We start from the raw sequence: 57,671 nt of genomic DNA, 5'->3' as shown, positions 1-57,671 counted from the left end.
CGGGGTTGATGATGACCTGCGTGGCCAGCATGCCGGGATTGACGGACATGCCCGGCGCCGACGGCGGCGTGTTGCCCAGCCAGGGGGATGCCGGCGGAATGGCGCCGTTGGCATAGAGACCACCGGCCAGTGCCGTGGCAAAGCCGCCGCGATTGTTGCGTACGCTGGAGCCGTTGTAGAGGATGCTGCCGGTGGCAGCCCCTGGCGTTGTGGCTCCGCTGCGAATGAGTTGGATCTGGTTGGGGATTTCGGTGGGTGAGAACGGCCCGGGGTCGGCACCAATGCGGTACGACGCGAGCCCCGGCCACAAATGCCGGCGCTGCGTGTTCTGCTGTCCCCACCAGGCCAACAGCGCGGGGAAGCTCTGCCCGGTGCTGGCGATGCTCCAGTAGAGCTGCGGCGCGAAATAGTCCACCCAACCGCGCTGCAGCCAGAGCCGCGAGTCGGCGAAGATGCTGGTGTACGCGTCGAGCCCCGTGATGCCCGGCGGATTGCCCGGACGCCAGATGCCGAACGGACTGATGCCCACCCGCACCGTGCTGCGCTGTTCGTGCGACTCACGATACATGCGATCGACAAAGCGATTCACGTTGTCGCGGCGCCAGTCGTTCAGCGACAGCGTGCCACCGCCTGTCTGATAGCGGCGATAGGTGGCGCTGTCGGGGAAGTTGCTGCAGGTCTCGGGGTAGGGATAGAAGAAGTCATCGATGTGCACGGCATCGATGTTGTACTTCGCGATGACTTCCCGAATGACGGCAATGGCCTGGTCGTGCACGGCGTTCTCGCCGGGGTCGAACCAGAGCTGCCCACACTTGCGCACCAGATCGGGGCGTCGCACGGAGAAGTGCTGGGGCGACATGGTGAGCGTGTCGCGCAGATTACCGGCGCGGAACGGATTGAACCAGGCGTGCACTTCGAGGCCGCGTTGCCGGGCCTGCTGCACGATGTAGCCGAGTGGGTCGTACCCCGGCCCCTGCCCCTGCACACCCGTGAGCGAACGCGCGTAGGGTTCGAGCGTGGAGGGATAGATGACGTCGCCCGCCGGACGCACCTGCACCACGACGGCGTTGAGGCCGGCGGCCACAGCGGCGTCGAGCAGCACGTTCATTTCCGTTTGCTGCTGCGCGGCGGTGAGATCGGCACGTGTGGGCCAGTCGATGTTGGCCACCGTGGCAATCCACATGCCGCGGAACTCGCGCTCAATGGCCGGCACGGTGAAGGTGACCGGTGGTGGCGGAGGCGGGGGCGGCGTGGGAGGTTCACCGGGACCGGTGGGGCTGTCGCCGCCACTGCAGGCTGCAAGGGTCGCAAGGACGACAGTCGTCTGGACCAGCGACGCCAGCGCGCGGTTCAGGCGGCGCGGCTTGAGGACGGGAAACAGATCGCGAACGGATTGGGCAGGCATTGCGGTAGGCAGATGTCCGGACTCGTTTGCCCGACAGGTGGCCGGGCTCTCACGCCGCAATCTACCGCCATGTCGGCGGTGTGGCAGCGCGGGCCGTGACGTCCGTGATTCCCCTCTTGCCGCCAGTCTGCCGCCTGCCCATAGTCGCGGCATGCACACTTCCGTACGCATCGGCATTGACCTCGGCGGCACCAAGATCGAAGGGGTCGCGCTCGACCCCTCGGGCCAGGTACTCGCACGCGAGCGCGTGCCCACGCCGCGGCACTATGGCGCAACGCTCGACGCGCTCGCCGATCTGGTGCACACGCTCGAAGACCGAGCGGGGAATCACGGGCGCGACGCGTCCGTGGGCCTCGGCATACCGGGCACCATCGTGCCTGAGACCGGTCGCGTGAAGAACGCGAACTCCACGTGGCTCATCGGGGAAGCGCTGCAGTCCGATCTCGAATCGCGCCTGTCACGTCCGGTGCGCGTGGAGAACGACGCCAACTGTTTTGCGTTGTCGGAGGCCAGCGATGGCGCGGGTGCCGACGGACGCGTGGTGTTTGGTGTCATTCTTGGCACGGGAGTGGGCGGTGGTGTGGTCATCGATCGCCACTGTCTGGTGGGCCGCAATCGCATTGCCGGCGAGTGGGGACACAATCCCCTGCCTTGGCCGCGCGCTGAGGAGTTCGAGGGGCCTGCGTGCTATTGTGGTCAGCGCGGCTGCATCGAGACCTGGATATCCGGGCCCGGCATTGCCGCCGATCACGCACGGCGCACGGGTCAGCAGCGCCATGCGGCCGACATCATGCAGGCCGCCCTCGATGGCGACGCCGCCGCCGCGGCGACACGCGAGTTGGTGGTGGATCGTGCGGCGCGCAGCCTCGCCACCATCGTGAACGTGCTCGACCCCGATGTGATCGTGCTGGGTGGCGGTGTATCCAACAGCCCGCGTCTGGCTGAGGATATTGGCGCGCGGCTCGGCGCCTGGGTGTTTTCCGATGTCGTGACCACGGCGGTGCGACGTCATGTGCATGGTGATGCCAGCGGCGTGCGCGGCGCGGCCTGGCTCTGGCCAATCCCTCTCACCCCGGAGTCGCGATGACCCGCTCGTCTTGGACGTTTCCGTCGCTCAAGCAGCACACGCCACCACCCAGCCTGTCAGGCGAGCCCACACTCGGCGAGCGCGTTGCCGACCGTGTCGCGTCGTTCGGTGGCAGTTGGCGATTCATCGGCCTGTTCGCGCTGATCATTGTGCTCTGGCTCATCGCCAACTCCATGGCCCGCGCGCCGTACGATCCCTATCCGTTCATTCTGCTGAATCTGGTGTTGTCCTGCCTCGCGGCGTTGCAGGCACCCATCATCATGATGAGTCAAAACCGGCAGGCCGCGCGCGACCGACTGGAGGCGCAGCACGACTACCAGGTCAACCTGATCGCCGAGGAGCAGGTGCTGGAGATTCACCGCAAGCTGGACGAAATGCGTGCCATGCAGATTGCCGAGCTCGTGACCTTGCAGCGTCGGCAGATGGAGCTGCTGGAGGTCATACAGGCCGCGGGGAAGCCGGGCGGTGACGCGAAGCGGTGACGCAAATCGGTGAGGCGACGGAGTAGGCCCACTTGGAATCGAACCAAGATCTCCGGCTCCAAAGGCCGGGGTAATAGCCGTTATACGATGGGCCAGCAGGGTCCGCGCCCTGTCAAACTACGAGGTCGGGGCGGCGCGGCCAAGGGGCCTCGGCCGGGCGGCAAGGTGGCATACGCCTTCGCCCCGGGCGCCCGTGGCCAATGGACCACGAACACCCGGGGCGAGTGCACCCGGTGTCAGTTGATGGCGATCAGAACTCGTAGCGAATGCCGAGCTGCATCTGGTAGCGGTTGCCGCTCTTGACGGTGCGCCCGAAGTTCGGGTTCACGCGGTAACGGTACTCACGCGCCACCTGATCGAAGCCAATCACGTTGAGCAGGGCCTGGTTGGCACCCGGCACGACACGCACGCCACCCCAATTGTGGTTGAGTAGCGACGCGGCGTTGAACACGTCGAGCGTGAGTTGGGCCTTCTGGCCGCGCACGCTGGGCAAACGCTGCGACAGGCGCACGTCCACCTGGGTCACGAACGGGTTGCGCACGGCGTTGCGATCGGCAATGCGGCCCACCTGGCTGCGCAGATAGCTGCCGGCCGTATTGGCGGGGCTGTTGTAGACGAGGCGCAGTGAGTCCGCAAAGCCCTGCCGCAGCCCGCTGGTATTGGGGTCGAAGACGAAGGCGAGGTCGTTCTGGTTGGCAAAGGAGCTGCCGGCACCGACATCGTCGCCATTGATGTCTTGCGCCACCGTGGCCGACCACGGGGAGCCCGACTGGCCAATCACACGCGCGCTGAACTGGAAGCCGGCCACTTCGGGCGTGGCCCCATACAGCACCAGCTTGTGACGGAAGTCCGTGTTGCTCGCACCCCAGCTGGCAATGCGTGGATCGCTGGGCACCGGTGTAAACACCGAGGTAATGGCGATGCAGCAGTTGAATGAGCTGTTGTCGCGCGTCTCGTTGAAGGTGAACGAGCCCGTCAGCGAACCGCCACGCGGCAGACGCAGGGCGGCGTCGAACACGAGTGCCTTCTGATGTTGCGCGGCGTCGCTGCGCAGCTCGAGCACGCGCTGGAACCGCGAGAAGGGACGCGCCAGCACGGGGTTGCGGCCGCCGGCGGCCGTGATGCTGGCAGCCGGCACGAACACGGCGCGGTTGTCCTCGTTGGCCAGACGGAAATCGGGCTGGTCGCGCAGGTTGAGATCGACGTAACGATACAACTCGTAGGTGTGCGCATACTGCGCCGAGGCACCAAGCGTCAGCCCACCATCACGCAGGCGCAGCTGGTAGGCCAGGTCGCTCTTCCAGGTGCGCGGCACCTTGAAGTCGGCGCCGAACATGTTGATGTACTGCGGACGTTGCGTAGCGCCGGCCGGCACACCCGGCACGTTGGCAAAGCTTTCGCGATACGACACGAAGTCGGGCGTCGGCACGGCCGCCCCGGTGAGCAGCACGTCGGCGAGCTGCGAGCCATCATTGAGCAGATGGTTGATCTGCACCATGTAGTGCGGCTGGGCCGTGAAGTAGCCCGACCCGGCACGAAGCAGATGACGACCGCTGGTGCCCGGCGTCCAGGTGGCCTGAGCACGCGGCTGCAAGGCAAAGTCCGTGGGCTTGACGTCGGTGCGGCGACCAAAGGCCTGCTCCACCGCCGCGTTGGGATTGGCGGCGCTGAGGAAGGCCGACACGTCGGCACGCAGGCCAGCCGACAGCGTGAGATTGCTGCGCGGCCGGAACTCGGCCTGCGCAAACGCGCCACCGTCGTACACCCACTGGTTCATGCGCGGCTCGAGGTCCTTGAGCGGCACGAGACGGGCAAAGCTCGACGGCCGACGCGCCTCGAGGGCGGCGAGATTGGAGAACTGAAAGAGCCCATCGGTTTCGATGGACACGAACATGGAGAGATCATTGAGCGAGTGATCGGTGCCCAGGGTGAAGGCACTGCGATCGCGGTCGAGTCGCAGCACGTTCACGAGCTGGTACGACACCTCGGTCTGCAGCTCCGGGCTGGTACGCTGACCGCCGAACTGCAGCACCTGATTGGTGCCCGTGCCACCGGTGGGCAGCGCAGAGCTGACGTTCACCCATGCGCGCGGCAGGCGCACGTTGGCCTGATTTTCGAGAATGCGATTGGTGTAGGCGAGGCGGAAGTCGTTCGTGGTGCGCGACGCCAGATTGGACTTGACCGACGCCATGACCTGCACTTCGCGCGACTTCTGATTGCCACGGCTTTCCAGCACGGACAGCTCGCGGTCGGGAATGGAGTTGTCGTAGAAGAAGTCGGAGTAGGTGGTGCGCAGCGTGGCGCGATGCGACTCGTTCATCTGCCAATCGAGACGGCCGAACACGGTGTTGAGCGTGTTGCCGCGATCGAAGGTACCCACCTGACGTCCCGCAGGCAGACCATACTGGCGCGTAAGAATGTCGAGGAAGCGCGCCACCGAATCAGGCGCCACCTGCGTGCGGGCCCAGTCAGCCGCGTTCTCCACCTGCAGGGTGCTGAAGGGCTCGGCCACCTGCTGACGATCGTAGGCCACGAAGTAGTGCAGCTTGTCCTTCCGCAGCGCGCCGCCCAGCGCGCCACCGAACTGCCAGTTGTCGAAGGTGGTGATGGGCTGGCCGAGGAAGTTGGTATTGGTGGTGAAGGCCTCGTTGCGATTGTACGCAAACAGGCTGCCCGCCGTGGTGTTGGTGCCGGCGCGCGTGGCCACATTCACTGCACCTGCGCCCTGACGGCCCTGCGTCACATCGTACACGTTCGTTACGACTTCAAACTCGCGCACGGCTTCGACGGACAGCGAGTACGGGCCGCGACCAAAGCCCGCGCCCCAGAGCGTGTTCTTGGCCTGCACACCGTCCACACGAATGTCGGTGCCCGTCACACGGCCACCGGCAATGGAGGAACTCGACGTAATGATGCCGCCGGTGCCCGCGCGACTGGTGGTCGGTGCGATGATGGACAGGTCGGCGAAGGAGCGATCCTGAATGGGCAACTGACGGATTTCCTTTTCCGTCACGATGGTGCTGGCGCCCACACGCTCGGCGCGCTTGCTCTCGAGATCGGCGCGCACTTCGACGGCACCCAGTTCCTGTGTGGCCGTTTCCAGCGTGATGTCGAGATCCACGCGGTCGCCGAGGTTGAGCATCAGGCCGGTGCGGCGCACCGGGCGGAAGCCCAGCTGCCTGACCGTGATGCTGTAGGGGCCACCAATGGGCAGCTGGGCAAAGACGTAGCGACCGCGGGCGTCGGTCTGCCGGGTCTGCTGGGTGCCGGTGGCTTCGTTGCGGGCCACGACCTGCGCGCCGGCCACAGGCGCGCCGGCCACGCTGCGCACGGATCCGGCCACGAAGCCCTCGGTGGCCTGGGCCGACAGCGGCGCCAGCGGGGCGAGAACAGGAAGCAGTCCGACGGCCAGACTCCGGCCAATGCGGCGCAGGAGTGAGGAGAGGGGGCGCATAGTCGAGCGCATGCAGAGGTAGGGAACGGGTCCGTGCCTCCCGGGGATCGGGAAGGACGCGGAAGGCTGCCCGTGCTCTGTCACCAACCGGTGACGACTCGCCCCCGACACGACGGCGAAGGTGTCACGTTTGTGCTCCGGACCTCGCGCTTTGGGCTTTCTTCGCCCGCCCTCCGGTGCAGCAAGGCGGGCGAAAGGCCGAGTCCGGCGGGTTCCTCTGCCCTCCCGGTCGGGCTATCTTGAGAGGCTGTCGTGTTTTGGCTCGGCTTTCCACTTTCACTCGCGCACGTCACCGACATGAGCGTCTCGGACAACCCGATTCCGACGTCTGCCCGCGGCTTCAAGATCCTTTCCGGCACGGCCAACCGGCCACTGGCGGAAGAGGTGGCTCGCTCGCTGGGGGCCGAGCTCTGCAAGGTGACCTGCACGCGATTCGCCGACGGCGAGGTGTTCGTGCGCATCGACGAGAACATCCGCGGCGCGGATGTGTTCGTGGTGCAGCCCACCAACCCGCCCGGCGAGAACATGCTGGAGCTGCTGCTGCTGATCGACGCGGCGCGTCGCGCGTCGGCAGCCCGTGTCACGGCCGTGCTGCCCTACACGGGCTACGCACGTCAGGACCGCAAGGATCAGCCGCGCGTGGCCATCGGAGCCAAGCTGATGGCCAATCTCATCGAGACCGCGGGCGCTGATCGCGTCCTGGGTCTCGATTTTCATGCGCACCAGTTGCAGGGCTTCTTCGACGTCCCGGTCGACCATCTGTATGCGGCGCCGGTGTTCACGAACTACTTCCGTCGGAAGGAGCTCAAGGACCTCGTGGTAGTCGCGCCCGACGTGGGCTCAGCCAAGATGGCCCGCGGTTTTGCCAAGCGACTCGACGCCACGTTTGCCATCATCGACAAGCGTCGTCCCAAGGCCAACGTGGCCGAGGTGATGAACGTGGTCGGTGAAGTGGAAGGTCGTGATTGTCTCATTCCCGACGACATGATCGACACGGCGGGCACGGTGTCGGAGGCAGCGCGCGCGCTCAAGAATCTGGGTGCGAACGACATCTACGTGTGCGCCACGCATGCCCTGTTCAGCGGGCCAGCGGTTGAGCGGCTGTCGAACGCGCCCATCAAGGAAGTGGTGGTGACGGACACGATCAACCTGCCGCCCGAGCGGCGTTTCGACACGCTGCAGGTGTTGTCGGTGGGTGATCTGCTGGCCAAGGCCATCCGCTACACGCACGCGGATCAGTCGGTGAGTGTGTTGTTCGACTGACGAGTTCTGCAAAGAACCCAGGACTCAATACCTGAACTCAAAACCCAAAACTGATCAGTTTCGAGTTTTGAGTTAGAGTTCCGAGTCGTAGGTTCCTTGGAAGTTGCAGGTGTTGTTGTATTTGTAGTTGCAGGATCGGCCGGGACGACCAATCCGGTTACTCCCGAACCACAATCAAGACCGAGGTATCCATGGCTAACGCCACGCTGACCGCCAATTCCCGCGCCGAGACCGGCAAGGGTGCCGCCCGCAAGATCCGCCAGGCGGGCAATATTCCCGCCGTCATTTACGGCCACAATCGTGAGCCGCAGTCGCTGGTGCTCAACTCGCGTGAGACCGAGAAGCTCGTGAAGAGCATCTCGATCAAGAGCACGGTCATCGAGCTGGCCATCGACGGCAAGACGGCCCGCACGCTGATCCGTGAAATCCAGCGCCACCCGTTCAAGCGCACCATCCTGCACATGGACTTCCAGGAGCTGGTGGCTGGTGAGACGGTGACGGTGAAGTGCCCGATCGTGTACGTGGGCACGCCGGAAGGTGTGCGTCTCGAGGGTGGTATCCTCGACCAGATCATGCACGAGCTCACCATCCAGGTCGATCCGGGCAACATCCCCAACCACATCGACGTGGACGTGTCGGGCGTGAAGCTTGGCAAGTCGCTGCATGTGTCCGACCTCACGCTGCCGGCTGGCATCAAGGTCATGGACGATGCCGGTTCGACGGTGTGCGTGGTGGCGCCGCCGAAGGTGCAGGCCGAAGCGCCGGCTGATGGCGCGGCCGAGCCCGAGGTCATTCGCAAGGCCAAGGCCGACGACGAGAAGTAAGTCGGTCCGTCTCGTTTCATACGACACACTGGCGGGGCGCGGAGTCCGCACGGCATGGTGACCCCACGCTGGCGCATTCCGCGCCCCGCACGTCTTCCCCTACGCATGAAAGTCATTGTGGGCCTGGGCAATCCCGGGCGCGAGTACGAGGCCACGCGCCACAACGTGGGGTGGTGGCTGCTTGATGAACTGGCCGCGCGCTGGCACTTCGAAGCCTGGCGCAAGGACGGCGATGCCGTGAGCACCAGCGGGTTGGTGGGCACGAAGAAGGTCAAGCTGGTCAAGCCGCAGACCTACATGAACAAGAGCGGCGAAGTGCTGCGTCCCTACCTCAAGCGTGAAGGCTGGAGCGCGGCGCAGGACCTGCTGGTCATTGTGGACGAAGTGGCGGTACCGGTGGGCGAGTATCGTCTTCGCGCAGCTGGCAGTCCGGGCGGGCACAATGGGCTCAAGAGTGTCGAGGCCCATCTCAAGAGTGCGACCTATCCGCGCCTGCGCATTGGCATCAAGCCGGTGGACGAACGTCGGCAGATCGGCGACCTCGCCGATTTTGTGCTGCACACCATGCCGCGTGATGAACGCGCGCTCGTGGAGGAGCAATACGAGCGCATGTGCAAGGCGGTAGAGCTGTGGATTGCCGATGGCACCGAGAAGGCCGTGTCAACGATGGGGCGCTGAGCGCTCAGGGGTTGAGCGCTCAACGCCTCGCGTTGATGTGCGCCTTGGTCCACACCAGCACCACGGCGCAGGTGTTGCCGCCGGTCTGGAATCGCGCCGGCGCCACGTTCTCGCTGGGGTAGAACTCCATGGCCGCAATGGCGTCCTTGGGCATGCGGGAGAGCATGTTGTCGTAGTCGTTGGGCTCACGCACACCGTTCACCCACACCACGGCCAGACAGTCGCCACGGCCCTTGAGAATGAAATCACCGGGCGCGCGTCCGACCTGCGTGCGCACACCGGGCACCACGTCGAGTGCCTGACGAAGCTCGCGATACTTCGCGAAGTCGGTGGAGTCGAGCGTGCGACCCTTGTTGGCGCGCAGGCGTTCCTCGAGCTCCACCGCATCGCGATTGCGCGGACGGGTGTCGCGTGTGACCACACGTTCGAGGGCCACGGACTTCTCGAGCGTGATGACCAGATCGGTCTTGCCGGCAGCCGGCACATCCACCTTGATGCCGTCGCCCAGATAGCCCACGCGCCGTGCGGTCACCATGCGTGAGCCGGTGGGCACATTGCTGAGTGTGAAACGGCCGTTGGGACCGGTCTGAATTTCACCGGCAAAGCCGCCGATACTGATGGTCGCGCCCACCACGTAGTCGCCGTTCTGATCGAATACGCGGCCTCCTACCGTGGCGAAGGCCCCCTGCCCCTCCGTTGGCCCTACCATGAGATCCATGCGACGCAGCGACGAGGCCTCGGCCGGCACGAGCACGTTGTCGCTGCGCCACTGACTGCTCGAGGCTACGACGGCCGCCGGACCAAAGTCCTGCACGCCGCAGAACACGTAGTTGCCCAGCGAGTCGCTGCGCGTGGTGATAGTCTCGAGGCGACGCACTGTGTCAGCGAGACTGCGCACACTCTCCCATTGCAGGACGAGACCAAGCCCCGCCACGCGAGTGTTGCCGTCGGCGGCGGTGAGCGTGCCGAAGACGATGCCACCATTGCCGTTGCCCGGGCGCCGCGCCGGCGCGCAGAGGCGCTGCCACACCGTGCCGATGCCGGGCGTGGTGACCATGGGCCGCGCCCAGGGGCCGTCGCCCGCCGGACGCTCGGCCACGAGATCGCCAAGGCCGAGTCGGTCGGCCTGGTCGTGGAAGGCCACGAGGCGCGTGATGCGCTGCGTGCCCACGATGAGGAAGCGCCCCATCGAGTCACTGACGGCCGTCTGTCCCGTGGGCTCGGCGGTGATGAGCGCGCCCTTGAGCGGCTGCCAGGACAGACTGTCGTAGGCCAGGCCACGAATGGTGTCGGCAAGGGCTGGTGCCGACTGCGCACGCGCGGACATAGAGGGGACGAGCACGGCACTCAGCAGGACAGTGAGCACCCAAAGCGGGACGAAATATCGATGCATGCTGAACGCTACTGCATGGTTGCCGTGGGCCGGAAGACCCGACCGTCTCAGCGCAGGAAGAACCCGAGAGTCCAGACGAGGACTACGGCGCAGTTGTCGTCAAAATTGCGGAATCGAACCGGGGCGTAGGCGCCTGTCGGAAAAACTTCGATGGACGCGATGCTCTCAGGAGTGAGGACGGAGAGAAACTGCGTGTCGGCCTGGATGCCGTCGATGTAGATCTGCGCTCTGCAGCCCGCCATGCTGAGCGACGTGGTCGTGATGCTGGCCTGCATTTGCCGGCCCATCACGAGGAAGTCCACGCCATTGTTTGCGGTTTGCACTCTCAGCGAGGGAAAGAGTCGCAGGGCATCCTGAATGCGCGGAATGTTGCGCAGTTCGGTGTTGTCCATGTACCGCGCAATTCCCGACAGGCGACGGCGATTGAAGTCCACGACGTCGCGATTGAGCGCGCGTCGCGCCACCACTTTGACGCCCTCGAGCGTGACACCGCGCTGCATGCTGACGCGCAACTCGTTCGCGGCGCTGCGTGCATTGCGGTCCACCACTTCAGCGGGCACCACCGCGGGCAGGTAGCCAACTTTACGGGCCGAGAGCATGCGGGTGCCCAACGGCACACCAGTGAACGCGAAGCGACCATCGGCACCTGTCGTCACCACGTTGGGTGTGCCGTCGATGGACACGGACGCGTCGCGCACGGGCACGCCCGACTCATCGTGCAGCGTGCCAACCACGGTGGTGCGCACCGTGCTGTCGCCGAGCACGAGATCAATGCGGCGCACGGGACGGCCGTCGCTGAGCAGCAACACTTCAGAGGAAGCGAGCCCCGATCCTCGAGCGACGATGCCGAAGTGCGCGGCATCCGGTACGCCGCAGAAGAAAAACTCACCTTGCTCGTTGCTGCGTGTGACGGCCGTGGTGTTCTGCGTCGCGCCGGTCTTGCCAGAGCGCTGGTCTTCGATGAAGACATCGGGTTCCCAGCCGAGGGTGAGGGCCGCACCGGACACGCGTGTGCTGTCGTCAGCCAGGCGCAGCGTGCCGAACACGATGGCGGGTTTGTTACCGGTTGCCGGTATGGGTCGCTGACAGAGACGCAGCCACAGCGTTTCGAGCGACGGTGTGGCGAGGGCCGGTGTCCACCTGCCGAGCCCCTGAGGCCGCACGGCGTCGAGCGCCGACAGCCCCACACGCTCCCACTCGTCGTGGAACACGGTGAGGCGCTCGATGCGTGTGGACGCCACCAGAACAAAACGGCCATCGGCATCGGTTGTGGCCTGCGGCGCCTGCTCCTGCCCCGGCGCCAAGCCGATGACCGTGGCCGCGGCGATTGGCGCCTTGAGCAGGCTGTCGTATACCACCCCGCGCACCGTATCGGCCACTTGGGCGGATACGGTGGCGGGCAATACACAGCACAACGCAACGAAAATTCGAGCTACACAGCGGGGCCACGTCATCGGAGCACCCTGGGACCGCCCACAGGCGGAAAGCTGTTTGTCCTAACGGAGACGCGGATTGGTCTTCCGTGGCGCCTTCTGACACGTGGGCCAGGCAAAGGTTCCGGCCCCCTGCGCCCCACCGGCCGCCGCCGCACGACCCTGCGGCGCCATGTCGGCCGCCGTGGCCCGCTCACGCGTGATCTTGCTCGGATCTTCACTGGCGAGATAGGCCAACATGGCCACCAGGGTCGCGTTGTGCTTGAGATCGTCGAACACGACCTTGTCGTAAGTGTCGCGATTGGTGTGCCAGGTATACGTGCCGTAGTCCCAGCTCACACCGCCCATACCGAAGGCGGGTGCGCCATGACAGGCAAAGCTGGCATCGTCGCTGCCACCACCACTCGGCGAACCGGGAATGCGCGGGTTGAGGGCACTCGACACTTCGGTGGGCAGCTTGCCCAGCCACTCGCGCAGATGCACGCCCGCGTTTGGCAGTCCGGCCGCGTTGATGCTCTGAATGCGGCCCGTGCCGTTGTCCTGATTGAACAGGGCTTGCAGGCCGCTCACCACTTCGGGATGATCTTCAGTGAAGGCGCGTGACCCAACGAGGCCGTGCTCCTCCGCCGTCCAATGGCCCACGAGAATGGTGCGCTTGGGCTTGGGATACGCGGTGGCCAGGAGACGGAAGGCCTCAAGCATGGTCAGCGACCCCGTGCCGTTGTCGGTGGCGCCACTGCCGCCGTCGAAGGAATCGAAATGCGCCGACAACACGACATACTCATCGGGCTTCTCGCTGCCCTTGAGCATGCCTATGGTGTTGAAGATGGGCTGCTCACCCAGCAGCTCCGCATCGGTGTTGATGCGCAGCTTGGCGCCCTGATTGTTCTCGGTGAGACGGAACACGAGGCCGTAGTCTTCACACGACAGCGCGATGGCCGGCGCCTTGGTGTTGTAGGTCTCGAACACGTCAATGGTGCCCCAGGCGTTCTTTGGACGCGAGGTGATCACGCCAGCCACGCCACCTTCTTCGAGACGCATGCCGAGGCTGCCGGTGCCGAGTGCGTTGCTGTATCCCGTGCCGCGCACGCTGGTGCCGCCCCACTCGCGATTGACCTCGGCGCGCGCACTGTCCATGCGTGCCTTGCTGGCCGGCGTGGCGTGCTGCGTCCAGTTGTCGGTGGGGCGGCAGGTGGGCTGCGGTGCTGACACCAGCACGAACTTGCCCTTGGCCTGCGGCAACCACTTCACGAACTCCGTGCTGTCAGCAAAACGCGGCAGCACAATGGTGTTGGCGGTGATGTCCTTGCTCTTGGTGCCCGGGCTCCACGCGAGCATGGTGCCTTCGAGCGACCGCATGCGCGGTGCAATGAGATCGATGTGTGAATGCCCGCGACGCCATCCGCGCCAGGTGCCGATCTGTTCGTTGCGGCCCTCGGCGCCCCACTGCTTGTAGAGCGAAAGCAACCAGTCGTTGGCCATCTTCTGGCGTGCCGTGCCCGTGAGACGCGGACCGATGGAGTCGAGCAGCACCTGCCCGAGTCGCTGCACCTGCGAGCTGTCCATGCCGAGCGTCCAGAGACGGGCCAGCGTGGCGTCTGGCGCCGGGAAGGTGGCGGCCGTCTGGGCCTCCGCGGTGACGGCGGCGAAGGACAACGGAGCCAGCGTGGCCGCGGCGAGCACCAGCGTGCGACGCATCAGGCGTGACGAACGGTGCAATGACGGGGCGGACGCCCCGCGTGCGGAGTACCGCATCGTGGAAATCCTGCTGAAAGAGGTGGGGAGGTTCCCCGGCATGCTACCGGGCAGCAGCTTTGGGGATGCGCCAACATACCAAGATGCCCTTCGCCACGCAGGCCGCAGGTGGATGCGCGGCCCTGCTGACTCTTGCCGCGTGCACGGGCAGCGCCGATGTCTCGAGCGACAACGACCTCGCCCTGGGCACGCCGGTGCCCGTGGAATCGCCGGCTCTCGATACGGCGGTGCTGACGCGCAGTACACCGCACCTGACGCTCGATACCAGCGGCGGTGTGTGGCTGTCGTGGACGGAGCGCATCACGGATTCGACCGTGCGTGTGCGTGTGGCCCGTCACGATGGCACGCGCTGGGATTCGGTGCGCACGGCGGCGGCGCGCCCGTTGTTCGTCAACTGGGCGGATTTCCCGAGTGTGCTGGCGCTGCCCAATGGTGACCTCGTGACCCACTGGCTCGAGCGCGAGGGCAGCGGCAAGTATGCCTACGGTGTGCGGGTGTCGCGTTCGCGTGATGCCGGTCGCAGCTGGAGCGCCCCGGTTTCGCCGCACACGGATGGACTGGAAGCCGAACATGGGTTCGTGTCGATGTGGGCGGAGGGTGCATCGGACGTGGGTCTCGTGTGGCTGGACGGCCGCAAGAGTGCCATGCCCGACTCCGCGCGTGAGATGACCATTCGCAGTGCCGTGCTTGGCGCCGACGGCGCGCTGCGCGACGAGGCGTTGCTGGACGCCCGCGCGTGCGACTGCTGTCAGACGGGTACGGCGCTGACCGGTGACGGTCGTGTGGTGGTGTATCGCGACCGGACCGCGGAGGAGATTCGCGACATCGCAATTTCGCGCCGCACGAGCAGTGGTTGGAGTGCCCCGCAGATCGTACACCCGGATCAGTGGCACTATGCCGGTTGCCCGGTGAATGGGCCGCAGGCCGCTTCGCGCGGCGACACCGTGGTGGTGGCGTGGTTTGCCGCGCCCAACGACAGTGCGCGGGTGCGCGTGGTGCGCTCCGTGGATGGTGGCCGGACCTTTGGTGAACCTGTGCGCGTGGATGAGGGTAATCCCATGGGCCGGGTGGACGTGGAGCTCGATCCGGACGGGCAGCCCATTGTGTCGTGGCTCGAGCAGCGTACCGCCGATTCGTCGGATGTGCTGGTGCGCCGGGTGCGTTTCTCGGAGAGTGGGGCCATGGCCAGTGCGTCGATGGCGGTGGCGTCCACGTCGAGTGCACGTCAGAGCGGGTTCCCGCGGCTCGTGGCCACCCGGAACGGCCTGCTGGCCGCGTGGACGACAGTCAAGCCGTCGCTGCGTATACAGTTGGCGCGCATCCCTTACACTTCGCAGAACTCACGATGAATCCGATGACATCCCGCGCGTGGCATGCGCCGCGGGTTTTGGTGGACCGGGTGGCGCTCATGGCGGCGGCGTTGGTGGCCAGCAGCAGTGTGTTGGGGCCGCGCACACTGGCCGCGCAGGATGCACCGCGCCCGCGCACGGTACCGGCGGGTGTGAACTCGTCGCCGCTGCCACTCAAGCATGAGCCGCGGCCCACGAGTGGCGCCATCACCACGCAGGATCTGATGACGCGGCTGTATATCGTGGCCGACGATTCACTGGGCGGACGCGATGTAGGGACCGAGGGCCACTTCAAGGCCACGGAGTATCTGGCGGCGGAAGCGAAGCGCATGGGGCTCAAGCCGGCGGGAGAGAACGGGACGTTCTTTCAGGAGCTCAAGATCGGCGTGCGACGCGTCGATCCAATGGCCACGTTCATCGCTGGTGGTGCGTCGCTCGCCTTGAATCGGGAGTGGGCGGTCGCTTCGCGCGTTGATCTGTCCTTCGACAACGTGCCGGTGATCTTTGGCGGGGATCTTGGCAACGTCGTCATCGATTCCGCGCAGGCCGTCGGCAAGTTGGTGGCGCTGCGTGTGCCTCGCAGCAATCAGGCCGTCTCCCAAGTGGCGTTCGGGCCAGTCCCGACACCATCCGGCGCACGGGGGGTGGTGCTGCTGCTGCCCAACGGTGCGGCGGGCGTGCTGTCGTTCGTCAACCGACCTGATCTCAAGTCGCTGGACCCCACGCCTGGCACGAGCTACCTGGTGGTGAGTGATTCGGCGGCCGCCAAGTTGTTCCCGACGAGTATCGCCGCTCTTGCGCCGGGTGCGGAGGGCGCACGCGTGACCATTTCGGCGCCACTGCAGATTACGGCGCCCAAGTTCCCCGTGCGCAACGTGGTGGCCTTGCTCGAAGGCAGTGATCCGGTGCTCAAGCATCAGTACGTGGCCGTGGGTGCGCACAGCGACCACGTGGGTACCGTGCCGCGTGGCGTGGATCACGACTCGATCCTGGTCTTCAATCGCATCGTGCGGCCCGGTGGCGCGGAAGACGAACGCAACTTTGGCACACCCGAACAGTTCGCGCAGATCAACGCCGAGCTGGTTGAGCTCCGCAAGACGAAGCCCGCGCGTCGTGATTCGATTTTCAACGGCGCCGACGACGATGGCTCAGGCACGGTCGCCGTGCAGGAAGTGGCGGAGTATCTGGCGAGTCTCAAGACCCGACCCAAGCGCAGCACGCTGTTCGTGTGGCACGCCGGTGAGGAAAAGGGCTTGTGGGGCTCGGCCTACTACACGGAGCACCCCACGGTGCCGCGCGATTCGATCGTGGCGCAGCTCAACGTGGACATGGTGGGCCGCGGCAGTGCAACGGACGTCACGGGAACGACGGCCAGCGGAGCGCCACTGCGCGGTGGGCCCGACTACCTGCAGCTGGTGGGTTCGCGGCGGCTGTCCACGGAGCTGGGCGATCTGGTGGAGCGCGTGAACACGGACAAGAAGCACAATTTCGTGTTCGACTACGCCATGGATGCGAACGGGCACCCGATGAACATCTACTGCCGGAGCGATCACTACGAGTACGCCAAGTGGGGGATCCCGGTCACGTTCTTTACCACCGGCGGCCACTCGGCCTACCATCAGCTGACGGACGAGCCCCAGTACATTGACTACCCGCACATGCAGCGGGTGACGCGACTGATTGCCGATATCGCGCTGGAGCTGGGGAACGGAGCGCGGCCGAAGGTGGATGGAGTGCGGATGGAGCCGAGGGGGAGCTGCAAGCAGTAACGGTTCTCCGCACGCCGCACCGGTCGCGACCAAGAACCCGGAACTCGAACCCAAAACTCGGAACTGATCAGTTTCGAGTTCTGGGTTCAGGTTCCGGGTTTTTGGTTCGCGGCCTCCAGCACCCGTTTTCGCAAGGCGATCAGTTGGCGCCGCAATACCACCGTATCCCGCATCAGGGCCCCCGCCTCGTCGTCAGGTAGCAACCGCACCCGAATCCCGAAGTCGAGGTGACTTTCAGTTTCGGACGTCGAAGCGATGGCCATCTGAAGAAACCGCGCAAACTGTCGCGGACTGCCGCTCACGGCGCCCTCCGCGACATTGGCCGCAATGGACAACGCCGACCGCCGCACCTGGCTCCGCAGGCTGGCGGCGTCGGTCCCGTGAAGGGTCTGCGTCATGCCGTGGACGGCGACGGCGAGATCCTGCGCCGCCCGCCACACCCTGAGCTTCCGAAAATCCTGCATCCCGCACGGTACGTCCGGCCGCCCTCCCACGTCGCATCATATTTCCGCGGGCTGCTACATTTACCGGGATACGCTGCGCCCCGTACACAGGGCCGGTTCCTGCAGGGGCCGGCCCGTTTCCCATAGAATCACATGCTTCGCCTCGGTATCGTCGGGCTGCCCAACGTGGGCAAGTCGACCCTGTTCAATGCGCTTACCGCCGCCAAGGCGGAAGCGGCCAACTATCCGTTCTGCACCGTCGAGCCCAACGTGGGCATGGTGGAGGTGCCGGACCCGCGTCTCGACAAGCTGGCCGAGATCGTGCAGCCCAAGCGCACGGTGCCGGCGGTGGTGCAGTTCGTGGACATCGCCGGGCTGGTGAAGGGCGCGTCGCAGGGTGAAGGGCTGGGCAACAAGTTCCTGCAGAACATCCGCGAAACCGACGCCATCGTGCACGTCATCCGCTGCTTTGCCGACGACGATGTGACGCACGTCATGGGGCAGCCTGACCCGGCGCGTGACAAGGAAATCATCGAACTCGAACTCGCGCTGTCCGACCTGGGTCAGGTGGAGAAGCGGCTCGACAAGGCCAAGCGCGCCGCCAAGTCCAACGACAAGGATGCGCTGGCGGAGCTGCCGGCGCTCGAGGCGGCCAACGCCGCGCTGAGCGAAGGCAAGCCGCTGTGGCGCGCGGGGCTGACGAGCGAGCAGCTGGCGCAGCTCGAGGGTCTGCAGTTGCTCACGGCCAAGCCGGTGCTGTACGCGGCCAATGTGACGGACGCCGAGTTGTCGGGTGAAGAGGGCCAGTACCTCACGTCGCTGCGCGCGGCCGTGGCGGCCAGCGGCGAACAGGCGCAGATCGTGCCCTTCTCGGCGAAAATCGAAAGCGAGCTGGCCGAGCTCCCGACGGATGAGCGCGCGGAGTTTCTTGCATCGCTGGGTATCGAGTCGGCCGGCCTCGACCGTCTCATTCGCGCCGGCTACTCGCTGCTGGGTCTCGAGACGTACTTCACCGCCGGTGAACAGGAAGTGCGGGCCTGGACTATTCATCGGGGTGACACGGCACCCAAGGCCGCCGGTGTAATTCACACCGACTTCGAGAAGGGCTTCATTCGTGCAGAGACGGTGGCCTACACCGACTTCGTGACGCACGGTGGCTGGAAGGGCGCGAAGGAAAAGGGTGTCGTGCGCTCGGAAGGCAAGGAGTACGTCGTGCAGGACGGCGATGTGCTGCTCTTCCGTTTCAACGTCTGACACATTTCCGCGGCTGACGGGGTATTGCCTGCGAGCCCGTTTCCGTCCCCAATGCCCAACGCCATGTCTCGCACGTCGTCGCTCGTTGCACCACTCGCCCTTGTTGTTGGCGCCGCCCTCTCGCTGGGCGGCGCGCGAGTGACGTTGGCGCAGTCGTCAGCGCAGACCGCGGCGGTTGCGCAGGCGGCTCGACGCCTGCCGACGGATGCGGCCGCCGTGCCGTTCGATGTCGGCGAGCGTCTCGAGTACGACGTGAAGTTCGGGTCGCTCAAGGTGGGCAACGGCAGCATGGAGGTGAAGGAGATCACCGAAGTGCGTGGCCGCACGGCCTGGCACACGGTGTTCACCATCACGGGCGGCATTCCGCTTTACCGCGTGAACGACGTGTATGAGTCGTGGTTCGATGTGGTGTCGCTCAATTCGCTGCGCTATCATCAGGATGTCGACGAAGGCAACTACGAGCGCAAGCGGCGCTACGAGATCTTCCCCGAGCGCGGCATGATGCGCGAGGGCGATCGCCCGGAAGAGCCCACGGTAGCGCAGCCGCTGGACGAAGGCTCGTTCCTGTACTTCGTGCGTACGCTGCCCCTCGAAGTGGGCCGCACCTACGAGTTCTCGCGCTACTTCAAGGCGCAGGGCAATCCGGTGCGCATCAAGGTGCTGCGCAAAGAGCGCGTGTCGGTGCCGGCCGGCGACTTCGACGCCGTCGTGCTGCAGCCCACGTTCCAGACCAAGGGCATCTTCTCGCAGAACGGGAAGGCCGAGGTGTGGATCACCGACGATGAGCGGCGCATGATGGTGCAGATGAAGTCGAAGCTGAGCTTCGGCAGTCTCAACCTCTACCTGCGCAAGACGGCCGGTACCAAGCCCTAGAACAGCGGCAGGTTCGCGTCTGGGGCTGAGGTTAGTTCAGGCGGCAGGTCCTGCGGCGAGTCCACCGGCCGCCAGCAGTCGGGGCCCTCATTGCGTGGCGCGTTCACGTAGGTGCTGACCTTCCAGGCCTCCATGGGTCCCTTCCATGGCCCGATGAGCGCCTGCGCTGCCTCGGGGTGCGTCGGGTCGAGCCACTGGTCGTAGTGTTCCGGCGCCACGATCACCGGCATGCGGTCGTGAATGGGCGCCATGGTGGCATTGGGCTCGGTGGTCACGATGCAGCAACTCACCAGCGGCTCGGCGTCCGGGTCGCCCTTGGGCGTCCAGCGCTCCCAGAGCGCGGCCACGGCAAAGGGGGCGTGATCGGGCAGCCCGATGGCCCAGGGCTGCTTGACCTTGCTGCCGGTCAAGGTCTGCCACTCGTAGTAGGCGTCGAGCGGCAAGAGCCCGCGGCGGCTCTTGAAGGCGGCGCGAAATGAGGGCTTGGTTGCCGCCGTATCGCCCCGGGCATTGGCCAGCCGGTTGCCGATGGAGGGGTCATCGGCCCAGAAGGGGACCAGCCCCCAGCGGGCAAGCTGCGCGCGGCGGCCCTCGCGGTCCTGCAGGACGAGCGGCACGGACTGGGAGGGGGCGATGTTGAAGCGCGCCGGGTAGGCCGGGAGGGCGGCCCCGAGGGGCAGCGTGGCGATCCGGGCGGGGTTACCGAAGGAGTAGCGGCCGCACATGGGGGAGGGGGGAAACCCAAGACTCTGAACCTGAACCCAGAACTCGAAACTGATCAGTTTCGGGTTCTGAGTTCAAGTTTCGGGTTCTTGGTCCCTCCGCCCACCCTTCCAGCCGCCCCCCTTTCCTGTTACGCTTCAAGGCTCATCCGGAATCGGTCGATTCCGGCGTACCCTCCGCCCGCGGCTCGGCACTGCGGGTGGCACTTCAGACCATAGGGAGGATTGCCGAGTGGCAAAGCTCAAGATCCGCCGCAACCCCACGCGGCGGTACGAAGCCGTGTACATCTTCGACAGTGCGCTCGAAGATACGACGATTGCTGAAAAGCTCGAGAAGCTGCAGGCCCTGCTCAACCTCGCGGAACCCGCGGAGATCGAGCACTGGGGTCGTCGTCAGCTGGCCTACAAGATCGGCCGTCACGAGAGTGGCTACTACATCATCAGCCACTTCACGACGACGCCGTCCACGCTGCCCGAGTTCGAGCGTGCGCTCAAGCTCGACGAAGGCGTGGTGCGCTACCTGGTGACGCTGTACGAGCACGAGCTCGGCGCGCCCAAGTTGAGCGATGAGGAGCTCGCCTCGCGCCGCCGCGCGAGCGACGATGACGACGACGACGAGGAATAACCCATGCGCCGCCAGAAGAAGCCCTGCCCGATCACTGAAGCGGGCATCCGCTACGTGGACTACAAGGATGACCGCCTCCTGGGCCGGTTCATCACCGATTACGGCAAGATCCTGCCGAGCCGCCTGAGCGGAGTGGACGCGCGCCATCAGCGCCAGCTGTCCAAGGCCGTGAAGAAGGCCCGCTATCTCGCCCTGCTGCCGTACGTGAAGGGGCAGACGAGCTGAGCATGTCCGGAGCGGTCGCGCCTGAAGCAGTCGCGACCGCTCCGCGTGAGCGGGGGTGGCGCTGGTTCGTCCTGGGGCTTGTCCTCATGGTGGCCGTCACCGCGTCGCCGGCCTGGCCGGCGCCCCTGGCCCTGCTTGCGGGTGCGGTACGGCTGCTCCTGCCGGTGGAGCAGTTCGCCCTGCTGGTGCTCACGGGCATCGCTGCCTGCTCCATCGTGGGTTGGTGGAACGGCGGACGTTTGCTGAGTGCCGTGCTGTGGACCGCGGCGGCGTCCTACGTCGTGTGGAAGGTGCCGATGCCCCTCTCGGGCTACGGTGCATTTCTGCGAGGTTGGGCGGTGGTGCTGGGCGCGGCCTTCGGGCTGGTCTGTCTGGCCACCGCTTCCCGTCCGTTTCTCGCGCGTGCGCTCGCGGCAGTGGCGTTGGCGGGCACGGTCACGGTCGCCGGCTTGTCGCTCAGAGCTCCGCAGGGCCAGACGGCTTTCGCGGGCGCCGAGCAGATGCTGACGGCTGAATACCAGCAGCGTCTGGCCAGTTCGCTGGAGCAGTGGCGGGCCCGGTCGTCGTCCGACACCTGGCGGGAGTTTACGAAGCGCGTGCCGCTGGCCATTGAGCGGGCGGGTCGCTTCGAGAACCTGCTGGTGATGTTGGGTGAACCGGTGAGCGCCTCGTCGGCGGTTGGCGGAACGCGGGCCGGTCCGCTGGTTCGTCTGGCGCCTGCTCTGCTGGCGCTGGAGTCGCTGATGGCGTTGGCACTGGCCTGGTCGGCCTATCATCGACTGAGCCGGGCCCGTGTGGGGCCGCCCTTGGGCGCTCTGCGCGAGCTGCGTTTCAACGATCAGTTGGTATGGGGCGTGGTGGTGGGTGTCACCATTCTCCTGCTGCCCACCTTGGCCGGCTACCGGTTGGTGGGACTCAATCTCGTGGCATTCTTCGGGACGCTGTATGCGCTTCGCGGCGCTGGTGTCCTGTCGTGCTGGATCCCCGAGCGCCTGGCGGTGTGGTTGCCGCTGGGCCTGGTGGTGCTGGTCCCAGTCCTTGGGCCCGTGTGGGTGCTGCTGGCGTTGCTGGCGGTGACCTTCACGCTCGGATTGGGAGATACCTGGCGGGACTTTCGTGCGGGCACGTCCCCGCGTGGCTCGCCCCGCTGAGATTCTTCGCAGTTTCGTGTTCGTCGGGCTCCGGCCCGTGCAGCAGTTCACTGTTTCGCCATCAACCGGTTCGACCCGGAGTTCCCATGGAAGTCATTCTCCGCAACGCCGTCGACAAGCTCGGACATCCTGGTGACATTGTCTCCGTGTCGCCGGGCTTCGCCCGCAATTTCCTCCTGCCCCGCGGTCTGGCCTACGAGGCCACGCCGGGCAACCGCAAGCGCATCGCGGCCGAGAAGAGCCGTCTCGAGGCCCTCGAGGCCGAGAAGGTGGCTGCGGCCAAGCAGATCGCGGACAAGCTGGCTGAGGTCTCGGTGACCTTCGCCGCCCGCGTCGGCGAGGAAGGCAAGCTGTTCGGCTCGGTGACCACGGCCGACATTGCGCATCAGCTTGAGGCCCAGGGCTTCAAGATCGAGAAGCGCCAGATCGAGCTCAACGAGCCGATCAAGACGCTGGGTGTGTATCGCGTGGGCGTGCGTCTGCACGCCGACGTGCACCCGGAGATCAAGGTGTGGGTGATCAAGCAGTAAGCTGCGTCACCCGTCAGGTCCCGAGGGGAGTCCGACACCGGGCTCCCCTCGTTTTTTCTCAGGTATTTTCCTCGGAACGGTCCCCGGGGGCGCAGCGGTTCACCGACGTGGAAGGTGCGGCGTTGGGAATTCCGACCGCGTCCCCCTGTCCGACCGTCGTCCTTGCACGCAACCTTCCAGCAGTTGGCGGGGTACCGGGTTTCGGTCCCCGTTCGCTCCACCCCTGAAGAACGACATGGCCGAACGCCCAAGCAGTCCCGGAGAACCCATCGCCCGCCGGGCCGCCGCCCTCGCCAGTGAGCTCAAGGCCCACGACATCGTGGTGCTCGACCTGCGAGGTGTGACGGATATGACCGACTTTTTTGTTATCGCCTCGGGCACATCCGACACCCACGTGCGCGCCGTAGCTGAGCATATCGAGATGGGGCTCAAGCAAGGTGGCGTGTCAACCACCATGACCGAAGGGCTCACGCAGGGTCGGTGGGCATTGCTCGATTATGCCGACTGCGTGATCCACGTTTTCCATCCGACCTTGCGGCAGTACTACCAGCTTGAGCGACTCTGGGGTGACGCCACCCGCGTGGAGCTCGACCCGGTGACCACGCCTTCGAGGCAGGGAGTGTAAGGCACATGAAGCAGGTGACGCGGTGGTCCCGTAGCAGCACGGTCCTGAGCCTGACGCTGGCCGCGGCAATGGCCACCGCAGCGCCTGCGCGCCTGGAGGCCCAGGGGTACTTCGGGCAGAACCAGGTGCAGTATGACCGCCTCGACTGGCGCGTCATCGAGACTGAGCACTTTCTGGTGCATTACTACCCGCAGATTGCCGACGTCGCGCCCGATGCGGCGCGCATGTCGGAGCGGGCCTACGCGCGCCTGTCTCGACTCACTGCGCATCAGTTCCGCGAGAAGAAGCCGATTCTCATTTTCGGTTCCTCGGGCGACTTCGCGCAGAGCAATGTCTTTGGTGACCTCGGCGAAGGCACCGGTGGTGTGACCGACCCGCTGCGCCAGCGCATGGCGCAATTTTTCAGCGGCGACTGGGCCAGCTTCGAACACGTGCTCATTCACGAAATGGTGCACGTGTTCACCTTCGACATTTTCTCGCGCGGCCGCGCGGGCGCCGGGTTGCAGAACCTGGCCATGGTGAATCCGCCGCTGTGGTTCATGGAAGGTCTGGCGGAATACCTGTCCATCGGACCGAATCATCCGTGGACCGATGCCTGGGTGCGCGATGCGATCGTGAACAACTCGCTGCCCACCATCGCGCAGATGACGGAGCGGCCGGACAAGTACTTCCCGTATCGCTACGGCTTGTCGCTGTGGCAGTTCGTGGGTGCGCGCTGGGGCGACGAGGTCATCGGCGAGATCATGAACGCCGTGCCGAGCCTCGGCATCGATCGGGCCTTCCGCCGTGAAATTGGTCTCTCGCTCGACGAACTGAGCGCGGAGTGGAAGGCGGCCATGCAGGCCAAGTTCCTGCCCATGGTGGCCAATCTCGAACGGCCGCGCAGTTTTGCGGAGCCGCTGCTGACGCTGGCGCGCACGGGTGGATCGGGCGGTCTGTTTGTGGCCCCTGCCCTGTCCAACGACGGCACACGCATCGCATATGTGGGCACCGGCAGCTTCCTGCGTGGCGAGGTGTTCCCCGAGCTCTATCTCGCCAACGCGGAGACGGGCAAGCGCATCAAGCGCCTGGTGAAGACCACCACCAATCCCGACTACGAGCAGCTGCGGTTCATCTACTCGCAGCCCAGCTTCTCGCCGGATGGCAAGCTGCTCGCCTTCACGGGGCAGCGCGGTGGGCGCGACGTGCTGTACGTGCTCGACGTGGCGCGCGCAAAAGTCATCAAGGACTTTGACTTCGAGCTCGATCAGGTGCTGAGCCCGAGCTTCAGTCCCGACGGGCGACGCATTGTGTTCAGCGGCATGCGCCATGGCACCAGCGATCTGTATGTGGCGTCCATGGACGCGCCGGGCTATACGCAGCTCATGAAGGACACCTACGGCGATCTGTCACCGGCCTGGTCACCCGATGGTCGCAGCATTGCCTTCGTGACCGAGCGCGGCGACGACTTCGACGAGGACATCCTCAAGATTGGTGCGTGGAAGATCGCGCTGTACGATCTCGAGACGCAGAAGATCAGCATCCTGCCCGGTCAGGGCGGGCGCAGCAGCAATCCGCAGTGGGCGCCCGACAGCAAGTCGCTGGCGTTCATCTCCGATCGCACGGGCATCGCCAACATTTTCCTGTACGATGTGGCCGAGCGTCAGCACTATCAGCTCACCAACGTGCTGGGCGCGGTGACGGCCGTGGCCGAGCAGTCGCCGGCCATCACGTGGGCGCGCGACGCGGACGTGCTGGCCTTCGTGTACTACGAAAAGACCGACCACTCGATCTGGAAGATCAAGAATCCGCGCGCGCTCAAGAAGGCGCCGTTCCGCGAGACCGTGGTGGTGGCTGAAGGCGCGCGTCCTGCAGTGCCCGGCGACACCGTGCGCCGTCCGACGGACCCCACGGCGCACCTGCCGAGGGCCATCGTGGGCGACACGGCCAAGGCGCGGCAGTCGTTCTATCGCCCCATCACGGGCGCCAACGCCCGCGCGTCGAGTGAATTGCCGCAGTCGCAGACGGCACGACTGGCCGAAACGATCAGCGTGCAGGCGATGCTGGACAGCTTCGACTTCAACCTGCCCGACACCACGCGCTTCCGGGACAGCAAGTACCGCGCGAAGCTGGTGCCGGAATACGTGGCGCAGCCCAGCATTGGCTATCAGCAGGGTGGCTTCGGTCAGGGCACATTCGGCGGCACCACGGTGGTGCTCGGCGACTTGCTGGGCAATCGGCGTCTGGCGCTGTCCGGCGGCATCAATGGTCAGCTGAGCGATGCCCAAGTGTTCGTGGGATATCAGAGTCTGGGTCGCCGGTACCAGTACACCACCGGAGTCAGTCAGCAGCCGCTGTATCTGGTGTCCGGCTTCAGGGAAACGCGAGGAGACACTCCGGGACAATTCATCCAGTCGCAAGAGTTCACGCGCCTCGTCTTGCGTCAGGTCTTTGCGGCCAGCCTGTACCCGCTCAATCGCTTCACGCGTTTTGAGCTGGGCGCGCGCTTCCAGAACATCGATCAGCAGGTGTTCACGCTCGACCGGCTGGTGGACTACAACACCTTCCTGGCCACGGGCTTCCAGCGCGGGCCCACACGCAACATTGCCTCGGTCAACACCTACTCGCCGTACCTGGCTTGGGTGACCGACAACACGCTCTTCGGCTTCACCGGGCCCATTACGGGCCGGCGTGCGCGACTCGAGGTGGAGCCCACCATAGGCGACTGGCAGTACACGGAGTATCTGGCGGACATCCGGTCGTATGTGCCCATCCTGTTCAACTACGTGACGTTTGCCACGCGCTTCACCACCAGCATGTCGGTGGGCCGCGATGAGCTGCGTTTCCCCAAGTGGATCGGTCGTCCGGATTTTGTGCGCGGCTACAACCGCGAGGACATCGGTACGGTAGGCTGTTCCGGTCTGCCCAACGACAACGGCAGCTCGTGCAGCACGGCTGAGCTCATTGGCTCGCGCGTGGCCTTTGCCAACGCAGAGCTGCGCTTCCCCATTATCCGTCGCTACGGCACGAGGACCAACCTCCTGGGTGGCTTGCCACCCATTGACGGGCTGTTCTTTTACGATGCCGGCGTAGCATGGTCCAAGGGGCAGACGTTGCTGGCGTCCCGGCCCGACAATTACAACGTGGACACGCAGCGGGCACTGTTGACCAGCTATGGTTTCGGCATGCGCATGAACCTGTTCGGCATTGCCATTATCCGCTGGGACTGGGCCGTTCCGGCCAGCCGTCCCGGCGCCAAGGGCTTCGGCACCTGGTTCTTCGGCGCGTCGTACTGACGCGCCGAAGTCGAGCGAAAGGCAAGCCCCTCCCTGACCTGCCTCTGGGCAGGTACTTTTCGGCCGTGCGCACGGTCCTTGCGTCGGCGCTCCTGCTCCTCGTGTGCGGCGTTGCCGGCGGCTGTGCCGATCGCTCGTCCCGCCCCGAGGGAGCCGGCGCCCCTCCCAGCATTCCCAGTGGTCCCGACCCCCTCCTTCTGCGAGTCCCGCAGAAGGGCGGGGTGTTGACGGCTACGCGCTACCCTGCCCTCGACAGCGTGGTGTGGCGCTCCATTGGGCGCGTGCCGCCCCTGTCCCGGTTCATCGGGTTTGGCCCGGAAGATGGCTACCTGTCTGCGGTGGACACCGGTGGCGCGCCGGTCCGCGTGGATCTCCGCATTGGGTCGGTAACGAGCTCGCGTGATCAGGCGCTCACCACCCTGGCCTCGTTTGACGGAGGGGCGGTGTACGGCCTGACCGCGGGCGGCGAAATCACGCGCTTCACCCCCAGCGGCAGCGATTGGAAATTTCGGCCCAGCCTGCCGGCGCAGGCCCTGTATCCGCAGGCCGACGGTTCGCTGATCGTGGCCGGGGCTCGCGGTGATCAGGCCATTGTGTGGCGGGTCCGTCCGCCACAGATGGTCGTGTCGGACTCGGTGTTGTTCAATATCGGCGGCGAGGAAGCGGCGCTGCGCGATGAAATCCTCACGACGGCCGGCTCGGTTGGTGATCGCGTGTTCTTCGGCGCCAACGAGCGGGTGATTGCTGTGCGGGCCCGCGATCTGGGGCCGGCGCTCAACGTGGACGTGGGCGACCCGGTGCGCGCCATTGCCGCGACGCCAAGCGGTGATCGCCTGTTTGTCGCGCTGGCCGATGAAGAGGTGCTGCGCATTGTCGATCGCTTCGAAGAAGGCGTGACGGGCCGCATTCGTTTGCCCGCGCCGGCGCGTGCGCTGCGCATGGACCCGTTGGGTCGCGTGCTGCTGGCGCGTGGTGCGCAGGTGAGCCCGGGCGTGGACTCCGTCTTTGTGGTGAGTCTGGCGGAAGACGCGGTGGTCGGTGTCATTGAAAGCGCGTGGCGCGGCGACTTGCCGCTGGTGCTGCCCGATGGCGGCATTGCCGTCACGCGCGGCGCGGACGTGGTATTTGCGCACCCGTCCACTCTCGCGCCCATGCAGACCGTGACGGACGGCGCGTCGTCATGGTGGCACACGCTGCGCTGGAACGGATTCCGTCCGCGCGCGGCCGGGCTCGATCAGCCGGTGCAATTCCGTACCAGCGCGCCGCGGGATCCGTCGGACTTGCCGCCGGCAACCGGCGATTCGACCGGTAACGCAACTGCCGGTGCAGGAGCCGCAGGCGACAGCACGACGGGAGGCAGCGCCACGAGTGGTGAGGCGCCCGCGCGCGCCTCGCAGTTCACCGTATCATTCGCGGCCATTCTCGACGAAAAACAGGCGCGGGCTCTGGCCGGACGCATTCGCGTGGACGGACAGTCGCCGCGTGTGACCACGTCCGAACGTGACGGCAAACTGTTGTATCGCGTGATCATGGGGCCCTACCCCACACGCGCGGAGGCTGAGCGTATAGGCAAGGCCTCCGGTCAGAGCTACTGGGTGTTCGAGGGCGCACCATGACGTCGGGAGCCGTAGTGGATCCGTGGGACCTGGAAGGCCGTCGTCTGGCGCCGCTGCTTGATGAGCGCTGCGCGGTGGTGGTGGCCTCGACCGACCCCATGGTGGCAGCGCGCACCGCGCTTGGGCTGGCGCGTGCGCAAGGCCAGCGTCGACGTGTGGCGGTTGCCGATCTGGTTGGTGAGTCGCCGGCCATCGAAGCCGTGCTCACCGGCGATGATCCGCACGGTATTGCCGACAGCTTCTTGTATGGCGTGTCGCTGAACAAGATTGCGCGGCCCATGCTGGACACGGACAACGTGTTCCTCATGCCGAGCGGCACGGAGCCCGTTGATCACGAGGCGGTGTACGCCAACGATCGTTGGCGCCGTCTGGCCGCGGGCTTTCAGCAGGTGGGTGCGCTGTTGATTGTGGTGGCGCGTCCGTCGGTGCCCGGGTTTGCGGAGCTCTGCGGGTACGTGGGCACTCTCATGCCGCTGGGTGACACGACCTTCCCCACCCCACCTGGCATTCCGCTCATTGCGCCGCCCGCGCCGCCTCCACCGGCTGAGCCCAGCGAGCCTCCCAAGCGTGAAAGTGCGCGCCGGGCGCGTGAAGCGGCGCAGCAGGACGCGTCGCGCCGTCGCACGCAGATCATTGCTGGCGTTCTCGTACTGGGTGCGGCAGCCATTGGCGTGGGCGCCATGTGGCCGCAGGTGCTCGAACGCCTGCCGGCTCCGCTGGTGGCGTTGCTGCAGGTTCGGGCACCGGATACCACCAGTGTCGTGGTGCCCCCAACGCCCATGGACAGCACGCCCGTGGATTCGCTGCGCCAGGCTGGCGACAGTGGCGCGATGCCCGCTGACAGCGCGGCGTCTCAGCCGCTGGCGCTGGACAATCCGGCCGACTCGTTGCGTGCCGCGCGCTATGCCGTGTACTTCGCCACCGCCAACACGCGGGCGGCCGCATTGCCGGAGCCGCGCGTCGCGGCGCTGCAAGGGGTCGCGCTTTCGCCGGTGCTTGAAGCGGGCGAGATGTGGTTCCGTCTCACAGTGGGCGCCGACAGCAGCCGGCAGGGTGTGGACTCGCTGCTCGCGCGTCTGCGCAGCGACAAGGTGATTGGGTCCGGCAGCATTGTGTCCGTGCCCTACGCCCTGCGTCTCGAGACACGCGTTGGCGCGAGTCTCGTGGGCAGCCGACTCGCGGCCTTCGCGTCGCGCGGCATTCTGGCTTATGCGCTCCGTCAACCTGACGGCAGCGCCTCGATTTACACCGGAGCTTTCGAGTCGCCCGTGCAGGCCACGGCGCTCGCGGATTCGCTGCGCGCCGTCGGCGTGGCCCCGGTGTTGGCATTTCGTACGGGGAGAACGTTCTAGTGCGTCTTACGAAGCTCGAAGTCCACGGCTTCAAGGCCTTCGCCGATCATCTCGAATTCCACTTCGAGAAGGGCGTCACGGCCATTGTCGGTCCCAATGGTTCCGGCAAGTCGAACGTTTCCGACGCGGTGCGTTGGGTGCTGGGCGAGCAGCGCGCGCGCGCCATGCGCGGCGCAAAAATGGAGGACGTGATCTTCCACGGCTCATCGGCGCGCAAGCCGGTGAACATGGCCGAGGTGTCGCTGCATTTCGACAACACCGAAGGCGAACTGCCCATTCCGTTCAAGGAAGTGGTGATTACGCGGCGTCTGCTGCGTTCGGGTGAGAGCGAGTATCTGCTCAACCGTGCACCCTGCCGCTTGCGCGACATCCAGGACCTCGTGCGTGGCACAGGCCTCGGCGCCGACTCGGGTGTGGTCATCGAATCCAAGATGATCGATGCCCTGCTCTCCGATCGTCCGGACGAGCGGCGTGAACTGTTTGAAGAAGCCGCGGGCGTTGGGCTGTATCGCGACAGGCGCCGCAGTGCCGAGCGTCGGTTGGATGAAACCACGACGGATCTCGCGCGTCTCGATGACCTCATCAACGAGGTGCAGAGCCAGGTGCGCTCGCTGGCCCGCCAGCGCCGCCGCGCCGAGCGTCATGCGGAACTCACGTCGCGTCGTTTTGCGGTGGAGATCTCGCTGGCGGTGCGCGAGATGGCGGCGTGGAAGGACGAACTGGAGGCGCTCGACGGGCGTCTGACGGAGCTGCAGGGCGATGTGCCGGGCTCCGAGGAAGCCATCGCGGCGGCGGAGTTGCAGCGTGAGGAGGCGCACGCCGCGCGTGCGACGGCCGAGGCCAGTCGCGTGGAGCTGGCGCGTCTGGCCTCGGAGCAGCGCGACCGCACGCAGCGTCTCGAGCGTGAGCTGGCCGTGGCCGAAGAGCGCCAGCGCAGCACGACCATGCGCCGTCAGCGGGCCGAGGAAGAGCGCAAGGAGAACGAGGCCTTTGGCCGTCGTCTGCGCGAGGACCGCGAGCGCGCGGCCACTGATCGCAGCACGCTCGAGCAGGAAGTCACCGACGCCGCAGAGAATCTGCAGCAGCGCCTGTCTGCTGAGCAGACCACACGTGAAGCGGTGCAGCAGGCGCGCGCCGCGCTGGATCAGTTGGAGCGTCAGGTACGCGAGCATCGCGACCAGGCGCGTCGCATTGAGCTCGATCGCGACAGCGCGTCGCGCGAACATGCCGACACCGAGCAGCGCCGTGAGGTGCTGGAGTTGGAGCGGCAGAACCTCGTGGATGCGCTGGAGAACATTGAGCGCGAGTTGCTGGCGGCGCGTGAACAGGTGCAGGTGTCGCAGGCCGATGCGCAGGAAGCCCTGCTGAATCTGGAGGGCGCACGTCTGGCCACGGGCACCGCGCGCACGGCCGATGCCGAATCGCGGGCGATGCTGGCCAACGCACTCGAGCGGCGTACCAATCTCGAAGGCAAGCGCAACGCGCTGGCCGCGCTCGAGCGCGAGCGGGTGGGTCTGGCGCCGTCGTCCGCGCGTCTGCTGAAGGAGAAGGAGCGCTTTGGTGAGGGCGCCGTACTTGGCCCGCTCACCGACTTCGTCTCGGCCAACGAGGATGTGGCCAAGCTCGTCGAGCGCTACCTCGGCGCCACCATGCATGCCATCGTGGTGCGTGATGCGGCCGCAGCGGCCGCCGTGCGCTCGTGGCATGCGTCGGCGCAGCCGGGCCCCTTGCTGCTGCTGCCGCTCGACGTGGTGATGGAGGCCAACAGCGACGAAGGCGCGCTGGCCGGCGCGGTGGAGTCGTCGGGCGAGGCCTCGCGCTGGGTGCGCGCGCTGCTGGGCCGCGTGAAGGCGCTGGACGGCGGCGATGCCTTTGTGGACGAACGCGGCGCGATGTATCTGCCGGGCACAGCCGGTGGCCCGGGTCCGCTGCAGCGCCGCGCCGAGCTCACGCGCCTCGAGAGTGATCTCGCGGCGGCGGATGCCGCGCGTGATGAAGCGGCCCTCGCTGCCGAGGCGGCGCGCCTCGCGCTGGGTGAAGCGGAGCGTGCACAGCAGGCCGCCACGGAAGCGCACAACCGGGCGCAGCAGGAAGTGCGGCGCGCGCAGGAAGTGCAGCAGGAAGTCGAGCGTCGCCGTGAACGCGCCGATCGTGAGCTGGCGCAGTCGAACGCACTGGCCGAGCGGCTGGTATCGCGACTGGCCGAACTGGAGCAGCGCACGCAGCAGCTCGCCTCGCAGGCCGAAGCGCTGCACGCGCGGGCCGGCGAAGCCGATAGCGACATTACCGACGCGCGTGAGGCCCTGTCGGTGGCCGAGCGCGATCAGGAGCAGGCGCGTGAGGCGCGGGCCACCTGGCAGGTGGCACAGGCACAGGCGCAGGCGCGTCTGTCGGTGGCCATCGATCGCGAGAAGCGTCTGGCCGAAGAAGACAGCACCGCAGCCGCGCGCCTCGAATCACTGGCACGTGAACTGTCCACACTCAGTGAGGCCGACCAGGATCTGCTCACGCAGCTCGAGGGCTGGCGCACGGAGTTGGAAACCGAGCGCAAGAACTTGGCCGATGCCGATGCCCGACTGGCGGAAGCCGAGCGAGCGGTGGCTGCCGCCACTGCGCAGTCGGATGCCTGCGAATCGGTGCTCGATGAAGCCCGTCGCCGCGCGACCGCGCTCGGCGAACAGCTGCATGGGGCGCAGTTGCGTCACACGGAGTTGTCAGGCCGGCGCGAGACCATTCGTCAGCGGCTCGAGACCGAGTGGCGGCGTTCGCTCGACGACCTGCTGGCCGGCTTCGAGGAGCTGGATCTCGAAACGGACGCGCTGCGTGAAGAGGCCAAGACGCTGCGCGAGGCCTTGGATGATCTTGGCCCGGTCAATCCGCTGGCCATTGAAGAGCATGAGGAGGAACAGCGCCGTCTCGAGTTCCTGACCAGCCAGCGCAATGACCTGGTGGCGGCCAAGCAGTCGCTGCATCAGGCCATTCGCGAAATCGACAGCACGGCGCGGGAGCTCTTCCTGGCCACGTTCGCGCAGGTACGCGAGAACTTCCGGCAGATCTTCCTGCGCATGTTCGGTGGTGGCGAGTGCGACCTGCGTCTCGAGAATCCGGACGCGCCGCTGGATTGCGACATCGAAGTCCATGCCTCTCCGCGCGGCAAGAAGACGCAGCGCATTCATTTGCTTTCAAGCGGTGAGCGCGCGCTCGTTGCCCTGTCACTGCTGTTCGGCATCTTCCTCACCAAGCCCAGCCCCTTCTGCCTCATGGACGAAGTGGACGCGCCGCTGGACGACCAGAACATCGGCCGTTTCGTGAAGATGCTGAACGATTTCAAGAGCAAGACCCAGTTCATCGTCATCACGCACAACCCGCGCACCACGTCGGAAGCGGCGGATGCCGTGTACGGTGTGACGATGCAGGAGCCCGGCGTGTCGAGCATCGTGAGCGTGCGCCTGCGCAACGGGCCGTCGGTGGACGAGACACCGGCCGACAACACGGTGGTGGACGAGATGTCGCCGGATCGTGCCGAACTGGACGAGATGGACGGCGAGGAACCGAGCGAACCCAGCGAGGACGGCGCGGAGCCGGAGCCGTCGCCGGCGTGATGACGGCGCTGTGCGGTGCCGCGCTGCGCCGCCTCGTGGTGGTGCTCTGGGTGGGGCTGTCGGTGGTGGCCGTGCTGGCCACTCCGGCACGCGGTGCTGCGCAGACCATTCTGCTTGATGGCCCCACGGCTCTGAGTTCGCCAACGCCGGCCTTTCAGTTCCTGGCCATTGGTCTCGGCCCCGCGCGTCCTCTGCAGGTGCGCCTGCAGGTGTCCACCACACCGGACTTTGTGGGTCTGGTGCTGGACAGTGTTTTCACACGCGTGGACACGGCGTTCACGATTCAGGTGACGCGGTTGCTACCGAGCGATCGTGAGGTGTATTGGCGCGCGCTGGTGCGTGCGCTGGCCGGACAGGTGTTCGAGTCGGTGGTGACGGGACCGCGGCGTACGCCGACGTGGTTGGATCTCATTGCCCCCGACTCACCAACCGGCAACAGTTTCAACATTCGTCGTCCGCTGTTCGTGTGGCGCAGTGCGCCCGTTACGAACGCCGTGGGCCCCTGGCGATACGATCTGGAGCTCACCGCGAACGGCCGCCCAGCCGTGGCGGTGGGCGGTCTGGCGGACACGGTGTACCGGCCAACGGATGATCTGCAGGCCAACACCTCGTATCGCTGGAACGTGCGCGCCTATCTGGCGAACGGCGAGTCGGTGCGGGAGTTCAGTGCAGGATCGTTTGTCATTACCGATCCGCCACTGCCCACCACCACCATTCTCTACCAGAACTTTCCGAACCCGTTTCCGTCGGCGACGGCCTTCAACACCTGCTTCTGGTTTGACATTGGCGCAACCGGCGCGGCGGTGAAGCTCGACATTCTGGATCTGCGTGGCAATCAGGTGCGGCGTATCGTGCCAGGCTCCGACGGCATTTCCGAGTTCGCACCAGGTCGCTACGGCCGTGGTATAGCCGGGACCGACAGCAACTGCGACAACCGCTTCGTATGGGACGGTCTCGCCGAAGACGGTCGCACGGTAGCGCCGGGTGTGTATCTCGCGCGCTTCCAGGCCGGCAACGCGGCGCCGATCTTCCGGCGCGTCGTCTTCCGCGGTCGCTGACATTCTCCGCCGACATTCTACGCTGACACGCGACGCGGCATGCAACTGACCACCATCGGCACCGGCACCGCCGCGCCGCACCCGTCGCGCGTGAGTGCTGCGCACCTCGTGCAGTCGGGCAGTGTGCGCCTCCTGCTCGACTGCGGCAGTGGCGCCGTGCACCGCATGGCGTCGCTTGGCGTGGCCTGGCAGGACATCACGCACGTGGCGCTCACGCATTTCCACGCCGACCACATTGCCGACCTGCCGATGCTCATCATGGGCTGGCGCTGGGGCCAGTTGCCGCCGCGCTCGGCCCCGGTCACGGTGTTCGGTCCTGTAGGCACGGGCGCGCTGCTCGAAGGCATGGCCACCGTGTATGGAGCATCCATTCTGGCGCCCGGATTCCCGCTCACGGTGCGCGAGATCGCCCCGGACGAAGTCGTGAAGCTGCCCGACGGTGTGGAATTGGAGGGCTTCCCCGTACCCCACACCCCCGAGAGCATGGCATATTCCGTGCGCGATGGGGCGCGTCGTCTGGTGTACACCGGCGACACGGGCCCCAGCGAGGCGCTGGGTCACTGGGCCGCGGGCTGCGACCTGTTGCTGGCCGAGTGTTCGCTGCCGGAGGCCATGGCCATCCCGTCGCACCTGACGCCATCGCAGGTCGGTGCCCTCGCGGCCACGGCCGGGGCGCAGCAGCTCGTGCTCACGCATTTCTATCCGCCCGTCGAAACCGTGGATCTCCGCGGCGAGGTGGGCGCGTTGTATCATGGGCCGGTCGTGCTTGCCACGGACGGCTGGCACCACACTTTCTGAGGAACACACATGCTGGTCGTGATGCAGCCCAACGCCTCCTCCGCCGACATCGATCGTGTCTGCGAGGAAATCACGCGTCAGGGCTTCAAGCCGCTGCCGTTGCCGGGCGAAGTTCGCACGGCCATTGGTCTCCTGGGTGACGACGCGAAGGTGGACTGGTCGTACATCGAGGGCCTGCCCGGCGTGGCCAGCGTACTCATCGTGCAGAAGCCCTTCCGTCAGGCCTCGCGCGAGTGGAAGAACGAAACGACCATCGTGGAAATCGCCCCTGGGGTGCGCTTCGGTGGCAGTGAGGTGCCCATTGTGGCGGGCCCCTGCTCGGTGGAAACCGAGGAGCAGATTCTCACCTCGGCGCGGCAGGTCAAGGCGGCTGGTGGTTCGGCGCTGCGTGGTGGCGCATTCAAACCGCGCTCGTCGCCGTATGCCTTTCAGGGACTCGGCAAGCAGGGGCTTGAGCTGCTGGCCCTCGCGCGTCGTGAAACGGGCCTGGCCATCGTCACCGAAGCCATGGACGAACGCGGCGCTGATCTTGTGGCCGAGTACGCGGACTGCATTCAGATTGGCGCGCGCAACATGCAGAACTACTCGCTGCTGCGTCACGTGGGCACGCTCAAGAAGCCGGTACTGCTCAAGCGTGGCATGGCGGCCACCATCAACGACCTGCTGCTGAGCGCCGAGTATATCCTCGCCGAAGGCAATCCCAACGTGATCCTCTGCGAGCGCGGCGTGCGCACGTTTGACAGCGCCACGCGCAACCTGTTCGACCTCACGGCGGTGCCGGTGGTGCAGAAGTTGTCGCACCTGCCCATCGTGGCCGACCCGAGTCACGGCACAGGTTTGCGCGACAAGGTCACGCCGATGGCGCGGGCGGCGGTGGCGGCCGGAGCCGACGGCATTCTCGTGGAAATGCATCCCACGCCCGACAAGGCGCTGTCCGATGGCGCGCAGTCGCTCTATCCCGAACAGTTTGCCGACCTCGTGCGGCAATTGCGCGTGATTGCCGAAGCAATCGGCCGTTCGGTGACGCCGGTCACCTGATGACCGGGGCGGTTGCCGTTCGCGCGGCAACCGCCAGGCACCTCACCACGCGCCGCGGGTATTTCTCTTCATGCCTATCTCTACACACCGAAGCGCCGTCGCTGCGCTGACGAGCGCTGCGCTTACGAGCGCGGCACTCGCGATGGCCGTGCTGCCGGGCCAGTTGCAGGCGCAGAGTGCGGCCGAAGCCAGCTATGCGCGCGTGGCGCAGGCGTGGAAGGGTACGCGCACCCTCGAGGCGCAGTTCGAGCAGCGCATCACCAATCCCATTCTCGGCCGCACGGTGTCCAGCACCGGTGTGTTTCATCAGCAGCGACCTGGTAAGCTGTCCATCACCTTCACGCAGCCCGCAGGTGACCGCATCGTGGGTGATGGCAAGTCGCTGTGGGTGTATTTGCCCAGCAGCACGCCCGGTCAGGTGCTCAAGTTGCCGGCCAACGCCGACGGCGCCATCGTGGCGGACCTGCTGGGCCAGTTGCTCGACACGCCCACACGGGCCTTCGACATTTCCGGTGGTGAGGCGGCCACGGTGGATGGCCGCGCAACGCGTCGCGTACAGCTGGTGCCACGTCGTGGCACGAGTGCGCCGTTTCAGCGTGCGGTGCTGTGGCTCGATGACAAGGAGCCACGCCCGGTGCGCGTGCAGGTCATCGACGGCCAGGGGGTGGATCGCAGCATCACCCTGACCACCTGGCGACCCGATGCCACGTTGCCGGCCGATGCCTTCACCTTCAAGGTGCCCAAGGGCGTGAAGGTGTCGACCAAGCTGCCGGGCGCGTAAGCAAGAACGGCTCTTCCGGGTTTGCAGTAGGTTATGGCCGACCCGTTTACGATTGCCTCCTCTGCGCCCTCTGCGGTTCTCTGCGTGAGCGGTTGACGTTCCGGCCGCAGCACCGGCACTCGTTGCATCCGAGAGATCGCTAACAGCTCACGCTGAGAGAAGGAGAAAAGGAGGGCGCAGAGAGAAGCCGTCTGGGTCGAACTGCCTTGTCGCGGATGACGCGGATCGGGCGGAAACCACACGGATCAGAAATGCGGATTCACAATGACGATCGACGAGCCACTGAATCTACGGCGTCGTGGCCGGGACACTCACCGCGCGACGTTCGAGATTGCCGAACACATCACGCGGTGTCCGCGCCGCCTGCAGGATCTGTGCGGCGCGCTGCAAGGGCGCGTCGTCCTGCGTACGACGCAGGAACTCGGCATCCGGGCCAAAGGCCACGCGTGCCATTTCGTAGCCCAGCGACCTGGAAATCCACGGCGCGGCCGCGTCGAAGATGGCCCGAGGCGGTGCCACCTTGCGGCGCTCCATCTCGGCGTACACTTCGTCAAGCATGTCGCGCGTGACCGGGTCACCGGGCGTGATCATGCGACCCTTCTGCAACTGCGCCTGACGCGCGATAGCGGCGCGATAGGCCGCGAGATTCTTGCCCATGGCGCGTGCGAGCGCCTGCACCGGCAGCGGCGTGAGGGTGTCACCCACCACCACATCGGGTGTGATGCCACCGCCGCCAAGCACCGTACGGCCAGCATCGGTGCGATAGCGCGGGCGAATGGTGTCAGGCAGCGTCACGTCGTCATCGCCGGCCGGCTGTGCATCCTGATCGGGCTCGGGCGGTCGGCTGATGCTGCGGCCCACCGGGGTAAACCAGCGCGCGACCGTCAAACGCAACGCCCCACCCGACGACAGCGGATACACATTCTGCGCCGAGCCTTTGCCGAAGCTGGTCACACCGAGCACGATGGCGCGGTCGTGATCCTGCAGGGCGCCGGCCACGATCTCCGAGGCGCTCGCACTCGACTTGTCGATGAGCACCGAGAGGGGCAGCGTGGGCCAGCGCTGTGGCAGCGAGTCGGCATACACTTGCGGCGTGGTGCCGGGGCGTCCGCGCAATTGCACCACACTCTGCCCCTGATCGAGGAAGAGTTCGGCCACGGCCACACCCTGCTCCAGCAATCCACCCGGATTGCCACGCAGGTCGAGGATGAGCGAGCGCGCGCCCAGCTTCACCACGGAGTCCACCGCCAGTGCCACTTCGGTGGCGGTCTGTGCGCTGAACACGTTGATGTCGATATACCCCACGCCGTTCTGCAGCAGCGCGACCCGCTGCACCGCGCGCAAATGCACCTTGTCGCGTACCACCGAGAAGTTGAGACGCTGGTCGCCGCGCTGTACCACGAGCGCCACGGGGGTGCCCGCCTGCCCGCGAATGGCGCGCGAGACTTCGTCGCGCTCCCAGCCCTTGGTGGATTCCTTGTTCACTTCGATGATGCGGTCGCCGGCCAGGAGGCCGATGCGTTCGGACGGGCCACCGTGCACCGTTTCGATGACCACGGGCCAGCCATCACGAATGTCGATCTGCAGCCCAATTCCCGCGTAGGTGCCGCTCATGGCCTCATTGAGGCGACGCAGACGCTCGTCACTGAGGAACGAGGTGAACGGGTCCTGCAACTCCTGCAGCATGCCGGTGACGGCCTTGTCGTAGATGTCACCGGCATCGAGGGAGTCGACGTACTTCTGCGCCACGGCTGCGGCCACCTGATCGAACAGGCGTTCGCCACCAAGCGGAGGGCGGCTCGGCTGCGCCACCACATTGAGGTCGCGACCGGCCCACCAGCCACCGAGCGCCAGCAGAGCAACGAAGCCGCCGGCCGCCACGGTGGCGCGGGCGCGACGGGAATCCGTGCGAGGCGCGTCGGGAAGAATTTCGGGCATGTCAGTTATACGCGCTCAAGGCATCACAGGTGCCGGCGGGTGCGCCATCGTGTCCAATGGCGCCACGCCGGAGAGAGAGACACTGGCCGCACGCGCCGCGTCGCGGAACCGTTCCGGCCAACGCTGAACGAGCTGCGCGAGGCAACGCACGGTGACGGCATCCACCGAGGTATCGGCGTCCACGGCCACCACAGGCCCCACTTCGGGGTGCGCGTCCTGCCAGGCCGGTAACAGCGCCTCGGTGAAGGCCGCGCTCACCCGCTCGTGAAATGCCGACGTCTCCTGTTCCATGCGGTCCATCGCGCCACGCGCGGCGGCGCGCGCCTGGGCCGTGGCCAGCGGCATGGCCAGCAGGAGCGTGAGGTCGGGCGTACGTCCACCAGTGGCCAGCGCATTCACCCGGCGCAGACTCTCCATGGGCAGGCCACGTCCCGCGCCCTGATAGGCGTAGGTGGACAGCAGAAATCGATCGACGAGCACCACCGCGCCACGCGCGAGCGCCGGCTCGACCACGTCGTGCAGCAACTGTGCACGCGAGGCGGCAAAGAGCAGCGCCTCCGTGGCATGCGCCAGCGACGAGGCCGGATCGAGCAGCAGCGCACGAATGTGGTCGCCGGCGGGTGTCCCGCCGGGTTCGCGCACCGTCACCACGTCGAGGCCAACGGCCCGCAGCGTGTCGCCGAGTCGCTGCCACTGCGTGGTCTTGCCCACCCCTTCTCCGCCCTCGAGCACGAGGAAGAGACCCGTTGCTGGCGACATGCCGGGAATCACCCGAGAATGATGGGGCTGGTGGCGCCAGCGCGGATGCCGTCGGCAATCCACTGATTCACGCGCAGCATGAGCTTGTCGAAGTTGTCCTGCGCGGAGATTGCGCGCTGATACGCCGGATTGCCCTGCACCTGCTGCAGCAGCGCGTCGAGCTGCTGCTCCATGTCCGGCGTGGGCTCCTGCCCGCGATCTATCATGGCCTGCGCGTCCTGACGGATCTGCTCCATCTGCCGCAGAATCGTGGTGGCATCACGGTCGGCGTTGAGCGCTTCGCTGCTGCGCTTGACGGCCTTGTATTCCTCGCTCTGGCCGATGCTGCGCCCGAGATCCTTTGCCTTGTCTTCCAGCATGTGCGGGCCTCCCGGCCAATGATGTGCGAATGTTGTGCCGCGTGAGTCAGCCTGGCGTGCGGGCGATGAGCACGCGATCGCGACCGGACAGGTCCGGATGCACCACCACGTCCTGCCACCCCAGCGCCGCGGCCTCGCGCGCCGTCTGCTGCGCCCGGTTGGCGTCGAGTTCGAGCACCAGCCAGCCGCCGGGTTCCAGCAGCGACCGGGCGCCGGCCAGCAGCGCCCGATAACGTGCCATGCCCCCGTCGGCCGCAAACAGGGCCAGAGGGGGCTCCCAGTCACGCACCGAAGGCGGCAGCCCGCCGGCCTCGTCGTACGCAATGTACGGTGGGTTCGACACGATGACACGGGGGCGGAGACCGTTCAGCGGCGCGAGATCGGCCCCCAGCCGGAACTCGACCGGCGCGCGGCCTGCCGGAAGCGCCGCGGCGTTGGCCTTCGCCACGGCCAGCGCGTCCGCACTGACGTCAGTGGCCACGACCCGCTCGAACTGGCCTTCGCTGGCCAGGGCCAGCGCAATGGCGCCCGATCCGGTGCCGATATCCACCGCCACGCCCCCGGGGCGGTCTGCCGTGAGCGCGAGGGCATGCCCCACCACTTCCTCGGTCTCCGGACGCGGAATGAGCACGCGGGAATCGACCATGAGCTCCAAATGGCGAAACGGCGCCCACCCCACGGCGTAGGCCAGCGGCTCACCGCGCAATCGGCGGTGCAAGGCCTGCTCCACCCTTGCCATGTCCTCGGCGCTCAGGTGGTCGCCGCGCGCGCTGCGCTGGGACAGTGTACCAGGCGACAGGCGCAGCACGCCCGAGACCAGCAACTGGGCTTCGCGCGCGTGCTCATGCTCCAGGTCGTCGCTGCCCGGCTCCGCATCGGCAAGCAGCGTGCGACAACGCGCCAGCACATCGCGCAGCGTGCTCGACGACTCAGCCACTCAACCGTTCTTCGGCGTTGGCCAGGGCCAGCGCATCGATGAAGGGCGTGATGTCGCCATTCATGATGCCATCGATGTCGTACAGCGTGACCCCCACGCGGTGATCGGTGACGCGGCTCTGCGGAAAGTTGTAGGTGCGAATTTTTGCCGAGCGATCACCCGTGGACACCTGCGATTTGCGGAGCCGCGAACGCTCCGCTTCCTGCTCGGAGAGACGCAGGTCGAGCAATCGCGAACGCAGCACGTCCATGGCCTTCTGCTTGTTCTGCAACTGCGACTTCTGATCCTGCTGCGACACCACAATGCCCGTGGGAATGTGCGTGATGCGCACGGCGGAGTCGGTGGTGTTCACACTCTGTCCTCCGGGACCGGATGAGCGAAACACATCGATGCGCAGGTCCTTGTCTTCGATGCGCACGTCCACTTCTTCAGCCTCGGGCAGCACGGCCACGGTGGCGGCAGACGTGTGAATGCGACCCTGCGTTTCGGTGGCCGGCACACGCTGCACCCGATGCACACCCGACTCCCAGCGCAGCACGCCGAAGGCCCCATCACCGCTCACCTTGAAGACTGCTTCCTTCACGCCACCGAGCGCACCTTCAGAGAACGAGATCATTTCCATGCGCCAGCCGCGGCGCTCGATGTAGCGCGAGTACATGCGCTGCAGGTCGGCGGCAAAGAGACCGGCTTCGTCGCCACCCGTGCCGGCACGGATTTCCACGATGGCCGGTCGGTCGTCGAGGGGGTCGCGCGGAATGAGCAGCGGCAGCAACGCCTTCTCGAGCGCGGCACACTCGGCTTCGAGCCGGGTAACCTCAGCACGGGCCTCGGCGGCAAAGTCCGCGTCATCTCCCGATGCCATCTCCCGCGCATCGGCCAACTCCTGCTCGGCCTTGGCAAGTCGGTTGGCCTTGGCCACGACCTCGGCCAGGCGATGATGCTCCCGACCCAGGTCCGCCAAACGGGTGGCATCCCGGGTGGTTTCAGGGTCGGCCAGCAGTTGCTCCACCTCGGTGGCGCGCTCCAGCGCCTCGGTGATGCGGTCCCGAAGGTGGCTCAGCATGAAACTGGGACGAAATCGGTGATTCGGGTCACAGCGCGGTACGGACCCCGGACGTTAAGCTCCATCACGGAAAATACACGAGCTGAGGTGAGAGAACATGGTGACCTTTGGCACGCAACCGATGCGCTTCACGCCTTCCTCCATGAGCGTTTCGCTCGACCGCATTGCGGACTTCCTGTCCACAGTGCCCCTGTTCCGTGAACTGGACCGTCAGGCCCTGCGCGGATTCGCCGAAGTCACCCGCGAGCAGCGGGTGGCCAAGGGTGCGCTGGTTGTCACTGAGGGTGACGCCGGCGACGCCCTGTATGTGGTGCGCTCGGGCGAGGTGAAGGTGGCCCTGCCCGGTGACGAGGGCCGCGAGGTCATCCTCGGCATCCTGGGTGTGGGCGACCACTTTGGTGAACTCTCGCTCGTGGACGGTCGTCCACGCAGCGCGCACGTGGTGGCCACGCAGCCGTCCACGCTGATTGTGCTGCGCCGGGCCGAATTCCGTCGGCAGGTGGAGCAGAATCCGCAGGTGGCCTGGGGGCTCATGGTGGAGCTCTCGCGTCGACTGCGTCAGGCCGACGGCACGATTGGCAGCCTCGTGCTGCTGGACGTCCCGGGGCGAGTGGCGCGCGTGCTGCTCGAGCACGCCGGGCCCGGCGAGCCGGCCACCCTGATCAAGCAACTCACGCATCAGACCATGGCGCACATGATCGGCGCCAGCCGCGAAACCGTGAGCCGCGCGATGGCCGAGTTCCAGGAGAAGGGCTTCATCTCGGTGCAGCGTCGTGTGGTGACCATCACCGATCGGGCGGCGCTGGAATCCCGCTCGCGCCCGCGGATCTGATCGGGGCGTCGGGCAGCACATGAGTACCGGGGGCCCACCGCCCACCGCGCGTCCCGAGCCCACGAGGCCGAGGGCGCGCGTGCGTTTCTGGGGCACACGGGGCACGGTGTCGTCACCCGGCCCGCGCACGGTGCGCTATGGGGGCAACACGCCCTGCATCACCGTGGAGGTGGACGGCCAGGCGCCGCTCATTCTCGACGCGGGCACCGGCATTCGTGGGCTTGGAGCACATCTGGTTGCGACGACACGCGACGAGCCACTCACGCTCATGCTCACACATCGTCACAGTGATCATGTGCTGGGTCTGGCGCACTTCGCACCGATGTTTGCGTGGCGCTCGTCCATCACGGTGTATTGCGGCGACGGTGAGGCCACCTCGCTCGAGAGCTTCTTGCTGCAGCTGCTGTCGCCGCCGCTGGTGCCGTATATCGAAGGCGTGACCACACGCCTCACCGTGGCGGAGTGGGCCAATCTCGCCCCCCTGGCGCTTGGCGCACTCACGGTGGTGCGGTGCAAGGCGCAGCATCCCGGTGACGCCGCCGTCCTGCGTGTGGACGATGCAGGCGGCGCTCTCGTGGCCTACGCGCCCGACAATGAGCTCGCGTATCACGACAACAGTCCACCGGTGCAGACCTGGCGACGCGAGTTGACCAGTCAATTGCACGGCGTGCCGATGCTCGTGCACGACGCCACGTATGTAGATGAGGAACTCGCCGCGCATCGCGGCTGGGGCCACTCGTCAGCCGCCGAGGCCACGCGCTTTGCCATGGAATGCGAAGCGCGCACGCTGGTACTGTTCCATCATCATCCGGACCGGGATGATGCCGCCGTCGAGCGCATTGTGGACCACGCGCGTGAACAGGTGCAACGCGCCGGCGCCTCGCTGCGCGTGATCGCGGCCTGGGAAGGACTTACGCTGGCGGTGTAGCGACGTCTCCGCGACGCTCGTCGGGTGTACCCCAGCCTCCACCACCCGGCGTTTCGATGCTGAGGACATCACCGGCCTGCATGCTGACGCGTGTCTTGGCGGGCAGCACGACGTCGTTGAGACGGTTCACACCGCACTGCCCCGCCCCGCCACCTTCTGCGCCCGGCGGCGCCACAAGACGACGTTCCGTCAGCAAGGTGGCGGTGCAGGCCTCGAGCGCCTGATAGCGACGCACCACACCATGTCCGCCGCGATGCCGTCCGTCGCCACCACTGCCACGACGTATCGCGTACTCCAGCACACGCAGCGGATAGGCGCGCTCCAGCGCTTCAATGGGTGTGTTGCGCGTGTTGCTCATGCCCACATGCACGGCATCCGGCCCCGCACCACGTCGGCTCGCGCCCTGCCCACCGCCCAGGGTTTCGTAGAACGACCAACCGGGCGCTCCCATGGTGACATTGTTCATGGTGCCCTGACCGGCCGCGGGCAGCACGGGCAGGCTGCCGTCAGTGGCCGCGCGATGGCGACTACCCTCGGCCAGCGCGGCAAAGATCACATCGGTGAGTCGCTGCGACAGTTCCACGTTGCCGGCGGCCACCGCCCGCGGCCGCTTGGCGTTGGCCACGCAGTCATCGGGGATGCTGAGGCGCAGCGCGCGGGCCACGCCATCGTTCACGGGCACATCATCGTCGCAGAGCACACGCAGCACAAACACCGCGGCCGCACGCGCCACGGCCGGCGGGGCATTCACGTTGCCACGAACGGCCGGACTGGTACCGGTGAGGTCGAGATGCAGCGTGCTGTGCTCCACTCGCGCGTGAACCACCACGGGAATGGCCCGCTCGTCCACGCCATCGCCCTCCAGCACATCCTGCGCCCGGCCGCTCAGACCATCGAGCGTGGACAGTCGCATGCGCACCCGGCGTTCGGTGTAGTCGAGCAGTGCGTCCACGGCCTGCGAAAGCTGATGCTCGCCGAGGTGGTTCCACAGCGCCTGCCAGCCCCGCGTGCCGGCGGCGCAGGCGGCGCGTTGTGCGCGCAGGTCGCCGTCTCGCTCATCGGGTGTGCGCACATTGGCCAGCACGAGACGCAGCACGTCGTGCTGCACCGTGCCCGTGCGTTCGATGCACACCGGTGGCACGATGAGCCCTTCCTGATAGAGCTCCGTCGCGCCAAACGGCATGCTGCCGGGACTCATGCCGCCCACATCGGCGTGATGCGCACGCACGGCCGTGTAGCCAATGATGCGCGCGGCCTCATGCGGGTGGGCCACGGCCTCCACCATGGTGAGATCGGGCAAGTGCGATCCACCATGCGAAGGGTCGTTGAGCAGGTACACGTCGCCAGCGCGGGCTCCCGCTTCGCGCACCGCGGCCACGGCTTCGGGCATGGCACCGAGATGTACCGGAATGTGGGCAGCCTGTGCCACCATGCGACCGGCCGCGTCGAACACGGCGCACGAGGCATCACGCCGCTCGCGGATGTTGGGCGAGATGCTGGCCCGTTCCAGCAGCGTGCCCATTTCCTCTGCGAGCATGGCCACCTGCTGCGCAAAGACCGTGAGCTGCAGTGGATCGAACGTGGTGGTCATGTTTCGGGCGCGACGGTATCGGGCGCCACAGTGTCGGGCGGCACTGTGTCGGGCACGACGAAGCCCAGCTCCACCACCGCTGCCTGACAGCGTGCCTGCCACTGCGCCTGGAGATCCGCCATGCGCGAACCCTTGCCGCGATTGGGCGCCATGGAGAGCAGGCCCTGCGCACTGGGATGCACCACCGACTGCGTGCGCAGCGTGAGATCCGGGCGCGTGCTCAATAAAAACTCCACGGTGCTCGTGGCCACCCGCCCCAGTGTGAGCACGCCGCGGAGACCACGCGGGAGGAGACGCTCCATGTCGGCGGCGAGACGACTCAGATTGTCCGGGCTTTGCAGTTCGCGGCGGGCCGGTGCACGAAAGCGGAAGCCGTCGTCGGTTGGGCAGCGATCGAGTGCATTGGTGAGGGCCACGCCATGTGCGGTGGGCCTGTAGGCACGACGGCGCAGCGCGTTGCCATCCCAGGCCACGGTATCGTAGGTACGCGGCAGTGTCACGGCGCCAATCGCGGCAAGCGCCGTGTACAGGTGCTTGCCCGCCGCGTCGCCCCAGAACGGAATGTTGCTCTTGTCTGCACCACGTGGTCCGGGCGCCTCGCCAACAATGAGCACATGCACCGGACCATCGGGCGGCACCAACATGGGGACCGGCGCGCCAATGATGCGACCAGCCAGCGGGTGCTGGTCTTCGGTGTCGATCTGCATGTCGCGATCTCGTGCGTCGTCGCGAAGCAATTCGCGCCCCATGGCGATGAACAACGGTCCGTCAGGCTTGTGCACGTGCCACGCTCCAATGAATTCAGGTGAGGCGTTCAAGCATCCAACCGCCGACATCGAGCGCCGTGGCCCGCCAGCCGCTTGCCACATGCAGCGTAGCATCGGGCAGCGTGATGACCGCCGGTCCGTCGAGTGGCCGTGCATGGGCCGCATCGGCCGCAGCCCGCTCGAACACGGCGGGCCAGGCGGCGTGCTGCACCGCCGTGCGCAGACTGATGCACTCGACGTCGCGCGGCAGCACGTAGCCCGTGCGTTCCCGATGCCGCTCACCAAAACGTGCAATCACGTGGGACAGGCGGTCCTCGATGGACACGGGGATATCGAGCTCATAGCCTTGCCCCACGTAGCGCGTGCGCAGCCACCAGCTGGTGTCGGCGGGTGCCCCGCCGAGTGCGCTCGCGGCCGCACGCAGCGTATCGTGGAGTGCTTCGTCCGACCACGACGCGAGCGCCACGACACAATTGCTGATGCGTTCGCGTCGTTCCGGTGCCATGGCCAAACCAAGCGCGCTCAGCACGCCGGCGTGCGGCGGGATGACGATGCGTGTCATGCCGAGCCGATCGGCGAGTCCGCAGGCGTGCAGCGGCCCACCGCCGCCGAAAGCCATGAGCGGCATGTCGCGCGGATCGATGCCACGCTCCACCGATATCCGACGCAGTGCGCGCGCCATGGTGGCATCGGCCGTCTGCACAATGGCCTCCGCTGCGCGCGTCACACTCACGCCCAGCGGCTCCGCCACTCGCTCCACCGCGCGCTGCGCGAGATCGGCATGGATGTGCACGCCGCCACTCCATGCGCCGCTGGCAATGTGACCCAACACGACATGGGCATCGGTGACGGTGGGTTGTGTGCCGCCGCGTCCGTACGCAGCTGGCCCCGGACTCGCGCCCGCACTGTGTGGCCCCGTGCGCAGCGCACCGCCGTCATCAATCCAGGCCACGCTGCCGCCACCCGCCGCCACGGCTTCCACCAGTACGCGTGGCAGCGCAATGGGTACGCCGCCGACGCTGCTCCCGCGCTCCACCAACGGCTCGCCGCCGTCGATCAGACCCACGTCGGCACTGGTGCCGCCGATGTCGATGGTGAGCGCGCGTGAGAGACCCAGCACGCGGGCAAAGGCCGCCGCACCGGTCACACCGCCCGCCGGGCCAGAGAGGGCCAGAGCGGCCGCATGCTGCGCCGCGTCTGACGCGGGCAGCGTGCCGCCCGACGAGGTCATGACGCGAGGCGCGGGATAATCCTGTTGCGCGAGGCGCGCAGACAAGGCGCCCAGATATTGCCGCACGGCGGGCCGCGCATAGGCCTCGGCCACGGTGGTGGCGCTGCGCTCGTATTCGCGCATTTCGGGCAGGACGGCATGACTGCACACCACGTCGACACTGAGGCCGCGCGCCGTGGCTTCCTCTTCAATGGCTGCGGCGAGTTGCACTTCGTGCGAGGCGTTTTCGTAAGCGTGCAGCAGCGTTATGGCCACGGTATCGGGCTCACGGTCCAGCACCGCCGAGGCCACACGCGCGCACTCCTGCGGGGTCAGCGACTGCAGCACGTCACCGGGCACGAGCCGTTCGTGCACGCTCACGACATCGGCATGACCAACCAGCGGATCGGGGTGGTGCAGCGTGAGGTCGTACAGCGAGGCGCGTTCCTGCCGCCGGAGTTCCAGCAGGTCCGTGAAACCTGCCGTGGCGCAGGCCACCACGCGCGCGCCGCGCCGCTCGAGCAGCAGGTTGGTGACCACGGTGGTGCCGTGCGCTATGTGCGCAATGTCTTTCGCCGGCACCCCGGCTTCACTGAGCGCGTGCAGCACCGCGCCCGCGCGGTCGCCGGGCTGACTCAACACCTTGACCGTGCGCACGCGACCGTCGGCGTGCAGCGCGACCAGATCGGTGAAGGTCCCGCCGACATCGATACCGATGGCCACCGTGCCCATGTCGCTCGCGGGGCGTCCTTCACGCATGTCGGCTCATGCCCTCAGGGCCGGCGGCAGCTGCCGTCGCCAGGCGGCCAGCGCGAAGCCCACGTGTATGGGGGCGATAACAAGCGCCACCACCATGCTGCCCTGCATGAGCCCGGGCACCACCAGACCCAGCCATCCCATCATGGCCGAGATGGCCACGAGCGCGGCGCTGGCACGCGCCGCTTTGCCTACGCGCCCCGCATGATCACGCCAGGGCCACAGACAGGCTGCCGCCAACAGCAGCGGCGAGATGAGCAGCACCGACATGTTGCTGCCCATATATGGCTTGTGCTTGGTGACCGTACCGGCCAGGAGCAGCGCGGTACCGAGCACCCCACCGGTGAAGTACCAGAGCACGCCCACAATGCTGAGTCCGAGCGACGATGACCGGGGCGACGAACGAACGGCGCCTCGGGCCTCGGCCCTGGCCGACACCCGCGACGCTGTTGGCACATCGGGCACATCGCTTGAGCCGGCCCAGAGATACAGCAGCGCGGCCAGGCCAAAACCGATGAAGGCCGCCAACACCACGGGCTGTGGCGCGGTGGCCGGCATGGGGGCCCGGTTGGCCGCAAAGATCACCGAATCGGCTGTCACCAGCCGCTGATTGCCGACGCGCGTGGTGGCCAGCGCATCAGCGAGATGTTCGGGCAGGAATGCCGACTGCCAGGCCGTGAGCGGTGCATCAGCGCGGCGGCCAAGCGCCAAATGAATGCCCACAAACACCGGCAGGTTGTCCGCAGTGATACGCGCCGTTTCGCCACGCCAGGTGCGCTCGAGTGGCGCCGTGTGCCACTGTGACTGCAGCGCGCCGTTCAGCACCCAATCGAGCGCATCGCGCACGCGGGTGCTGCAATTGTCGTTGTAGTAGTCGTAACGATAGTACTTGTTGGCTTCCTGCGCATTCCACGCCACATAGTCGTACAGGGCGCCGCGCTGCATGGGCGTGAGCGCGAGGCGCTGCTCACGGATGCGGCGGTTCTCCGCGCGATACACCGCATTGAAGGCCTCGGTGTTGTAGCCCTCCATCCAGTAGCGCGTGTCGCCGGTGAGGAAGCGCCAGACAAAGTTCGGTTCACCGAATCCGAACATGCCCCAGTTGAACGCGAGGTCCTCACCGGTCAGCGTGTCACGTACGGCGAGCGCGATATGCCCGAAGCGCTCGAAGACCGCGTCGCCGGGCCCATACGTGTACAGTCGCACTTCGATGGACGCGCCACGCACGGCACGCAGGCTGTCGAGCGTGGCGTTCTGACCTGGCGGCGGCGGCGCAGGCGTCTGGGCCACGTTGTCGGGCAACGGCGCCTGCGCGAGCACGGGGGCAAACACGGGAGCCCCTGCGAAGCCGAGGCAACATGCTACGGCTACGCAGCGGGCCAGCCAACGAGGCGTCCGCATCAGAAGCGGATTTCCTTGCCGTCCTCGGCCGCCTTGTAGATGGCCTCCACGATGCGCTGGATGAGCACCTGATCGGTGGGCGGCTCATAGGGCGACTCGCCGCGAATGAGCGAGACGAAGTGCGCGATCTCCGCGCGATAACTCTGCTGAAACGCGCCTTCGCGCGCGGCCGCACCTGACGGCGACACATCCACCGGACGTCCGTTGAGTTCCTTGATGACGCGCAGCGGGGCGAGACGTGCCGAGCCACGCGTGGCGTGCGTCTCGAACCACCAGCGATCTTCATCGCCCACGTGCGCCCACGACAGATAGATGATGACCATCATGCCATTGGCGCACTCCATGAAGACCTGCATCTCGTCTTCCACCGCGCCGGCGCCACGTCCGCGGCGCATGTGTGACGAGAGTCGCACAGGCGCCGGTCCGTCGGCCAGCCACATGGCCAGGTCGAGCAGTGGCAGGCCATGCTCCATGAACACACCACCGCCCGACTCGGCGCGACGATTGCGCCAGCCATCGCCGCTCTTCTTGAGCTGCATGATGCCGGCGCGAATGCTGGTCACCTGCCCCAGTTCGCCGTTGCGAATGAACTGATCGAGCGCCTGCACATCGCTGCGAAAGCGCTGATTGTGTCCCACCACGAGGCAGCGATCGGCCTTCTGCGCCGCCGCGAGGCAGCGCTCCACACCACGCACGGTCAACGCCAACGGACGCTCGCAGAGCACGTGCAGCTTCTTGCGCAGCGCACTCAGTACGTGCGGCTCGTGCAAGTGATTGGGCGTGGCGATGACCACCGCGTCGAGTTCGTCGCTGTCGAGCAGCTCCTCGAAGTCCGTGTAGACGTCGGGCACCTCGAAGCGATCGGCCAGCGCGCGCGCCTTGGCGCCGTCGTTGTCGCACAGCGCCACGAGTGATGCTCCACGCATCTTGGCCAGCACAGGGATGTGGGTCAGTTGGGCAATGGCACCCGTTCCGACCACGGCGATACGTACGCCGTCCTTCATTCCACGCCTCCGGGGATGTCTGCGTCAGTCGGCGAAGCCGACAGCGGTCCCCGGATAATAGTGACGGAGGATGCTGCGGGCATCGGCCCCGGCACGCGCGCGTCCGATGGCACCCCACTGGCACATCCCCACTCCGTGGCCGTTGCCGGCGCCGCGCAGCGTGAGCGACGCGAGTCGCGCGCCGCGGCGGGCCTCGCGGTCCACGGTAAAGTACGTGCTCTGCAGCATGGCGCCACGCGCATCACGTAGCACCGCGCGAATATCCCGGGCTGCGATGGGCACGTCGCCGCGCTCGGTGGCCAGCACGAGGCTGGTGACCCGCCCCGAGGGGCCCGTCGCGCCGACCTTGATGCCGTGTACGGCCGCCGGCCGCGGGTCCCGGGCGCCCTGGGCCTGGAGGGCACTGCGCACGGCCGCCGCGAGCTGGGCCTCGTCGAACTCGGCGTGCCAGTGATTGCGCGGCGAGAGGTCGCAGAAGGGCCGTCCCGTCCGCGGATCGATGTCGCTGACGGGCTGCAGATAGCTCTCGGCTTTCACCCCACGCCAGGCTTCGGGCTGCGCTGCCGTGCGGCCGCCGCAACTGCTGTGAAACGGCGCGTCAACGGCCTTGCCGTTGTACCGCAGGACCAAACCGGCGGTGGCGTCAATGGCCGCGTTCACTACCGGATGCTCGGCCTCAACGCCGCCGTACACCTGATGCTGCACGGTGGCGGTGAGATTCCATCCGCTCACGGGCAGCTCCACACTGCCCTCTGGCACGCGCACATAGGTGTAGCTGCGCGCGGCAATGGCCTGCGCTTCGATGGCGGCGCGATCGGTTGCACTGCGGGTGCCGATTTCGAGCGGCACCACACCACGCAGATAGTCTTCGACCGGCAGGCGGTTGACGACCATGACGCCACTGTCGGTGGCCGTGAACCACAACTCGCCCCGGTAGCGCTTGCCGCTATAGCGCACAAAGGTCTCGCCCTCGAGTGGACGGGCCACGAAGGGACCTTTGCGCCAGGGCGTGGCATCACTGCCTTCGCCGGCCACGCGCAGCAGCCGGCCATTCTGCTCAATGCGCCAGGGCTCGTCGCCCTGTCCACGCACTAGGGCGCCACGTCCACCCTGTTCGTCAATGCGCCAACGCCCCGTGGCGCTCACCGGGGCCAGTCGCGCCCGACCATCAAGCGCGACATGGGCCATGCGATCACGGGCGCGCTCGAGGCGGCCTTCGGACACGCCAGCTACAACAGCCGGCGCTGCATTGCCTGCCGGGACCGGGGCGGCACTCGGCGCCTGATCGGGAACGCCGCGCGTAAGCGCCGGCGCACAAGCCACCGTCACCGCCGCCACGGTGGTGACCACCGCCACCACGAGCTGAGGGGCGAGTGCCCGCGCGTGGGCCTGCAGGCGACGACGTTCGCGCGACATGCTCCGTCTACTCCTGCCCGTTCACCGCGGCCTGCATGGCTTCGTCGAGACGATGCAGCGTCTCGCCGATTTCCTGCGGACCGTGAGCCGAGGACATGAAGGCCGCTTCGAAGGCGCTGGGCGCGAGACTCACGCCACGCCGACGCGCGGCATGAAAGAACTGCTTGAACAGCGTCACGTTGCTCTGCTGCGCTTCGGCGAAGGTGCGCACCGGACCCTCGTGAAAGAAGAAGCCCCACATGGAGCCGGCATGACTGGCCGTGAACGGCACACCCAAACGCGCCGCGATGTCGCGAAGCCCCTGCACCAGCGTGGCCGTTTGCGACACGATGCCGTCGTGCACCTCGCGCGTGAGGCCGGCCATGGTGGCAAGGCCCGCGGCCATGGCCAGCGGATTGCCCGACAGCGTGCCGGCCTGATACACGGGCCCGGTGGGCGCAATGCGCGCCATGAGCTCCTGACGACCGCCGTATGCCGCCACGGGCAAGCCGCCCCCGATGACCTTGCCCAGGGCGGTGAGGTCGGGGGTGACACCAAAGCGCTCAGCGGCGCCGCCAAAGGCGATACGGAATCCGGTCATGACTTCGTCAAAGACGAGCAAGGCCCCCGTTTCGTCAGCGATGCGGCGCAGTCCGGCAATGAAGCCTGGCTCGGGCTCGATGAACCCGCCGTTGCCCACCACCGGCTCGAGCAGGATGGCCGCCAGCGGCACCGCACGCGCGATGCGCTCGACGGCCTCGAGATCGTTGTAGGCGCAGGTGAGGGTGAGCTTGGCCAACGCGTCCGGCACGCCCGGGCTGTCGGGCAGGCCTAGCGTGGCCACGCCGCTGCCGGCGCGCACGAGAAACGCGTCGGCATGGCCGTGGTAGCAGCCTTCGAACTTGAGGAGATGTTCCCGTCCGGTGACGGCGCGGGCCAGACGCGCAATGCTCATGGCGGCTTCGGTGCCGCTGGACGTGAAGCGCACCATTTCGAGATGCGGCATGCGCGCGGCAATGGCATCGGCCAGTTCCACCTCACGCTCGGTGGGCATGCCGAAGCTCGTGCCATCCTGCATGGCGCGCTGCACGGCCTCCAGCACGTTGTCGGGCGCGTGGCCCAGCACCAACGGCCCCCACGACAGTACGTAGTCCAGATAGGCATTGCCGTCGGCATCCCACACCGTGGCGCCCTTGCCGCGCACGGCCACGAAGGGCTCACCACCGACGCCGCGGTAGGCGCGCACCGGAGAGTTGACGCCCCCCGGAAAACGCCGACGCGCCCGGTCCATGATGGCGGCCGAGCGCGTATTGCCCTGATACGGGGGAATGCGTGAGGTCATCGTCCGAAGCTCCCTGCACTGGTGGTGTCGATGCCGATGAGCGGCAGTGTGCGTCCCGTCTTCACGGGCGCTGCCACGGCGGGTTGTGTCACACCACCCAGCCAGGTGGCGCGGAAATCGTAGTCGTCCACGACAGCGTCGATGCGCACGTCGGCAAAGGCGCCGGCGCGCAACAGCCCGCTGTCGTGTGACGCGGGCACATGCACTTGCGTGAGGCCGTCGATGTCATCGGCCTGCCAGGGTGCGCGTGCCATCCAGAGGTTGGGTGCATCGCCCGGACGTTCGAGCAGGACCTGTGCGTCACGCCCCACGAAGCGCTCGTAGCGCTCGGCGGTAATGGCGCGCTGCAACTCCTCGATGCGCTCCTTGCGTTCCTGCTTGATGGACTCGGCCACGTCGTCGTCCATGGCAAAGGCGCGCGTGCCTTCCTGCGGCGAATAGGTGAAGACACCCACGCGATCGAACTGCATCTCCTCGAGGAAGTCGCAGAGCGTGAGGAAGTCGTCTTCGGTTTCGCCGGGGAATCCCACGATGACGCTGGTGCGCACGGCGAGATCGGGCACGATGGCGCGGTACTGCGCGAGACGCTCGCGAATGGTTTTCTGACGCTCGGGGCGACGCATGCGCGCGAGCACGGCGTCGCTGCCATGCTGCATGGGTGTGTCGAGCCAGCGCACGATGCGTGGATTGGCCGCAATGACCTCGAGCAGCCGCGGCGTGATGCCGGTGCTGTAGAGATACATGTTGCGAATCCACGGAATGCTGGTTTCCCGCACCAGGGCTTCGAGCAGTTCGGGCAGCGCGTTGCCGTCGCGGCGATCGCGTCCGTAGTGCGCGAGGTCCTGGGCCACGAGATTGACTTCGCGGGCGCCCTGCGCCTCGAGCAACTGCGCCTCGCGCACGAGGTCATCGAGCGCAAAGGAGCGATGCTTGCCACGCATGAGCGGAATGGCGCAGAAGGCGCAGCCGTGGTCGCAGCCCTCGGAGATCTTGAGATAGCGCACATGGGCGCTGTCGCCGCTGAAGAGCCGCACGCCGGGGTGCTCCACCAGCGAGCCGCCCAGCAGGCCGCGCTCCACCAGTTCCGGCACGAGACGGTCGGTCTCCGAGTTGCCGAGGAAGACGTCCACCTCGGGCAGCGCCTCGAGCAGCTCGTCCTTGTGGCGTTCCACCATGCAGCCGATGGCGAAGACGGCCTTCACGCCGCCGTCGTCCTTGAGGCGCGCGGCCTCGACGATGGCTTCGATGGATTCCGCCTTGGCGGCGTCGATGAAGCCGCAGGTGTTGACGACCACCACGTCGGCGTCGCGCAGATCCTGCACCGGCTCGGCGCCATGGGCGACGAGGTCAGCGAGGTAGCGTTCCGAGTCGACGGTGTTCTTGTCGCAGCCGAGGGTGACGAGACCGAACTTGAGCATCCGGGTAAGATAGCGGGTTCGGCCGTTCCGGGACGGGTCAGACCGGCCGGTCAGCAGTCGATTCCCGCCCAGATTGGCGCCAGTGCCATACGGAACGCCTCAGTGGCGCCCGCGGGGGCCCAGGTCAGCTGATCCGTGCAGACGACCGCAGTCTCTGCTGCCGGCGCCCACTGCTCAACGCGTTGGGCATCGATGTCCACCAGCCAGCATTCGACACCGGCCCGCTGAAAGCGGGGACGCTTGGTGAGACGATCATTGCGTGCGGTTCCCGGCGACAAGACCTCGATAGCCAGCACGGGTTGGGGAGCGGGCCCCTCTCCCAGCAGCACCGAGCGATCGCGCGCCGGCAGCACGACGACATCCGGCTGCACCAGTGTGTTCGGGTCGAGCACCACGTCTACCGGTGCCATGAAGACCACACCGACCGACAGTCCCGGCCCTTTCAGCCAGGTGCGGAGTTCGTGAAAGAACTCGCCGGCAACAAGTTGATGCGCCCGACGCGGCGACGGGGTCACGAACAGTGCCCCGTCCACCACTTCGTAGCGGTTACCGTCTTCGGGCAACGCCCAGACATCCTCGACGGACCAATGGCGCATCTGTCCGATTGGCATACCCATATTCTGCTCGGCGCTTGGCGTTTTGCGCAACTCGGCGTTGGCATGGTGCATCATGACGCTGACGGTGCGCGGCTGTGTCATCGGAACTACGCGAGTGGGGCCATGGGAACGCCATTGCTTGACGGGGTACTCCTCGGTGAGCAACGTCGACAGGTCATGCCGCAGAAACACCGCACGCCCTGAATTCCCGGATGGCTGGCGCGCTGTCTCTGCATCGAATCGCCCCCGTTTCCGGTCCCCCAATGTTTCGCATTTGCGCTGCCGCGCGACTTCGTCGGACCAGTGCATTGTGCCTGCTCGGCACGCTGAGCGTGGTGCTGCCCCCTGCACAGCTGCCTGCGCTCAGCACCGAATCGCCTGATTCGCCGCTGCATGGCGCGCGCCCTCCCCACAACAGGGCCGATTCCACACAGATCGTGCAACGTGCGCGGGAGGCCACGACGGCCTTTCTGCGCATTTGGCGACACGCCTGGCTACGCAGTGACTACGCACAGTGGACGGCGCTCGAACGGAGCATGCCGCGTAGCGACAATCCTCGCTACTCCTCACTCGGCTCCTACCAACACTGGTGCAACTTCGCCTGGAAGCCACCAGTTGCCCGAAACACACCTGAGCGCCAGAGTCACCTCATCCCGACTGCGACCGCGCCCTTGCCCTCGCTGATCTGTCCGACGTGGTCCATAAATCCGCGCTACGACGCAGACGCCAGTGTCGTCATCGACTCCGCCTTGACCACCGAAGAGCGCCGGGCCGTTGTTGCGGCCCGCGATTCATTGCTGACCGAGCTACGCACTGCCGTCTCACAACTGCCTGGTGATGGCTGGCTGCGCGCACAGTACATCCGGTTCCTGGTGGACCAGGGGTTCCATGACACCCGCTACCACGCAGAGGCGCTGTCCGCGGCGCAGTCCTGCCGCCGCGACCTCTGGTGGTGCGGCATGCTGGCCGGCTACGTGCACGCGAGGCAGGGTCGACTGGCGGAAGCGGGCGCGGCGTTCACGCAGGCGCGCGATGCGGCCCCAGAGGCTATTCGCTGTCAGGTGGACAATGTGGTCGGGCTAGTTGATCGGCGCGTAGTGCCCCGTGGCGTCACGCTGCCCGGCTCGTGCGCGGAGCATGCCGCCTTTGCGCGCACCCTCTGGTGGCTCGCCGATCCGTTCTGGTCTGATGCGCTGAACGAACGACAGATCGAACATGACGTGCGGACGACCCGTCTTCTGCTGGCCGCCAGTCTCCCTGTCAGCGAGCACTTCGACTGGAGCCCCAGTGATCCGACCGATGCGGTCGGGCAGCTGGTCACGCGCTACGGCTGGCCGTCCACGATGCACTGGTCGACTATCGTGCAGTCGAGAAAAACCGGGCCACCGACCTCAACCGCAAGTGTGCGATTTGAAACGGGCAAAGACCCGATTGAGCAGGCGCCGTCGGAAGGTGAAGCCTGGAACTGGTGGCCCTTCGAACACGCCACGCTTCCTCGGCCGCTCCACGCCGTGACGGAGTGGCAGGTGCAGCAGTGGCGACGTGCTGACCACGCACGCCTGGCGATCGCGACGCAGATGCCATCGCTGCGCCCGGCATTGGCCCCGCGCTCGAGTGACTCCCTGACCGCTAGTCTCATCGCCGCAGCCTCGCCGCTTGCGGTGCGCCCCATCGATGCGCGCCGCACATCCGCATTGCAGCCTGTGGTGCTTGCCGGCGCGCTCGCGTTCGACTCGTCGGTCGTATCGCTCGAGCTTCGTATGGACGCGCAGCGCGGCGTTGACGCGCGTTTGCGCCTGGGGCTGACAGCTGAACCACCGCTCGCGACACTGGCGGTGGGACAGGTGGCCATGGCGCAACCGGCGCTGCTCGCACCGCATTCCAGCTCAAGCGTTTCGATGGACAGCATCGAAGCGCACCTGTTACCCTCTACCACCGTGCTCGCGCAGTCCGTAGTCGGTCTCTATTTCGAGAGCTACGGTTTCGCAGCCGATGACTCCGTGCAATACACACTGCAGGTGGAGCGCCTGAATCGCCGGGGCGTGTTCGAGCGCGTTTCCGTGGCGCTCGGCGGCGGACGTGGAGACGCCAGCGGCAACCGCATTCAGTGGACCGACACCAGGCCCGGCGAATTGCTGTCTGCCTCATCGCAGGCGCCGTCAGTGCATGGCCGATATCTCACCCTGTCGACGGCTGGTTTGCGACCGGGGGACTATGCACTGACGGTCAGCATGCGATCCACCCGGGGCGCGCATGCATCGCGCAGTCGCCTGTTTCAGATTGTCGCCAATCGGTGACGGCGATCACGCGTACAATGCGATTTCGTCCCACCACTTTACTTTATCGGCCTCAACTTCGAAAACGGCGTTGACATGCTGCGTTCCACATTGAACAATGCGATTGCGCGCACTCATTGCGATGTGCGTTGCATTTGCGCCGTGCAATCCGCTCGGTGTGTCATCTCCAATCAATTCTTCCCACCATGACCCGCTTCAATCTGCAGCCGCGCGGCTGC

The 57,671-nt window shown here is 66.6% G+C and carries 46 protein-coding genes and 1 tRNA gene (1 of these 47 cut by a window edge); 25 read left to right on the top strand and 22 right to left on the bottom strand.

Translation table 11 applies throughout. The features are described 5' to 3' along the window. A protein-coding gene (locus tag B2747_RS08305; protein ID WP_291159065.1) for a glycoside hydrolase family 10 protein crosses the window boundary here: on the bottom strand, positions 1–1,405 show its 5' portion. The gene continues 182 nt to the left of window position 1, outside the view; 1,405 of the gene's 1,587 nt are visible here — the first part of the coding sequence; its start codon is at positions 1,403–1,405; its stop codon lies beyond the left edge, outside the window. A 151-nt stretch (positions 1,406–1,556) separates the two neighbouring features. Here B2747_RS08305 and B2747_RS08300 point away from each other — a divergent pair, with 151 nt between their 5' ends. Further along, positions 1,557–2,492, top strand: coding sequence for an ROK family protein (locus B2747_RS08300; RefSeq protein WP_291159063.1), 936 nt, complete (start codon positions 1,557–1,559; stop codon positions 2,490–2,492). Beyond that, the gene (locus B2747_RS08295; RefSeq protein WP_291159061.1) at positions 2,489–2,974 is read left to right on the top strand and encodes a DUF1003 domain-containing protein; all 486 of its coding nucleotides are present in this window, start codon (positions 2,489–2,491) and stop codon (positions 2,972–2,974) included. The genes B2747_RS08300 and B2747_RS08295 overlap by 4 nt, the downstream gene beginning before the upstream one ends. Before the next feature lie 23 nt (positions 2,975–2,997). Here the strand turns inward: B2747_RS08295 and B2747_RS08290 are convergent. Together B2747_RS08290 and B2747_RS08285 are read right to left on the bottom strand one after the other, a co-directional pair. Then, positions 2,998–3,068, bottom strand: a tRNA-Gln gene (locus B2747_RS08290). A gap of 156 nt (positions 3,069–3,224) precedes the next feature. Next, a complete protein-coding gene (locus tag B2747_RS08285) occupies positions 3,225–6,428 on the bottom strand; it encodes a TonB-dependent receptor (RefSeq protein WP_291159059.1) in 3,204 nt (1,067 codons plus the stop codon). A 297-nt stretch (positions 6,429–6,725) separates the two neighbouring features. Between B2747_RS08285 and B2747_RS08280 the strand changes: the two genes are divergently transcribed. From B2747_RS08280 to pth, 3 genes are all read left to right on the top strand, one after another. Further along, entirely contained in the window at positions 6,726–7,691 is a 966-nt protein-coding gene (locus B2747_RS08280; protein WP_343125884.1) for a ribose-phosphate pyrophosphokinase, read from the top strand. Between the two features lie 191 nt (positions 7,692–7,882). Continuing rightward, positions 7,883–8,515, top strand: a complete 633-nt coding sequence (locus B2747_RS08275; RefSeq protein ID WP_291159055.1) for a 50S ribosomal protein L25/general stress protein Ctc — start codon at positions 7,883–7,885, stop codon at positions 8,513–8,515. Between the two features lie 54 nt (positions 8,516–8,569). Next, positions 8,570–9,193, top strand: coding sequence for an aminoacyl-tRNA hydrolase (gene pth / locus B2747_RS08270; protein ID WP_291159052.1), 624 nt, complete (start codon positions 8,570–8,572; stop codon positions 9,191–9,193). A 19-nt stretch (positions 9,194–9,212) separates the two neighbouring features. Here the strand turns inward: pth and B2747_RS08265 are convergent, their stop codons facing one another. Genes B2747_RS08265 through B2747_RS08255 form a run of 3 tightly spaced genes read right to left on the bottom strand, consistent with a single transcriptional unit; the run spans position 9,213 to position 13,717 of the window. Next, positions 9,213–10,586 carry a carboxypeptidase-like regulatory domain-containing protein gene (locus B2747_RS08265; protein WP_291159050.1) on the bottom strand — a complete coding sequence of 458 codons (1,374 nt, stop codon included), beginning with the start codon at positions 10,584–10,586 and terminating at the stop codon, positions 9,213–9,215. Between the two features lie 47 nt (positions 10,587–10,633). After that, entirely contained in the window at positions 10,634–12,040 is a 1,407-nt protein-coding gene (locus B2747_RS08260; protein ID WP_291159047.1) for a carboxypeptidase-like regulatory domain-containing protein, read from the bottom strand. Positions 12,041–12,082: 42 nt separating this feature from the next. Beyond that, a complete protein-coding gene (locus B2747_RS08255; protein ID WP_291159044.1) occupies positions 12,083–13,717 on the bottom strand; it encodes a M20/M25/M40 family metallo-hydrolase in 1,635 nt (544 codons plus the stop codon). Between the two features lie 122 nt (positions 13,718–13,839). On the opposite strand from B2747_RS08255, the gene B2747_RS08250 reads away from it, so the two are divergent. Both B2747_RS08250 and B2747_RS08245 read left to right on the top strand, forming a co-directional pair. Further along, positions 13,840–15,123 carry a sialidase family protein gene (locus B2747_RS08250; RefSeq protein ID WP_291159041.1) on the top strand — a complete coding sequence of 428 codons (1,284 nt, stop codon included), beginning with the start codon at positions 13,840–13,842 and terminating at the stop codon, positions 15,121–15,123. A 5-nt stretch (positions 15,124–15,128) separates the two neighbouring features. Further along, positions 15,129–16,892 (top strand): M28 family metallopeptidase, encoded by a 1,764-nt coding sequence (locus B2747_RS08245; RefSeq protein WP_291159038.1) that lies wholly within the window; start codon positions 15,129–15,131, stop codon positions 16,890–16,892. Between the two features lie 86 nt (positions 16,893–16,978). Here the strand turns inward: B2747_RS08245 and B2747_RS08240 are convergent, their stop codons facing one another. Continuing rightward, on the bottom strand, positions 16,979–17,356 hold the full coding sequence (locus B2747_RS08240) for a four helix bundle protein (RefSeq protein WP_291159035.1): 378 nt from the start codon (positions 17,354–17,356) through the stop codon (positions 16,979–16,981). A gap of 132 nt (positions 17,357–17,488) precedes the next feature. Here B2747_RS08240 and ychF point away from each other — a divergent pair, with 132 nt between their 5' ends. Next, a complete protein-coding gene (gene ychF, locus B2747_RS08235) occupies positions 17,489–18,589 on the top strand; it encodes a redox-regulated ATPase YchF (RefSeq protein WP_291159033.1) in 1,101 nt (366 codons plus the stop codon). 63 nt (positions 18,590–18,652) lie between these two features. Then, entirely contained in the window at positions 18,653–19,462 is an 810-nt protein-coding gene (locus B2747_RS08230; protein ID WP_291159031.1) for a DUF3108 domain-containing protein, read from the top strand. On the opposite strand, the gene B2747_RS08225 is transcribed toward B2747_RS08230, so the two are convergent. Continuing rightward, on the bottom strand, positions 19,459–20,187 hold the full coding sequence (locus B2747_RS08225; protein WP_291159028.1) for an SOS response-associated peptidase: 729 nt from the start codon (positions 20,185–20,187) through the stop codon (positions 19,459–19,461). The two genes, B2747_RS08230 and B2747_RS08225, sit on opposite strands and share 4 nt — an antisense overlap. A gap of 229 nt (positions 20,188–20,416) precedes the next feature. On the opposite strand from B2747_RS08225, the gene rpsF reads away from it, so the two are divergent. The 13 genes from rpsF to B2747_RS08160 all read left to right on the top strand — a co-directional run bounded on the left by rpsF (position 20,417) and on the right by B2747_RS08160 (position 36,860). Continuing rightward, on the top strand, positions 20,417–20,809 hold the full coding sequence (gene rpsF, locus B2747_RS08220) for a 30S ribosomal protein S6 (RefSeq protein ID WP_291159026.1): 393 nt from the start codon (positions 20,417–20,419) through the stop codon (positions 20,807–20,809). 3 nt (positions 20,810–20,812) lie between these two features. After that, positions 20,813–21,034: a 30S ribosomal protein S18 gene (rpsR, locus tag B2747_RS08215; RefSeq protein WP_291159024.1), complete on the top strand. Its 222-nt coding sequence runs from the start codon at positions 20,813–20,815 to the stop codon at positions 21,032–21,034. 2 nt (positions 21,035–21,036) lie between these two features. After that, positions 21,037–22,185: a DUF2232 domain-containing protein gene (locus B2747_RS08210; protein WP_291159021.1), complete on the top strand. Its 1,149-nt coding sequence runs from the start codon at positions 21,037–21,039 to the stop codon at positions 22,183–22,185. A gap of 86 nt (positions 22,186–22,271) precedes the next feature. Next, positions 22,272–22,715 (top strand): 50S ribosomal protein L9, encoded by a 444-nt coding sequence (rplI, locus tag B2747_RS08205; RefSeq protein ID WP_291159018.1) that lies wholly within the window; start codon positions 22,272–22,274, stop codon positions 22,713–22,715. A gap of 235 nt (positions 22,716–22,950) precedes the next feature. Continuing rightward, a complete protein-coding gene (rsfS, locus tag B2747_RS08200) occupies positions 22,951–23,340 on the top strand; it encodes a ribosome silencing factor (RefSeq protein WP_291159015.1) in 390 nt (129 codons plus the stop codon). 5 nt (positions 23,341–23,345) lie between these two features. Continuing rightward, entirely contained in the window at positions 23,346–26,615 is a 3,270-nt protein-coding gene (locus B2747_RS08195; protein WP_291159013.1) for a hypothetical protein, read from the top strand. 65 nt (positions 26,616–26,680) lie between these two features. Beyond that, entirely contained in the window at positions 26,681–28,231 is a 1,551-nt protein-coding gene (locus B2747_RS08190) for an SPOR domain-containing protein (protein WP_291159011.1), read from the top strand. Beyond that, positions 28,228–29,583 (top strand): hypothetical protein, encoded by a 1,356-nt coding sequence (locus B2747_RS08185; RefSeq protein ID WP_291159007.1) that lies wholly within the window; start codon positions 28,228–28,230, stop codon positions 29,581–29,583. The genes B2747_RS08190 and B2747_RS08185 overlap by 4 nt, the downstream gene beginning before the upstream one ends. After that, positions 29,583–33,185: a chromosome segregation protein SMC gene (gene smc / locus B2747_RS08180; protein ID WP_291159002.1), complete on the top strand. Its 3,603-nt coding sequence runs from the start codon at positions 29,583–29,585 to the stop codon at positions 33,183–33,185. Before B2747_RS08185 ends, smc begins: the two co-directional genes overlap by 1 nt. Beyond that, complete coding sequence (locus B2747_RS08175; protein ID WP_291159000.1) at positions 33,182–34,243, top strand: hypothetical protein; 1,062 nt, start codon at positions 33,182–33,184, stop codon at positions 34,241–34,243. Before smc ends, B2747_RS08175 begins: the two co-directional genes overlap by 4 nt. A 39-nt stretch (positions 34,244–34,282) precedes the next feature. Further along, positions 34,283–35,041 (top strand): MBL fold metallo-hydrolase, encoded by a 759-nt coding sequence (locus tag B2747_RS08170; RefSeq protein ID WP_291158997.1) that lies wholly within the window; start codon positions 34,283–34,285, stop codon positions 35,039–35,041. Between the two features lie 9 nt (positions 35,042–35,050). Beyond that, positions 35,051–36,079: a 3-deoxy-7-phosphoheptulonate synthase gene (gene aroF, locus B2747_RS08165; RefSeq protein WP_291158994.1), complete on the top strand. Its 1,029-nt coding sequence runs from the start codon at positions 35,051–35,053 to the stop codon at positions 36,077–36,079. Between the two features lie 70 nt (positions 36,080–36,149). Further along, positions 36,150–36,860: a LolA family protein gene (locus B2747_RS08160; RefSeq protein WP_291158991.1), complete on the top strand. Its 711-nt coding sequence runs from the start codon at positions 36,150–36,152 to the stop codon at positions 36,858–36,860. Between the two features lie 288 nt (positions 36,861–37,148). Here the strand turns inward: B2747_RS08160 and B2747_RS08155 are convergent, their stop codons facing one another. Genes B2747_RS08155 through prfA form a run of 5 tightly spaced genes read right to left on the bottom strand, consistent with a single transcriptional unit; the run spans position 37,149 to position 41,916 of the window. After that, a complete protein-coding gene (locus B2747_RS08155) occupies positions 37,149–38,798 on the bottom strand; it encodes a S41 family peptidase (RefSeq protein ID WP_291158989.1) in 1,650 nt (549 codons plus the stop codon). A gap of 15 nt (positions 38,799–38,813) precedes the next feature. Next, positions 38,814–39,557 (bottom strand): dTMP kinase, encoded by a 744-nt coding sequence (gene tmk / locus B2747_RS08150; protein WP_291158985.1) that lies wholly within the window; start codon positions 39,555–39,557, stop codon positions 38,814–38,816. A gap of 8 nt (positions 39,558–39,565) precedes the next feature. After that, entirely contained in the window at positions 39,566–39,916 is a 351-nt protein-coding gene (locus B2747_RS08145) for a YlbF family regulator (protein WP_291158979.1), read from the bottom strand. A 46-nt stretch (positions 39,917–39,962) separates the two neighbouring features. Beyond that, a complete protein-coding gene (gene prmC, locus B2747_RS08140; protein WP_291158976.1) occupies positions 39,963–40,853 on the bottom strand; it encodes a peptide chain release factor N(5)-glutamine methyltransferase in 891 nt (296 codons plus the stop codon). Beyond that, a complete protein-coding gene (prfA, locus tag B2747_RS08135) occupies positions 40,846–41,916 on the bottom strand; it encodes a peptide chain release factor 1 (protein WP_291158973.1) in 1,071 nt (356 codons plus the stop codon). The genes prmC and prfA overlap by 8 nt, the downstream gene beginning before the upstream one ends. Positions 41,917–42,058: 142 nt before the next feature. Between prfA and B2747_RS08130 the strand changes: the two genes are divergently transcribed. Then, on the top strand, positions 42,059–42,748 hold the full coding sequence (locus tag B2747_RS08130) for a Crp/Fnr family transcriptional regulator (protein ID WP_291158970.1): 690 nt from the start codon (positions 42,059–42,061) through the stop codon (positions 42,746–42,748). A gap of 79 nt (positions 42,749–42,827) precedes the next feature. Further along, positions 42,828–43,676 (top strand): MBL fold metallo-hydrolase, encoded by an 849-nt coding sequence (locus B2747_RS08125; RefSeq protein WP_291158967.1) that lies wholly within the window; start codon positions 42,828–42,830, stop codon positions 43,674–43,676. Here the strand turns inward: B2747_RS08125 and B2747_RS08120 are convergent. From B2747_RS08120 to B2747_RS08080, 9 genes are all read right to left on the bottom strand, one after another. After that, complete coding sequence (locus tag B2747_RS08120; RefSeq protein ID WP_291158964.1) at positions 43,660–45,267, bottom strand: hydantoinase B/oxoprolinase family protein; 1,608 nt, start codon at positions 45,265–45,267, stop codon at positions 43,660–43,662. The two genes, B2747_RS08125 and B2747_RS08120, sit on opposite strands and share 17 nt — an antisense overlap. Beyond that, entirely contained in the window at positions 45,264–46,049 is a 786-nt protein-coding gene (locus B2747_RS08115; RefSeq protein ID WP_291158961.1) for a uracil-DNA glycosylase family protein, read from the bottom strand. Before B2747_RS08115 ends, B2747_RS08120 begins: the two co-directional genes overlap by 4 nt. A 19-nt stretch (positions 46,050–46,068) precedes the next feature. Then, positions 46,069–48,003 carry a hydantoinase/oxoprolinase family protein gene (locus B2747_RS08110; RefSeq protein ID WP_291158958.1) on the bottom strand — a complete coding sequence of 645 codons (1,935 nt, stop codon included), beginning with the start codon at positions 48,001–48,003 and terminating at the stop codon, positions 46,069–46,071. 6 nt (positions 48,004–48,009) lie between these two features. Then, positions 48,010–49,332 carry a DUF4105 domain-containing protein gene (locus B2747_RS08105; RefSeq protein ID WP_291158955.1) on the bottom strand — a complete coding sequence of 441 codons (1,323 nt, stop codon included), beginning with the start codon at positions 49,330–49,332 and terminating at the stop codon, positions 48,010–48,012. A gap of 68 nt (positions 49,333–49,400) precedes the next feature. Then, positions 49,401–50,405 (bottom strand): Gfo/Idh/MocA family protein, encoded by a 1,005-nt coding sequence (locus B2747_RS08100; RefSeq protein ID WP_291158952.1) that lies wholly within the window; start codon positions 50,403–50,405, stop codon positions 49,401–49,403. Between the two features lie 24 nt (positions 50,406–50,429). Next, positions 50,430–51,821: a SpoIID/LytB domain-containing protein gene (locus B2747_RS08095; RefSeq protein WP_291158949.1), complete on the bottom strand. Its 1,392-nt coding sequence runs from the start codon at positions 51,819–51,821 to the stop codon at positions 50,430–50,432. Between the two features lie 7 nt (positions 51,822–51,828). Then, a complete protein-coding gene (gene hemL, locus B2747_RS08090; RefSeq protein ID WP_291158945.1) occupies positions 51,829–53,142 on the bottom strand; it encodes a glutamate-1-semialdehyde 2,1-aminomutase in 1,314 nt (437 codons plus the stop codon). Then, positions 53,139–54,560 (bottom strand): 30S ribosomal protein S12 methylthiotransferase RimO, encoded by a 1,422-nt coding sequence (gene rimO, locus B2747_RS08085; RefSeq protein ID WP_291158942.1) that lies wholly within the window; start codon positions 54,558–54,560, stop codon positions 53,139–53,141. Before rimO ends, hemL begins: the two co-directional genes overlap by 4 nt. A 50-nt stretch (positions 54,561–54,610) precedes the next feature. Then, positions 54,611–55,258, bottom strand: coding sequence for a Uma2 family endonuclease (locus tag B2747_RS08080; protein ID WP_291158940.1), 648 nt, complete (start codon positions 55,256–55,258; stop codon positions 54,611–54,613). 161 nt (positions 55,259–55,419) lie between these two features. On the opposite strand from B2747_RS08080, the gene B2747_RS08075 reads away from it, so the two are divergent. Further along, positions 55,420–57,453, top strand: coding sequence for a tetratricopeptide repeat protein (locus tag B2747_RS08075; protein ID WP_291158939.1), 2,034 nt, complete (start codon positions 55,420–55,422; stop codon positions 57,451–57,453). The last annotated feature ends 218 nt before the right edge of the window (positions 57,454–57,671 follow it).

Source organism: Gemmatimonas sp. UBA7669 (assembly GCF_002483225.1).
Lineage (GTDB): Bacteria > Gemmatimonadota > Gemmatimonadetes > Gemmatimonadales > Gemmatimonadaceae > Gemmatimonas.
The sequence above is the reverse complement of the archived record's forward strand: the minus strand, read 5'-3'. Positions and strand labels throughout refer to the sequence as shown.

Bases quoted from the DNA above. Each gene is read 5' to 3' on its own strand.
- B2747_RS08300 (WP_291159063.1), top strand. From the start codon at position 1,557: ATGCACACTTCCGTACGCATCGGCATTGACCTCGGCGGCACCAAGATC.
- B2747_RS08295 (WP_291159061.1), top strand. From the start codon at position 2,489: ATGACCCGCTCGTCTTGGACGTTTCCGTCGCTCAAGCAGCACACGCCA.
- B2747_RS08285 (WP_291159059.1), bottom strand. From the start codon at position 6,428: ATGCGCCCCCTCTCCTCACTCCTGCGCCGCATTGGCCGGAGTCTGGCC.
- B2747_RS08280 (WP_343125884.1), top strand. From the start codon at position 6,726: ATGAGCGTCTCGGACAACCCGATTCCGACGTCTGCCCGCGGCTTCAAG.
- B2747_RS08275 (WP_291159055.1), top strand. From the start codon at position 7,883: ATGGCTAACGCCACGCTGACCGCCAATTCCCGCGCCGAGACCGGCAAG.
- pth (WP_291159052.1), top strand. From the start codon at position 8,570: ATGGTGACCCCACGCTGGCGCATTCCGCGCCCCGCACGTCTTCCCCTA.
- B2747_RS08265 (WP_291159050.1), bottom strand. From the start codon at position 10,586: ATGCATCGATATTTCGTCCCGCTTTGGGTGCTCACTGTCCTGCTGAGT.
- B2747_RS08260 (WP_291159047.1), bottom strand. From the start codon at position 12,040: ATGACGTGGCCCCGCTGTGTAGCTCGAATTTTCGTTGCGTTGTGCTGT.
- B2747_RS08255 (WP_291159044.1), bottom strand. From the start codon at position 13,717: ATGCGTCGCACGCTGGTGCTCGCCGCGGCCACGCTGGCTCCGTTGTCC.
- B2747_RS08250 (WP_291159041.1), top strand. From the start codon at position 13,840: ATGCGCCAACATACCAAGATGCCCTTCGCCACGCAGGCCGCAGGTGGA.
- B2747_RS08245 (WP_291159038.1), top strand. From the start codon at position 15,129: ATGACATCCCGCGCGTGGCATGCGCCGCGGGTTTTGGTGGACCGGGTG.
- B2747_RS08240 (WP_291159035.1), bottom strand. From the start codon at position 17,356: ATGCAGGATTTTCGGAAGCTCAGGGTGTGGCGGGCGGCGCAGGATCTC.
- ychF (WP_291159033.1), top strand. From the start codon at position 17,489: ATGCTTCGCCTCGGTATCGTCGGGCTGCCCAACGTGGGCAAGTCGACC.
- B2747_RS08230 (WP_291159031.1), top strand. From the start codon at position 18,653: ATGTCTCGCACGTCGTCGCTCGTTGCACCACTCGCCCTTGTTGTTGGC.
- B2747_RS08225 (WP_291159028.1), bottom strand. From the start codon at position 20,187: ATGTGCGGCCGCTACTCCTTCGGTAACCCCGCCCGGATCGCCACGCTG.
- rpsR (WP_291159024.1), top strand. From the start codon at position 20,813: ATGCGCCGCCAGAAGAAGCCCTGCCCGATCACTGAAGCGGGCATCCGC.
- B2747_RS08210 (WP_291159021.1), top strand. From the start codon at position 21,037: ATGTCCGGAGCGGTCGCGCCTGAAGCAGTCGCGACCGCTCCGCGTGAG.
- rplI (WP_291159018.1), top strand. From the start codon at position 22,272: ATGGAAGTCATTCTCCGCAACGCCGTCGACAAGCTCGGACATCCTGGT.
- rsfS (WP_291159015.1), top strand. From the start codon at position 22,951: ATGGCCGAACGCCCAAGCAGTCCCGGAGAACCCATCGCCCGCCGGGCC.
- B2747_RS08195 (WP_291159013.1), top strand. From the start codon at position 23,346: ATGAAGCAGGTGACGCGGTGGTCCCGTAGCAGCACGGTCCTGAGCCTG.
- B2747_RS08185 (WP_291159007.1), top strand. From the start codon at position 28,228: ATGACGTCGGGAGCCGTAGTGGATCCGTGGGACCTGGAAGGCCGTCGT.
- B2747_RS08170 (WP_291158997.1), top strand. From the start codon at position 34,283: ATGCAACTGACCACCATCGGCACCGGCACCGCCGCGCCGCACCCGTCG.
- aroF (WP_291158994.1), top strand. From the start codon at position 35,051: ATGCTGGTCGTGATGCAGCCCAACGCCTCCTCCGCCGACATCGATCGT.
- B2747_RS08160 (WP_291158991.1), top strand. From the start codon at position 36,150: ATGCCTATCTCTACACACCGAAGCGCCGTCGCTGCGCTGACGAGCGCT.
- B2747_RS08155 (WP_291158989.1), bottom strand. From the start codon at position 38,798: ATGCCCGAAATTCTTCCCGACGCGCCTCGCACGGATTCCCGTCGCGCC.
- tmk (WP_291158985.1), bottom strand. From the start codon at position 39,557: ATGTCGCCAGCAACGGGTCTCTTCCTCGTGCTCGAGGGCGGAGAAGGG.
- B2747_RS08145 (WP_291158979.1), bottom strand. From the start codon at position 39,916: ATGCTGGAAGACAAGGCAAAGGATCTCGGGCGCAGCATCGGCCAGAGC.
- prfA (WP_291158973.1), bottom strand. From the start codon at position 41,916: ATGCTGAGCCACCTTCGGGACCGCATCACCGAGGCGCTGGAGCGCGCC.
- B2747_RS08130 (WP_291158970.1), top strand. From the start codon at position 42,059: ATGAGCGTTTCGCTCGACCGCATTGCGGACTTCCTGTCCACAGTGCCC.
- B2747_RS08120 (WP_291158964.1), bottom strand. From the start codon at position 45,267: ATGACCACCACGTTCGATCCACTGCAGCTCACGGTCTTTGCGCAGCAG.
- B2747_RS08110 (WP_291158958.1), bottom strand. From the start codon at position 48,003: ATGCGTGAAGGACGCCCCGCGAGCGACATGGGCACGGTGGCCATCGGT.
- B2747_RS08100 (WP_291158952.1), bottom strand. From the start codon at position 50,405: ATGAAGGACGGCGTACGTATCGCCGTGGTCGGAACGGGTGCCATTGCC.
- B2747_RS08095 (WP_291158949.1), bottom strand. From the start codon at position 51,821: ATGTCGCGCGAACGTCGTCGCCTGCAGGCCCACGCGCGGGCACTCGCC.
- hemL (WP_291158945.1), bottom strand. From the start codon at position 53,142: ATGACCTCACGCATTCCCCCGTATCAGGGCAATACGCGCTCGGCCGCC.
- rimO (WP_291158942.1), bottom strand. From the start codon at position 54,560: ATGCTCAAGTTCGGTCTCGTCACCCTCGGCTGCGACAAGAACACCGTC.
- B2747_RS08080 (WP_291158940.1), bottom strand. From the start codon at position 55,258: ATGACACAGCCGCGCACCGTCAGCGTCATGATGCACCATGCCAACGCC.
- B2747_RS08075 (WP_291158939.1), top strand. From the start codon at position 55,420: ATGTTTCGCATTTGCGCTGCCGCGCGACTTCGTCGGACCAGTGCATTG.